The 55,936-nt window shown below is 39.4% G+C and carries 67 protein-coding genes, 3 pseudogenes and 1 riboswitch (1 of these 71 only partly in view); of the genes and pseudogenes, 66 read left to right on the top strand and 4 right to left on the bottom strand.

Annotation, left to right across the window (positions count from 1 at the left end; all coding sequences use genetic code 11):
• The 3 genes from SMIDD28_RS07755 to spx form a co-directional block, all read left to right on the top strand.
• Positions 1-99, top strand: the final stretch of a protein-coding gene (locus tag SMIDD28_RS07755) for a M24 family metallopeptidase (protein WP_049515513.1). 963 nt of this gene lie to the left of the window's left edge; 99 of the gene's 1,062 nt are visible here — the last part of the coding sequence; its start codon lies beyond the left edge, outside the window; its stop codon occupies positions 97-99.
• A gap of 57 nt (positions 100-156) precedes the next feature.
• A riboswitch (M-box (ykoK) riboswitch) is annotated at positions 157-308 on the top strand.
• Positions 309-502: 194 nt separating this feature from the next.
• Entirely contained in the window at positions 503-3,163 is a 2,661-nt protein-coding gene (gene mgtA / locus SMIDD28_RS07750) for a magnesium-translocating P-type ATPase (RefSeq protein ID WP_061425487.1), read from the top strand.
• Positions 3,164-3,298: 135 nt separating this feature from the next.
• Complete coding sequence (gene spx / locus SMIDD28_RS07745; protein WP_000591165.1) at positions 3,299-3,697, top strand: transcriptional regulator Spx; 399 nt, start codon at positions 3,299-3,301, stop codon at positions 3,695-3,697.
• A gap of 54 nt (positions 3,698-3,751) precedes the next feature.
• On the opposite strand, the gene SMIDD28_RS12245 is transcribed toward spx, so the two are convergent.
• Entirely contained in the window at positions 3,752-4,012 is a 261-nt protein-coding gene (locus tag SMIDD28_RS12245) for a hypothetical protein (RefSeq protein ID WP_061425486.1), read from the bottom strand.
• Between the two features lie 33 nt (positions 4,013-4,045).
• Between SMIDD28_RS12245 and SMIDD28_RS07735 the strand changes: the two genes are divergently transcribed.
• From SMIDD28_RS07735 to SMIDD28_RS07505, 46 genes and pseudogenes are all read left to right on the top strand, one after another.
• Positions 4,046-4,615, top strand: a complete 570-nt coding sequence (locus tag SMIDD28_RS07735) for an SP0191 family lipoprotein (protein ID WP_061425485.1) — start codon at positions 4,046-4,048, stop codon at positions 4,613-4,615.
• Between the two features lie 86 nt (positions 4,616-4,701).
• Positions 4,702-4,968 carry an IreB family regulatory phosphoprotein gene (locus tag SMIDD28_RS07730; protein WP_000507059.1) on the top strand — a complete coding sequence of 89 codons (267 nt, stop codon included), beginning with the start codon at positions 4,702-4,704 and terminating at the stop codon, positions 4,966-4,968.
• 3 nt (positions 4,969-4,971) lie between these two features.
• Positions 4,972-5,391: a Holliday junction resolvase RuvX gene (ruvX, locus tag SMIDD28_RS07725; protein WP_004239076.1), complete on the top strand. Its 420-nt coding sequence runs from the start codon at positions 4,972-4,974 to the stop codon at positions 5,389-5,391.
• Positions 5,392-5,406: 15 nt separating this feature from the next.
• Positions 5,407-5,712: a DUF1292 domain-containing protein gene (locus SMIDD28_RS07720; RefSeq protein ID WP_000017620.1), complete on the top strand. Its 306-nt coding sequence runs from the start codon at positions 5,407-5,409 to the stop codon at positions 5,710-5,712.
• Positions 5,713-6,066: 354 nt separating this feature from the next.
• A pseudogene (locus tag SMIDD28_RS07715) lies at positions 6,067-7,318 on the top strand (folylpolyglutamate synthase/dihydrofolate synthase family protein).
• A pseudogene (locus SMIDD28_RS07710) lies at positions 7,315-7,752 on the top strand (SP_0198 family lipoprotein). Before SMIDD28_RS07715 ends, SMIDD28_RS07710 begins: the two co-directional pseudogenes overlap by 4 nt.
• A gap of 139 nt (positions 7,753-7,891) precedes the next feature.
• Entirely contained in the window at positions 7,892-9,424 is a 1,533-nt protein-coding gene (gene cls / locus SMIDD28_RS07705) for a cardiolipin synthase (RefSeq protein ID WP_061425484.1), read from the top strand.
• Positions 9,425-9,678: 254 nt separating this feature from the next.
• Positions 9,679-11,217, top strand: coding sequence for a hypothetical protein (locus SMIDD28_RS07695; protein ID WP_061425482.1), 1,539 nt, complete (start codon positions 9,679-9,681; stop codon positions 11,215-11,217).
• Between the two features lie 119 nt (positions 11,218-11,336).
• On the top strand, positions 11,337-13,544 hold the full coding sequence (gene nrdD, locus SMIDD28_RS07690; protein WP_061425481.1) for an anaerobic ribonucleoside-triphosphate reductase: 2,208 nt from the start codon (positions 11,337-11,339) through the stop codon (positions 13,542-13,544).
• Between the two features lie 11 nt (positions 13,545-13,555).
• Positions 13,556-13,696: a hypothetical protein gene (locus tag SMIDD28_RS07685; RefSeq protein WP_061425480.1), complete on the top strand. Its 141-nt coding sequence runs from the start codon at positions 13,556-13,558 to the stop codon at positions 13,694-13,696.
• Positions 13,697-13,739: 43 nt separating this feature from the next.
• On the top strand, positions 13,740-14,246 hold the full coding sequence (locus SMIDD28_RS07680; protein WP_061425479.1) for a GNAT family N-acetyltransferase: 507 nt from the start codon (positions 13,740-13,742) through the stop codon (positions 14,244-14,246).
• On the top strand, positions 14,239-14,829 hold the full coding sequence (gene nrdG, locus SMIDD28_RS07675; protein WP_060627412.1) for an anaerobic ribonucleoside-triphosphate reductase activating protein: 591 nt from the start codon (positions 14,239-14,241) through the stop codon (positions 14,827-14,829). The genes SMIDD28_RS07680 and nrdG overlap by 8 nt, the downstream gene beginning before the upstream one ends.
• A pseudogene (locus tag SMIDD28_RS07670) lies at positions 14,826-15,466 on the top strand (uridine kinase family protein). The gene nrdG and the pseudogene SMIDD28_RS07670 overlap by 4 nt, the downstream one beginning before the upstream one ends.
• Positions 15,467-15,696: 230 nt before the next feature.
• The gene (gene rpsJ, locus SMIDD28_RS07665; RefSeq protein ID WP_001284513.1) at positions 15,697-16,005 is read left to right on the top strand and encodes a 30S ribosomal protein S10; all 309 of its coding nucleotides are present in this window, start codon (positions 15,697-15,699) and stop codon (positions 16,003-16,005) included.
• Positions 16,006-16,086: 81 nt separating this feature from the next.
• On the top strand, positions 16,087-16,713 hold the full coding sequence (rplC, locus tag SMIDD28_RS07660; RefSeq protein ID WP_000160197.1) for a 50S ribosomal protein L3: 627 nt from the start codon (positions 16,087-16,089) through the stop codon (positions 16,711-16,713).
• A gap of 24 nt (positions 16,714-16,737) precedes the next feature.
• Complete coding sequence (rplD, locus tag SMIDD28_RS07655; RefSeq protein WP_000024549.1) at positions 16,738-17,361, top strand: 50S ribosomal protein L4; 624 nt, start codon at positions 16,738-16,740, stop codon at positions 17,359-17,361.
• Complete coding sequence (locus SMIDD28_RS07650; RefSeq protein ID WP_001055347.1) at positions 17,361-17,657, top strand: 50S ribosomal protein L23; 297 nt, start codon at positions 17,361-17,363, stop codon at positions 17,655-17,657. The genes rplD and SMIDD28_RS07650 overlap by 1 nt, the downstream gene beginning before the upstream one ends.
• Positions 17,658-17,674: 17 nt before the next feature.
• Positions 17,675-18,508, top strand: coding sequence for a 50S ribosomal protein L2 (gene rplB / locus SMIDD28_RS07645; RefSeq protein WP_061425478.1), 834 nt, complete (start codon positions 17,675-17,677; stop codon positions 18,506-18,508).
• Between the two features lie 103 nt (positions 18,509-18,611).
• Positions 18,612-18,893: a 30S ribosomal protein S19 gene (gene rpsS / locus SMIDD28_RS07640; RefSeq protein WP_000533766.1), complete on the top strand. Its 282-nt coding sequence runs from the start codon at positions 18,612-18,614 to the stop codon at positions 18,891-18,893.
• Between the two features lie 11 nt (positions 18,894-18,904).
• Positions 18,905-19,249, top strand: a complete 345-nt coding sequence (rplV, locus tag SMIDD28_RS07635; RefSeq protein WP_000818137.1) for a 50S ribosomal protein L22 — start codon at positions 18,905-18,907, stop codon at positions 19,247-19,249.
• Positions 19,250-19,261: 12 nt separating this feature from the next.
• Positions 19,262-19,915 carry a 30S ribosomal protein S3 gene (rpsC, locus tag SMIDD28_RS07630; RefSeq protein WP_000529936.1) on the top strand — a complete coding sequence of 218 codons (654 nt, stop codon included), beginning with the start codon at positions 19,262-19,264 and terminating at the stop codon, positions 19,913-19,915.
• 3 nt (positions 19,916-19,918) lie between these two features.
• Positions 19,919-20,332 (top strand): 50S ribosomal protein L16, encoded by a 414-nt coding sequence (gene rplP / locus SMIDD28_RS07625; protein WP_000960946.1) that lies wholly within the window; start codon positions 19,919-19,921, stop codon positions 20,330-20,332.
• Between the two features lie 9 nt (positions 20,333-20,341).
• Entirely contained in the window at positions 20,342-20,548 is a 207-nt protein-coding gene (rpmC, locus tag SMIDD28_RS07620; RefSeq protein ID WP_000772918.1) for a 50S ribosomal protein L29, read from the top strand.
• Positions 20,549-20,572: 24 nt separating this feature from the next.
• Positions 20,573-20,833, top strand: a complete 261-nt coding sequence (gene rpsQ, locus SMIDD28_RS07615) for a 30S ribosomal protein S17 (protein WP_000440801.1) — start codon at positions 20,573-20,575, stop codon at positions 20,831-20,833.
• A 25-nt stretch (positions 20,834-20,858) separates the two neighbouring features.
• A complete protein-coding gene (rplN, locus tag SMIDD28_RS07610) occupies positions 20,859-21,227 on the top strand; it encodes a 50S ribosomal protein L14 (RefSeq protein ID WP_000616545.1) in 369 nt (122 codons plus the stop codon).
• A gap of 78 nt (positions 21,228-21,305) precedes the next feature.
• Positions 21,306-21,611, top strand: a complete 306-nt coding sequence (gene rplX, locus SMIDD28_RS07605; RefSeq protein WP_000497691.1) for a 50S ribosomal protein L24 — start codon at positions 21,306-21,308, stop codon at positions 21,609-21,611.
• 23 nt (positions 21,612-21,634) lie between these two features.
• Complete coding sequence (rplE, locus tag SMIDD28_RS07600) at positions 21,635-22,177, top strand: 50S ribosomal protein L5 (RefSeq protein ID WP_000013542.1); 543 nt, start codon at positions 21,635-21,637, stop codon at positions 22,175-22,177.
• A gap of 17 nt (positions 22,178-22,194) precedes the next feature.
• Positions 22,195-22,380, top strand: a complete 186-nt coding sequence (locus tag SMIDD28_RS07595; protein WP_001085697.1) for a type Z 30S ribosomal protein S14 — start codon at positions 22,195-22,197, stop codon at positions 22,378-22,380.
• A 180-nt stretch (positions 22,381-22,560) separates the two neighbouring features.
• Positions 22,561-22,959: a 30S ribosomal protein S8 gene (gene rpsH, locus SMIDD28_RS07590; RefSeq protein WP_000245504.1), complete on the top strand. Its 399-nt coding sequence runs from the start codon at positions 22,561-22,563 to the stop codon at positions 22,957-22,959.
• 187 nt (positions 22,960-23,146) lie between these two features.
• Entirely contained in the window at positions 23,147-23,683 is a 537-nt protein-coding gene (gene rplF / locus SMIDD28_RS07585) for a 50S ribosomal protein L6 (RefSeq protein WP_000086640.1), read from the top strand.
• Positions 23,684-23,766: 83 nt separating this feature from the next.
• On the top strand, positions 23,767-24,123 hold the full coding sequence (rplR, locus tag SMIDD28_RS07580; RefSeq protein WP_000624044.1) for a 50S ribosomal protein L18: 357 nt from the start codon (positions 23,767-23,769) through the stop codon (positions 24,121-24,123).
• A 17-nt stretch (positions 24,124-24,140) separates the two neighbouring features.
• A complete protein-coding gene (gene rpsE / locus SMIDD28_RS07575; RefSeq protein WP_000874202.1) occupies positions 24,141-24,635 on the top strand; it encodes a 30S ribosomal protein S5 in 495 nt (164 codons plus the stop codon).
• A 13-nt stretch (positions 24,636-24,648) separates the two neighbouring features.
• Positions 24,649-24,831: a 50S ribosomal protein L30 gene (gene rpmD, locus SMIDD28_RS07570; RefSeq protein ID WP_000057241.1), complete on the top strand. Its 183-nt coding sequence runs from the start codon at positions 24,649-24,651 to the stop codon at positions 24,829-24,831.
• 144 nt (positions 24,832-24,975) lie between these two features.
• Positions 24,976-25,416 carry a 50S ribosomal protein L15 gene (rplO, locus tag SMIDD28_RS07565; RefSeq protein WP_000766087.1) on the top strand — a complete coding sequence of 147 codons (441 nt, stop codon included), beginning with the start codon at positions 24,976-24,978 and terminating at the stop codon, positions 25,414-25,416.
• Between the two features lie 12 nt (positions 25,417-25,428).
• Positions 25,429-26,739, top strand: coding sequence for a preprotein translocase subunit SecY (gene secY, locus SMIDD28_RS07560; RefSeq protein WP_042901718.1), 1,311 nt, complete (start codon positions 25,429-25,431; stop codon positions 26,737-26,739).
• 264 nt (positions 26,740-27,003) lie between these two features.
• Positions 27,004-27,642, top strand: coding sequence for an adenylate kinase (locus tag SMIDD28_RS07555; RefSeq protein WP_001050436.1), 639 nt, complete (start codon positions 27,004-27,006; stop codon positions 27,640-27,642).
• 116 nt (positions 27,643-27,758) lie between these two features.
• Positions 27,759-27,977, top strand: a complete 219-nt coding sequence (gene infA / locus SMIDD28_RS07550) for a translation initiation factor IF-1 (RefSeq protein ID WP_001029883.1) — start codon at positions 27,759-27,761, stop codon at positions 27,975-27,977.
• 24 nt (positions 27,978-28,001) lie between these two features.
• Positions 28,002-28,118: a 50S ribosomal protein L36 gene (gene rpmJ, locus SMIDD28_RS07545; protein WP_001808836.1), complete on the top strand. Its 117-nt coding sequence runs from the start codon at positions 28,002-28,004 to the stop codon at positions 28,116-28,118.
• A 17-nt stretch (positions 28,119-28,135) separates the two neighbouring features.
• A complete protein-coding gene (gene rpsM / locus SMIDD28_RS07540; RefSeq protein WP_000090781.1) occupies positions 28,136-28,501 on the top strand; it encodes a 30S ribosomal protein S13 in 366 nt (121 codons plus the stop codon).
• Between the two features lie 17 nt (positions 28,502-28,518).
• On the top strand, positions 28,519-28,902 hold the full coding sequence (gene rpsK, locus SMIDD28_RS07535; RefSeq protein ID WP_001118385.1) for a 30S ribosomal protein S11: 384 nt from the start codon (positions 28,519-28,521) through the stop codon (positions 28,900-28,902).
• Between the two features lie 42 nt (positions 28,903-28,944).
• Entirely contained in the window at positions 28,945-29,880 is a 936-nt protein-coding gene (locus SMIDD28_RS07530) for a DNA-directed RNA polymerase subunit alpha (protein ID WP_000568988.1), read from the top strand.
• A gap of 11 nt (positions 29,881-29,891) precedes the next feature.
• Positions 29,892-30,278, top strand: a complete 387-nt coding sequence (rplQ, locus tag SMIDD28_RS07525) for a 50S ribosomal protein L17 (RefSeq protein ID WP_000331493.1) — start codon at positions 29,892-29,894, stop codon at positions 30,276-30,278.
• Positions 30,279-30,542: 264 nt separating this feature from the next.
• Complete coding sequence (locus SMIDD28_RS07520; protein WP_061425477.1) at positions 30,543-30,809, top strand: ACT domain-containing protein; 267 nt, start codon at positions 30,543-30,545, stop codon at positions 30,807-30,809.
• A gap of 9 nt (positions 30,810-30,818) precedes the next feature.
• Complete coding sequence (locus tag SMIDD28_RS07515) at positions 30,819-32,156, top strand: PFL family protein (protein ID WP_061425476.1); 1,338 nt, start codon at positions 30,819-30,821, stop codon at positions 32,154-32,156.
• Positions 32,157-32,173: 17 nt separating this feature from the next.
• Positions 32,174-33,658 (top strand): N-acetylmuramoyl-L-alanine amidase family protein, encoded by a 1,485-nt coding sequence (locus tag SMIDD28_RS07510; protein ID WP_061425475.1) that lies wholly within the window; start codon positions 32,174-32,176, stop codon positions 33,656-33,658.
• A 234-nt stretch (positions 33,659-33,892) separates the two neighbouring features.
• Entirely contained in the window at positions 33,893-34,585 is a 693-nt protein-coding gene (locus SMIDD28_RS07505) for a histidine phosphatase family protein (protein WP_061425474.1), read from the top strand.
• 102 nt (positions 34,586-34,687) lie between these two features.
• On the opposite strand, the gene SMIDD28_RS07500 is transcribed toward SMIDD28_RS07505, so the two are convergent.
• The 3 genes from SMIDD28_RS07500 to SMIDD28_RS07490 are packed head-to-tail and all read right to left on the bottom strand — an operon-like array spanning position 34,688 to position 38,480.
• Entirely contained in the window at positions 34,688-36,346 is a 1,659-nt protein-coding gene (locus SMIDD28_RS07500) for an ABC transporter permease (RefSeq protein ID WP_049531816.1), read from the bottom strand.
• A complete protein-coding gene (locus tag SMIDD28_RS07495) occupies positions 36,336-37,427 on the bottom strand; it encodes an ABC transporter ATP-binding protein (protein WP_061425473.1) in 1,092 nt (363 codons plus the stop codon). The genes SMIDD28_RS07500 and SMIDD28_RS07495 overlap by 11 nt, the downstream gene beginning before the upstream one ends.
• Positions 37,428-37,439: 12 nt before the next feature.
• Entirely contained in the window at positions 37,440-38,480 is a 1,041-nt protein-coding gene (locus tag SMIDD28_RS07490) for an ABC transporter substrate-binding protein (protein WP_061425472.1), read from the bottom strand.
• A gap of 319 nt (positions 38,481-38,799) precedes the next feature.
• Here SMIDD28_RS07490 and leuS point away from each other — a divergent pair, with 319 nt between their 5' ends.
• From leuS to SMIDD28_RS07410, 17 genes are all read left to right on the top strand, one after another.
• Positions 38,800-41,301 (top strand): leucine--tRNA ligase, encoded by a 2,502-nt coding sequence (gene leuS, locus SMIDD28_RS07485; protein WP_061425471.1) that lies wholly within the window; start codon positions 38,800-38,802, stop codon positions 41,299-41,301.
• Between the two features lie 92 nt (positions 41,302-41,393).
• Positions 41,394-41,849, top strand: a complete 456-nt coding sequence (locus tag SMIDD28_RS07480) for a MarR family winged helix-turn-helix transcriptional regulator (protein WP_061425470.1) — start codon at positions 41,394-41,396, stop codon at positions 41,847-41,849.
• Positions 41,850-41,905: 56 nt separating this feature from the next.
• Positions 41,906-43,138, top strand: coding sequence for an acyl-CoA thioesterase/BAAT N-terminal domain-containing protein (locus tag SMIDD28_RS07475; RefSeq protein ID WP_061425469.1), 1,233 nt, complete (start codon positions 41,906-41,908; stop codon positions 43,136-43,138).
• Between the two features lie 670 nt (positions 43,139-43,808).
• On the top strand, positions 43,809-44,675 hold the full coding sequence (locus SMIDD28_RS07470; RefSeq protein ID WP_061425468.1) for an ABC transporter ATP-binding protein: 867 nt from the start codon (positions 43,809-43,811) through the stop codon (positions 44,673-44,675).
• The gene (locus SMIDD28_RS07465) at positions 44,675-45,517 is read left to right on the top strand and encodes an ABC transporter permease (protein WP_061425467.1); all 843 of its coding nucleotides are present in this window, start codon (positions 44,675-44,677) and stop codon (positions 45,515-45,517) included. The genes SMIDD28_RS07470 and SMIDD28_RS07465 overlap by 1 nt, the downstream gene beginning before the upstream one ends.
• 18 nt (positions 45,518-45,535) lie before the next feature.
• Positions 45,536-45,991, top strand: coding sequence for a LytTR family DNA-binding domain-containing protein (locus SMIDD28_RS07460; protein WP_061425466.1), 456 nt, complete (start codon positions 45,536-45,538; stop codon positions 45,989-45,991).
• A gap of 9 nt (positions 45,992-46,000) precedes the next feature.
• Complete coding sequence (locus SMIDD28_RS07455; protein WP_061425465.1) at positions 46,001-46,420, top strand: DUF3021 domain-containing protein; 420 nt, start codon at positions 46,001-46,003, stop codon at positions 46,418-46,420.
• Positions 46,421-46,514: 94 nt separating this feature from the next.
• Positions 46,515-47,210 (top strand): GNAT family N-acetyltransferase, encoded by a 696-nt coding sequence (locus SMIDD28_RS07450; RefSeq protein ID WP_061425464.1) that lies wholly within the window; start codon positions 46,515-46,517, stop codon positions 47,208-47,210.
• 11 nt (positions 47,211-47,221) lie between these two features.
• Positions 47,222-47,638 (top strand): GNAT family N-acetyltransferase, encoded by a 417-nt coding sequence (locus tag SMIDD28_RS07445; protein ID WP_061425463.1) that lies wholly within the window; start codon positions 47,222-47,224, stop codon positions 47,636-47,638.
• A gap of 805 nt (positions 47,639-48,443) precedes the next feature.
• Entirely contained in the window at positions 48,444-48,761 is a 318-nt protein-coding gene (locus SMIDD28_RS07440) for a hypothetical protein (protein WP_416069024.1), read from the top strand.
• A 76-nt stretch (positions 48,762-48,837) separates the two neighbouring features.
• Positions 48,838-49,038 carry a hypothetical protein gene (locus SMIDD28_RS07435; protein WP_050112807.1) on the top strand — a complete coding sequence of 67 codons (201 nt, stop codon included), beginning with the start codon at positions 48,838-48,840 and terminating at the stop codon, positions 49,036-49,038.
• A 3-nt stretch (positions 49,039-49,041) separates the two neighbouring features.
• Positions 49,042-49,320, top strand: coding sequence for a hypothetical protein (locus tag SMIDD28_RS07430; RefSeq protein ID WP_050112809.1), 279 nt, complete (start codon positions 49,042-49,044; stop codon positions 49,318-49,320).
• Entirely contained in the window at positions 49,317-49,481 is a 165-nt protein-coding gene (locus SMIDD28_RS11895; protein ID WP_173276399.1) for a hypothetical protein, read from the top strand. Before SMIDD28_RS07430 ends, SMIDD28_RS11895 begins: the two co-directional genes overlap by 4 nt.
• 4 nt (positions 49,482-49,485) lie before the next feature.
• Positions 49,486-50,580, top strand: a complete 1,095-nt coding sequence (locus SMIDD28_RS07425; RefSeq protein ID WP_061425461.1) for a replication initiator protein A — start codon at positions 49,486-49,488, stop codon at positions 50,578-50,580.
• 311 nt (positions 50,581-50,891) lie between these two features.
• Complete coding sequence (locus tag SMIDD28_RS07420) at positions 50,892-51,206, top strand: hypothetical protein (protein WP_016397551.1); 315 nt, start codon at positions 50,892-50,894, stop codon at positions 51,204-51,206.
• A gap of 190 nt (positions 51,207-51,396) precedes the next feature.
• Positions 51,397-53,061, top strand: coding sequence for an SEC10/PgrA surface exclusion domain-containing protein (locus SMIDD28_RS12570; RefSeq protein WP_061425460.1), 1,665 nt, complete (start codon positions 51,397-51,399; stop codon positions 53,059-53,061).
• Positions 53,062-53,206: 145 nt separating this feature from the next.
• Positions 53,207-55,936, top strand: a 2,730-nt coding sequence (locus SMIDD28_RS07410) for an SspB-related isopeptide-forming adhesin (RefSeq protein WP_322108924.1), incomplete at its 3' end; no start/stop codon positions are given.

The following is a 55,936-nucleotide window of genomic DNA, read 5'->3' as shown; positions in this document are numbered from 1 at the left end:
GAAGGTAAATATGGTGTTCGTATCGAGGATGATATCCTGATTACAGAGACAGGTTGTGAATTGTTGACCCTAGCTCCAAAAGAGTTGATAGTCATTTAAGAGTCAAACAACTCAAATGATTGACTTTTAAATTTTAAAGGTTTATACTGAAAGACGAAAACGGTAGGTGAGGCTACCATAGGGATACGGATGACTACCGCAAAGCAGTGGAGACACTACTCGTTGGTCAACAGTCCTGGTCGCGAAGGCCAAGACTAAGCTCATTTCATTGCCCTGTGGAGTTAAAGCTTGAACGAAAAAACAGATAATTAGTTTTTTAATCCTGCCATTTTATGGTGGGATTTTCTACTGTTTAAATCAAAGAAAGGAGACAGACGATGCAAATTGACGACCATCCGGAACCGCACATACACAGCCAATCGCTGATTTGTGTCGTTCTGCCCTTATAAAGTGATTGGTCTCTGTGTATGAAACACATCATTTATACAGATAGGAGAAACCAATGAAAACTACAAAAGAAAGATTAGCAACAGCTATTCAAATCCCTTTAGACGAGAGTCTAACTTTTTATCATACCAGTTTAAACGGTTTGACAGAGGAGCAGGTCGAAAAAAATCGTGACCTCTATGGCGAAAATACCATCACAAAGGGTCAAGAAGACAGTATCCTCAAAAAGATTTACGAATCCATTATCAATCCTTTTACAATCATCTTGCTGGTTATCGCCGTGATTTCCTTGGTGACCAATGTCTGGTTGGCAAAACCAGGTCAAGAAGATCCGACGACTTCTATTATCATCGTTGTCCTAGTCCTCATTTCTGGTGGCATACGCTTTGTCCAAGAACTCCGTAGTGATAAGGCTGCGACCAATCTATCAAAAATGATTGTCAACACAGCGACTGTCATTCGTCAAGGAGAAATTCAAGAAGTACCTATCGATGATTTGGTAGTGGGTGACGTGGTTAAATTAAGCGCTGGAGACATGATTCCAGCAGATCTTCTTTTATTTGAGTCGCGCGATTTCTTTGTACAACAGTCGGGCTTGACAGGTGAAAGTGAATCGGTTGAAAAATTGGCCTTGACCAAGGCAACAGTTCAACAATCTGATAGTCTGCTAGAAGCAGAAGCGCTCGCCTTTATGGGAACCAATGTCTTGTCTGGTAGTGCCAAGGCCGTGGTTTTAGCAGTTGGTGATGATACCATGATGGGGGCCATTGAGCAGACTTTGAACACCTATGATGAGCCTACTTCGTTTGAACGGGAGATGAATAGTATTTCGTGGCTCTTGATTCGTTTGATGCTGGTCATGGTGCCCATCGTTTTCTTGTCCAATGGTTTAACAGATGGCGACTGGTTAGAAGCTGGCGTATTTGCTTTGAGTGTTGGTGTTGGATTGACACCTGAGATGCTTCCTATGATTATCACGGCCAGTCTAGCAAAAGGCTCCATCATTATGGCCAAGGAAAAAGTGGTTATCAAGAAACTCAATGCCATACAGGACTTAGGGGCGATTGATATTTTGTGTACAGATAAGACAGGAACTCTAACCCAAGACGAAATTGTCCTTGAATATCCCTTGGACATCCACGGACGCTTGGATTTGACCGTCTTGAGACGAGCTTATCTCAATTCTTATTTTCAAACGGGCTTGAAAAATTTGATGGACAGAGCTATCATCAAACGGACTGAAAAGGAAGCAAAAGAACACGCCCTCTTGCAAAATCTGGCTCAAACTTTTCAAAAAATAGATGAGCTTCCTTTTGATTTTGAACGTAGACGGATGAGTGTTATTGTTAAGGATGAACACGAAGTGGTTAGTTTGGTAACTAAGGGAGCCCTTGAGGAAATGTTGACGATTTCCAGTCATGCGGAATACCAAGGAGTGATTACTCCCTTGACAGATGCTATTAGAGAAGAAATTTTAGCAGAAGTCCGACAACTAAATCAACAAGGTTTGCGTGTCTTGGGAGTGGCTTATAAGTCAGGTTTGAGGGAAGGTCATGCCTATACAGTTGATGACGAAGGGGATATGATTCTAACGGGTTATTTAGCCTTCCTAGATCCTCCTAAACCATCTGCAGCACCAGCAATTAAGGCTCTGTTAGAGCATGGGGTTCAAACAAAGATTTTGACGGGAGACAACGAAAAAGTTACCCAAGCAGTCTGTGAAAAGGTTGGTTTGGATATCAATCAGATGTTGTTAGGATCTGAAATTGATCAGATGAGTGATCAAGAATTGGCTCAAGCCGTGGAGGAGGTAACCGTCTTCGCCAAACTTTCTCCTGACCAAAAAGCAAGGATTATTTTGCAATTTAAGGCTAATGGTCATGCTGTCGGCTATATGGGAGATGGGATCAATGATGCTCCTTCTATGAAAGTCGCAGATGTGGGAATTTCTGTTGATACAGCAGTAGATATTGCCAAAGAAACAGCTGATGTTATCCTACTTGATAAGGATCTCATGGTGCTGGAAAAAGGACTTGTTGAAGGGCGTAAGGTCTATGCCAATATGACTAAATATATCAAAATGACAGTGAGTTCTAATTTTGGAAATATCTTATCCCTATTGGTCTCTGGAATCTTTTTGCCATTTTTACCAATGGCACCAGTCCATTTGATTATCTTAAATCTAGTCTATGATTTGTCTTGTATTGCCTTGCCTTTTGACAAGGTGGATAAAGATTTTTTGAGAAATCCGCATACCTGGGAAGCTAAGTCCATCACACGTTTCATGGTTTGGATGGGGCCTATCTCTTCTGCCTTTGATATTTTGACCTTTATTTTGCTCTATTTTATCATTGTACCCATGACGACAGGTCAAGCCTATGTCCATGGAGCGGAGTCTGCCGTAGGATTTATTGTCTTGTTTCAGACAGGTTGGTTTATCGAGTCCATGTGGTCACAGACCATGGTTATCCATATGCTGCGCTCAGCCAAAATTCCCTTTTTACAAAGTCGTCCGGCTTGGCTAGTCCTTGTGACAACCTTATTGGCTGCAGCCTTTGTGACCTTCCTTCCCTACAGTCCACTCGCAATCCTACTTCATCTAACTCCTTTAAAACCGATTTATTTCATCTTTTTACTTTTCATCATTATTTTGTATATGATTAGTGTGACAATTGTGAAAAAAATTTATATCAAGAAATATCAAGAATGGCTGTAAATTTCATTTTGTCAAGAAAAAAGTACGAAAATGACGAAAAAAGTCAAAAAAATTTAAAAATAGGTCGCAAGTCGGATGTTTTTTATGGTATAATAGACTAAACTGATAGTAACATGTAGCGAAAGGGGTAGGTACATGATTAAAATTTATACAGTCTCAAGTTGTACTAGTTGTAAAAAAGCAAAAACCTGGCTCAATGCCCACCAGTTAAGTTATAAAGAACAAAACCTTGGTAAAGAAGGAATTACGAGAGAAGAATTACTGGATATTCTAACCAAAACAGATAACGGAATAGCCAGCATCGTTTCATCTAAAAATCGCTATGCCAAAGCCCTTGGAGTGGATATTGAAGATTTGAGTGTAAATGAAGTCCTCAATCTGATTATGGAAACACCGAGAATTTTAAAGAGCCCAATCCTTGTAGATGAAAAACGCCTGCAAGTTGGCTACAAGGAAGACGATATTCGTGCTTTCCTACCACGCTCTGTCCGTAATGTAGAAAATGCAGAAGCACGTTTGCGTGCAGCTCTATAAACATCAAGGCTGGGAGCAATTCCCAGTCTTATTTTATACTCTTCAAAAATCTCTTTAAACCGCGTCAACGTCGCTTTGCCGTATGTATATGTTACTGACTTCGTCAGTTCTATCTGCAACCTCAAAACAGTGTTTTGAGCTGACTTCGTCAGTTCTATCCACAACCTCAAAACAGTGTTTTGAGCTGACTTCGTCAGTTCTATCCACAACATCAAAACAGTGTTTTGAGCTGACTTCGTCAGTTTTATCTGCAACCTCAAAGCTGTGCTTTGAGCAGCCTGCGGCTAGTTTCCTAGTTTGCTCTTTGATTTTCATTGAGTATTAATTTCAAAAAGAAAGAAGAAAGAAATGAAAAAAATTGGTCTGATTAGTCTAGCTTTCCTTTTTGTCCTGGTTGGTTGCGGACAGAAAAAAGAAACTGGACCAGCTACAAAAACAGAAAAGGATACGCTTCAGTCGGCATTGCCAGTTATTGAAAATGCTGAGAAGAATACAGTTGTAACCAAGACTTTGGTCTTGCCCAAGTCAGATGATGGTAGCCAGCAAACCCAAACCATTACTTATAAAGACAAGACTTTTTTGAACCTAACCATTCAACAAAAGCGTCCAGTCTCAGATGAGTTGAAGACTTATATTGACCAACATGGAGTGGAAGAAACCCAAAAAGCTCTTCTCGAGGCGGAAGAGAAAGACGAATCCATCGTAGAAGCTCGTAAATTAGCAGGATTTAAGCTTGAAACTAAACTATTGAGTGCAACAGAACTTCAAACAACAACTAGTTTTGATTTTCAAGTTTTGGATGTCAAAAAGGCTTCTCAGTTGGAATATTTGAAGAATATTGGCTTGGAAAATCTCTTGAAGAATGAACCAAGCAAATATATTTCAGACAGATTGGCAAATGGCGCGACAGAACAATAGAAAATCCAAATAAATAGACTGCCTGAATTGTAGAAGGTAAGGAATTATGCTATAATGGTACTATTCTAAGGAAAGAGGGTGTTAGAATGGGATTTACTGAAGAAACAGTACGTTTTAAATTGGACGATTCCAATAAAAAAGAAATTAGCGAAACTTTGACTGATGTCTATGCTTCGTTGAACGATAAGGGCTACAACCCAATTAACCAAATCGTAGGCTACGTATTGAGTGGAGACCCTGCCTACGTTCCTCGTTATAATAATGCACGAAATCAAATCCGTAAGTATGAGCGTGATGAAATCGTTGAGGAATTGGTCCGCTACTACCTTAAAGGACAAGGAGTCGATCTGTAATCTATGAGAATTATGGGATTGGACGTCGGTTCAAAAACGGTAGGGGTGGCCATTAGCGATCCGCTCGGTTTTACAGCTCAAGGGCTTGAAATCATCCAAATCAATGAGGAACAAGGCCAATTTGGTTTTGATCGCGTTAAAGAGTTGGTTGATACTTACAAGGTGGAACGATTTGTAGTGGGCTTGCCTAAAAACATGAACAATACAAGCGGACCGCGCGTGGAAGCTAGTCAAGCATACGGAGCGAAGCTAGAAGAACTTTTTGGTTTACCAGTAGACTATCAAGATGAACGCTTGACAACAGTGGCTGCTGAGCGCATGTTGATTGAACAAGCAGATATCAGTCGCAATAAGCGCAAGAAAGTCATTGATAAGTTAGCAGCTCAGCTGATTTTACAAAATTATTTAGATAGAAAATTTTAATATAAAGGAGAGGCTATGTCACACGATCATAACCACGACCACGAAGAACGTGAACTAATCACACTAGTAGATGAGCAAGGAAATGAAACCTTGTTTGAAATCCTTTTGACCATTGACGGAAAAGAAGAATTTGGTAAAAACTATGTTCTTCTAGTACCAGTTAACGCAGAAGAAGACGAAGACGGACAAGTTGAAATCCAAGCTTACTCATTCATCGAAAACGAAGATGGAACAGAAGGCGAATTGCAACCAATCCCAGAAGACTCAGAAGACGAATGGAACATGATTGAAGAAGTCTTCAATAGTTTTATGGAGGAGTAAACACGTCCAGTGGACGTGTTTAGCCCTGCGCTAGAAAATAGAAACGCAGGCACATCCAGTGAACATTTTTACTCCAGTTCCTTTAAATAAGAGAGAACTGGTAAGTCCGGGGATATTTTTACCCCAACTCCTAGAAATTGGAAGAGTTGGAACGTCCTGTGGACGTGTTTAGCCCTGCGCTAGAAAATAGAAACGCAGGCACATCCAGTGGATGTTTTTAGCCCACGTTAACTTCATAGTAGCTAGTTATTAGCTAACCAGGTAAGAGGTCGGGACGAAAATCCTGGCCTCGTTTTTGTTAGTTATGAGACTTTATTGAGGCAGTTGATTGAACCTGTAATTAAGGAGATGTGTATGTTTGAAGTAGAAGAATGGCTCCATAGTCGGATTGGTTTGAATTTTAGGTCAGGTTTGGACAGAATGCAAGAAGCGGTGGATTTGTTAGGAAATCCTGAGAAGTCTTACCCTATTATCCACGTAACAGGGACTAATGGGAAAGGTTCTACCATTGCTTTTATGAGGGAATTATTTATGGGACATGGCAAAAAAGTTGCGACCTTTACCTCCCCTCATATCATCTCTATCAATGATCGAATCTGCATTAATGGACAATCTATAGCAGACGCAGACTTTATCCGTTTAGCTGATCGGGTCAAGGAGATGGAAAAAAATGCTTCTGCAAACCTATGACCAGTTGTCCTTTTTTGAATTGCTGACCTTGATTGCTTTTCTCTACTTTAGGGAGCAAGAGGTGGATTTGGTTTTATTAGAAGTGGGAATTGGCGGCTTACTTGACACGACCAATGTGGTAACTGGAGAGCTTGTTGTCATCACCTCCATCGGGCTTGATCATCAGGAGACCTTGGGTGATAGTCTAGAGGCAATTGCAGAGCAGAAAGCTGGTATTTTCAAGGCTGGTAAAAAGGCAGTGATTGCGAAATTGCCTCCAGAAGCTAGACTTGTCTGTCAGAAAAAAGCAGACTCTTTAGCTGTTGACCTTTATCAGGCAGGTAAGGATTTTTCAATGCAGGGTGGTGATTTTTCAAGTTCTTTACTAAATATTTCGCAGCTGAAAATAGGCTTGGAAGGAGCTTATCAGCAGGAAAATGCGGCCTTGGCGTTGCAAACTTTTCTTCTCTTTATGAGGGAAGGAAAGGAAGCTGTTGATGAGCAAGCTGTAAAACAGGCATTGGAGAAGACCCATTGGGCTGGCCGTTTGGAGCGTATTCGTCCTCAGATTTACTTGGACGGTGCTCATAACCTCCCTGCCTTGACTCGCCTGGTGGAGTTTATCAAAGAAAAAGAGCAGGAAGGTTATCGTCCTCAAATCCTATTTGGAGCCTTAAAACGGAAGGATTATCAAGGGATGTTGGGTTACCTGACTGAGAATTTGCCTCAGGTGGAACTCAAGGTGACAGGCTTTGACTATCAAGGTTCTTTGGCTGAAACAGATGTAACAGGTTACGATGTAATTCCCTCTTACCGAGAATTTATCAGCAGTTTTGAAGAAAGAGCCGATACCAAGGACTTGTTATTCATTACAGGGTCTCTCTATTTTATCTCAGAAGTACGGAGCCACATACTGGGGTATGAGCAGATAAATTGACCTCTTTAGCAAGTCTTAGTCTCTTAGTAGCTTGTTCACAAAGAGCTCAACAGATTCAACAACCAGCAGCTCAAGCGCAAACACAACAAACTCAGCAATCACAACCTGCTGCTTCATCGTCTACAGAAAATACAAACTAGGTAGCAACAAGTTCTTCACAAAATGCGCCCGAGGCTCAACCGACCGATATTGATGGAACTTATACTGGTCAGGATGAAGGAGACCGTATCACTTTGGTAGTGACTGGTACAACTGGTACATGGACACAGGTAGAAACTGATGGGGATCAGAAAGTCAAACAGGTTACATTTGATGCAGCAAATCAACGCATGATTATTGGTGATGATGTCAAAAATTATGCAATCAATGGCAATCGGATGATTATCGACGATATGGATAGAGAAGCGTCTGATCGCATCGTTTTATCAAAATAGACTAGAAGGAGACTGGTTTTGTCAGTCTCTTTTGCTTTTGCTCAGAAAAATGATTATAAATACTTGCCTTCTACCGAATACCTGAGTTATACTAGTTTTAATTACCTGTTTTTAGCATTCAAAATATCAAGGAGGGGATATGAAATATAGAAAATTTCAATTATTGATGTCCAAGTATGGCTTTAGTCTTTCGATTATGCTGCTTGAACTTTGTCTGGTTTTTGGTCTCTTTCTTTATTTAGGACGCATGGCTCCCATTTTATGGATTACTGTCCTCATTCTACTGAGTATCATCACAATCATTTCGATAGTCAACCGTAATACGACTCCTGAGAATAAGGTAACCTGGTTATTAGTAGCCTTTGTACCAGTATTTGGCCCCCTGCTCTATCTGATGTTCGGGGAAAGGCGATTGTCCAAAAAAGAAATCAAACAACTGAAAAAGCTAGGCTCCATGCATTTCCAAGAAGCAAATAGCCAGCTACTAAAAGAGGAATTAAAAGAAAGTGACAAGGCAGCTTATGGCGTCATCAAGTCCTTGTTGAGTATGGATACCAATGCCGATGTCTATGATCAAACTGCCTCTACATTTTTTCCTAACGGAGAGGCTATGTGGAAAAAGATGGTAGAAGATCTTAAAAAGGCTGAGAAATTTATCTTCTTGGAATATTATATTATAGAAGAAGGTTTGATGTGGAATCGTATTTTAGAAATCTTGGAGGAAAAAGTTGCTCAAGGCATTGAAGTTAAACTGCTCTATGACGATATTGGCTGTATGGCTACTTTAACAGGAGATTATGCACATCGACTTCGTCAGCTAGGCATCGAGGCCCACAAATTCAATAAAGTTATTCCTCGTTTGACAGTGGCCTATAATAACAGAGATCATAGAAAAATATTGATTGTTGATGGTCAGATAGCTTATACAGGAGGCATTAACTTAGCTGATGAGTACATTAACCGTGTCGAGAGATTTGGTTATTGGAAGGATAGTGGAATTCGCTTAGACGGACTAGCAGTAAAAGCCCTGACACGCTTGTTTTTAACCACTTGGTACATCAATCGAGGAGAGATTAGTGATTTTGATCAATATCATTTAGAAAATCATTCTATCCCAAGTGACGGTTTAACCATTCCATACGGAAGTGGACCCAAGCCAATTTTTCGAACGCAGGTAGGGAAAAAGGTTTATCAGAGTTTGATCAATCAAGCAACGGAATCGGTCTATATTACGACACCTTATTTGATCATAGACTATGATTTAACGGAGACAATCAAAAATGCAGCTATGAGAGGGGTCGATGTTCGGATTGTCACCCCTTACATACCAGATAAGAAGTTCATTCAGTTAGTCACAAGAGGAGCTTATCCAGACCTTCTTTCTGCTGGGGTTCGGATTTATGAGTATAGTCCAGGTTTTATTCATAGTAAGCAGATGTTGGTAGACGAAGATTTTGCGGTGGTGGGGACAATCAATCTCGACTACCGAAGCTTGGTACACCATTATGAAAATGCAGTCTTACTCTATAAAACTCCTTCTATAATGGAAATAGCCCGAGATTTTCAAAATATATTTGCAGATTCTCAGGAAGTCTATCCTCATTCTATCAAAACGAGCTGGTATCAAAAGCTTGTAAAAGAAATTGCCCAGTTATTCGCCCCTATCTTATAAGAAATCTAGGACTGAGGACACAAACCAGTCCTATTTTTCTTGTCTTTTACGAATAAGAAGATGTAGGAGGAAAGATGCTGACCAAGAAAGAATTGAACTATATCATGATATTTAAACAGACGCATTTACACCGATTTCGGGAAATTGAAACCTTTGTGAAACTATGCAAAAAATCACTCAAACAGCCATCGCAAGCTGACAATCCTAGGACTTTTTGATATACTAAGACAGATAAATTAAATAGGAGAAACGATATGAGTGTGTATGGTAGAGTAGAAGAAGTTCATCAGGAGAATCGTGAACCTCTAGAATACCAAATCAAACAAGAATCGCATCATCGTGAATCAAGTCGTCTTCCTTTGGTAAAAATTTTACTATGGAGTACGCTTGTAACGGGGATAACTCTAGGAGTACCGCTATTACTCGATTTAATGAGTGCACAAGAAGTGCAGGATTTTTATACAGGTTGGGCGCTTCATCAGACAGGGAAAATTTACAGCGACTATTATGGAAGTCAAGGTTTGCTTTATTATTTGCTGACTTATGTGACCCAGGGCGGATTCTTCTTTGCCATTTTTGAGTGGTTAGCCTTGGTAGCAGGAGGATTTTTCCTCTTTCAATCGGCAGACACCTTGACAGAGCAAGGAGACCAGGCTGGACAACTGGTGACTATTTTTTACATGCTAGTTACAGGTCTTGCTTTTGGTGGAGGTTATGCGACTCTTTTAGCGCTTCCCTTCTTATTCGCGGCCTTTAGTTTAGTTGCGGCTTACCTAAGCAATCCAAGCCATGACAAGGGATTTGTACGGATTGGGCTGGCTTTGGCAGGCGGATTTTTCTTTGCTCCCTTGTCATCGTTCCTGTTTATTGCTGTAGTGAGTTTAGGCTTGTTGGTCTTTAACCTTGGGCATAGACGCTTTGCGCATGGGTTTTATCAGTTTCTTGCAGTGGCTTTAGGTTTTTCACTTGTCTTTTATCCAACTGCCTACTATAGTGTTGCAACAGGAAGTTTTGGGGATGCCATTAGTGGTATTCGTTATCCTATTGACAGTATTCGCTTTGATTTCACTTCTAAAATTTTAGAGAATATGGCTTTTTATGGCTTGTTGTCCCTTGGTTTGGGATTTGTGGTTTTTATCTTTTTAGGTCTCTTTCAATCTAAATCCTCTAAACTATATGTCATCTCAGTGCCTGCGAGTCTATTCCTGATTTTAGGTTTGGTAGTGATTTTCTTTACACAGGATCCTCTACATGCATCCCGTTTGATGCTCATTTTCCCTGTCTTTCTTCTGCTTTTAGTATCCAATATCAAGGGGCAACAGAGTGGTCGTAGCGTTAGAAGAAGACGCAGAGAAGAGCCTGTTAGTCTCTGGCATCGCTATACTAAAGGAAATCTTTACCTACCGATTTTAACTTTGTTATATCTTTTGGCTGTTCCTTTTTTGATGAGGTTTGTCCTTTATCCAGTATCTTATCAAGAACGTGATCGTCTTGCTGATTTGGTGAAAGAGGAGACAAGTACGGAAGATGCTATCTATGCATGGGATGATACTGCAACTCTTTATCGTAAGAGTGATCGCTTATCGCCATCGGCGATTTTATCCCCGTTGCACTATACAGCAACTGAGGAAAATCGGAATAAGCTACTCAATGACTTAAAAGAAAATCAACCCAAGGTGATTGTGGTGAATGATAAGGTGCCAGTCTGGTCTGAAGTGGAAACAATTTTGAAAGAAAATTACCAACCAGTAAAGACGGATTACTCAGAGTTTAAAGTCTATAAAATTAAATAACTAAATCAATATCTTGTGTATTTTTAAAATTTTTAGGATTTTTACCACAAGATATTGATTTTTCTTTTTAGAGTGGTATAATACTTTTTAGAAAGAACATTTTAGAAAAGAGAATGCATATGATTGCACTAGAAGAAAAAATTACAATTTTGCCAACTCTCTTCGTCGAGAAACGAGATGGGAGACGTGTTGTATTTGATGTGGACAAGATTGACAAGGCTCTCCACAAGGCGGCAGACAAGGTTATGGATGTGACACCCTTGGTCGAAAAACGCCTCAATGCTCTGACCGAGCGAATTGTCACAGAAATTCATAGTCGTTTTCCGCAGGGAGTTAAGATTTATGAAATTCAAAATATCGTAGAACATGAACTCCTTGAAGCCAAAGAATATGCGCTGGCTGAGGAGTATATTACTTATCGGACACAGAGAGATTTTGAGCGCTCAAAAGCGACAGATATTAACTTTAGTATCCATAAGCTTCTAAATAAAGATCAGGCAGTTGTCAATGAAAATGCCAATAAAGACAGTGATGTCTTTAACACTCAGCGTGATTTGACAGCAGGGATTGTTGGAAAGTCAATTGGACTGCAAATGCTTCCTAAGCACGTAGCCAATGCCCACCAAAAGGGGGATATCCACTATCACGATTTGGACTACAGCCCCTATACACCTATGACCAACTGCTGTTTGATTGATTTTAAAGGTATGTTGGAAAATGGTTTTAAGATTGGGAATGCAGAGGTAGAAAGTCCCAAGTCTATCCAGACTGCAACGGCTCAGATTTCGCAAATCATCGCCAACGTTGCTTCTAGCCAGTATGGGGGCTGTTCAGCTGACCGTATCGATGAAGTTTTGGCGCCTTATGCAGAGAAGAACTACCAAAAACACCTCAAAGATGCAGAAGAATGGGTTTTGCCTGAAAAACGAGAAGATTATGCCTGGAAGAAAACGCAAAAGGACATCTATGATGCCATGCAATCTCTCGAGTATGAAATCAACACCCTCTTCACTTCAAATGGACAAACACCTTTTACCTCGCTAGGTTTTGGTCTAGGGACAAGTCGTTTTGAGCGAGAAATTCAAAAAGCTATCTTGACCATTCGGATCAATGGGCTCGGTTCAGAACACCGCACAGCTATCTTCCCTAAACTCATCTTTACGCTTAAAAGAGGCCTCAACTTAGAGGAAGGAACTCCCAACTACGACATTAAGCAGTTGGCTCTAGAGTGCGCAACCAAACGGATGTACCCAGATGTCTTGTCCTATGATAAGATTGTTGACTTGACTGGTTCTTTCAAGGTACCTATGGGCTGCCGTTCGTTCCTTCAAGGATGGAAGGATGAGAATGGTGTAGAAGTCAATTCAGGTCGGATGAATCTAGGTGTTGTGACGGTCAACCTTCCTCGCATTGCCCTCGAGTCTGAGGGCGACATGAATAAGTTCTGGGAAATCTTCAACGAGCGTATGAATATCGCAGAAGATGCTCTTGTTTACCGTGTCGAACGCACGAAAGAGGCGACGCCAGCCAATGCTCCTATCCTTTATCAATACGGTGCTTTTGGCCATCGTCTAGGTAAAGAAGAAAGTGTTGACCAGCTCTTTAAGAATCGTCGCGCAACCGTTTCGCTGGGTTACATCGGTTTGTACGAGGTAGCGACAGTCTTCTTTGGAAATAGCTGGGAACACAATCCAGAAGCCAAGGAATTCACGCTAGACATTATTCGAGATATGAAACGCCGGGTAGAAGAGTGGTCTGACCAATATGGCTATCATTTCTCTATCTACTCAACACCGTCTGAAAGTTTGACAGATCGTTTCTGTAGACTAGATACAGAGAAGTTTGGTTCTATTCCTGATATCACAGACAAGGAATACTACACCAATTCTTTCCACTACGATGTTCGTAAAAATCCAACACCGTTTGAAAAATTAGACTTTGAGAAAGTCTATCCAGAAGCAGGTGCGTCGGGAGGTTTCATCCATTACTGTGAGTATCCAGTCCTTCAGCAAAATCCAAAGGCCTTGGAAGCTGTCTGGGACTATGCCTATGACCGTGTGGGCTATCTTGGAACCAATACACCAATAGACCGTTGCTACAAGTGTGACTTTGAAGGGGATTTTGAACCAACTGAGAGAGGATTTGCTTGTCCAAACTGTGGCAATAGCGACCCTAAAACAGTAGACGTTGTTAAACGGACTTGTGGCTATTTAGGTAATCCTCAAGCAAGACCGATGGTCAACGGGCGTCACAAGGAAATCGCTGCGCGTGTCAAACACATGAATGGTTCAACGATTAAAATAGCTGGCCATCAAGTAACAAATTAGAAAGAAATGAGATGGGAAAATATCAATTAGACGATAAGGGGCGTGCACAAGTGACCCGTTATCACGAGAAACACTCTAAAGGTGGAGCTGGTAAGAAAGAACGTTTGCTCAACCTCAGAGAACAATTTTTAAATAGGAATAAGAAGAAATAAAAGTGAGAGTCAGCTCTCGCTTTTCTCATAGTGGGAGGTAAGGATGGAATTACGCAGACCAAGATTAGCAGATAAAGAAACAGTTTTAGAGATGATGGCAGAGTTTGAAAAGAGCCAATCAGCCCATGATGGAGGATTTTGGGATACAGAGAACTTTGTGTATGAAGAGTGGTTGGAAACAAATATGCAAAAAGAGATGGGAATGAACTTGCCTGAAAATCGTGTTCCTTCTATTCAATTTGTATCATTTGATGATATAGGTCGTGCTCTAGGATTTTTGAATCTGCGATTGAGACTGAACGAGGGTTTACTGAATTATGCTGGCCACATTGGCTACTCCATTCGTCCATCAGAAAGAGGCAAAGGTTATGCTAAGGAAACTCTCCGTCAGGGCTTGCAAGTTGCTAAGGAAAAGAACATCAAGAGAACTCTTGTGACCTGTAGCGTGAAGAATCCTGCTAGCAGAGCAGTCATTCTAGCAAATGGAGGTCTCATTGAGGATGTTCGTAATGGAGTCGAGCGTTATTGGATAGAGGTAGCGAATGAATAATCCAAAACCACAAGAATGGAAAAGTGAGGAGCTAAGTCAAGGGCGTATCATTGACTACAAGGCCTTTAACTTTGTAGATGGAGAAGGAGTGCGCAACTCTCTCTATGTATCAGGCTGCATGTTTCACTGCGAGGGATGTTATAATGTTGCGACTTGGTCTTTCAATGCTGGCATTCCCTATACAGCAGAATTAGAAGAGCAAATCATGGCAGATCTTGCCCAGCCTTATGTTCAGGGGTTAACCTTACTGGGAGGGGAGCCCTTTCTCAATACGGGCATTCTCTTGCCGCTAGTTAAGCGGATTCGGAAGGAATTGCCAGATAAAGATATCTGGTCCTGGACGGGCTATACTTGGGAAGAAATGATGCTGGAGACTCCAGACAAATTGGAACTCTTATCACTGATTGACATTCTCGTCGATGGAAGGTATGATCGAACTAAGAGAAATCTTATGCTCCAGTTTCGAGGTTCGTCTAACCAACGAATCATCGATGTGCAAAAATCGCTCGAAAGTGGGCAAGTAGTGATTTGGGATAAGCTTAATGATGGAAAAGAAAGCTATGAACAGGTGAAGAGAGAATGAAGAAAAAAGACCTGATAAAACAACTGGTTTCAGAGATAGAAGCTGGAAAAGTCAAAACACTGGGAATATACGGTCAGGGGGCTTCAGGTAAGTCAACCTTTGCACAGGAATTGTACCAAACCCTAGATTCTGCAAAGGTAAACTTATTGGAAACCGATCCTTACATTGCTTCAAATCGTCATTTAGTGGTGCCAAAGGAGACTCCAGACCAAAAAGTGACCGCTTGTTTACCTGTGGCTCATGAACTGGTAAGTTTAGAAAGAGACATTCTCGCTTTAAAGGCTGGCATGGATATCTTAACAATTGAAGAACCTTGGAAAGCTAGTGAGGTCTTGTCTGGAGCAAAACCAATTCTGATTGTCGAAGGGATGTCTGTGGGCTTTTTACCCAAAGAACTCTTTGACAAAACCATCTGTTTCTACACGGATGAGGAGACCGAATTAAAGCGACGCCTTGCTAGAGATACGACTGTGAGAAATCGCGATGCATCCTTTATATTGGCTAGCCATCGATGAGACGGGAGCAGTATCTGCGATACTATAAAGAAACTGAGTCAAGGGCGGACATTCTAGTGGACCAATCAGAAGGTAAATTTGAGGTCAAGAGGAGTCAGTTTTATATAGAAGAAAATCCCTAATTTTAGAAAGAAAAAATAGGAAAACAGTTTCATTGTAAAAAAACAAAAAAACAGCAACAAATCCCTTGCAATCGCAGGGGCTTTGTGTTATTCTATTATGGTGCTGTAAATTACAGCTTTAGCTTTGATGCAAGAGGTTGCGACACGCTCGGTTGCATTGCCACGCAACACCGCGTCGGTTTTCTTGTGGAGCTAGCCTATTATCTTAAATAGACGAAAAGGAGAAAAAGATGGCAAACAAAAAAATCCGTATCCGTTTGAAAGCTTACGAACACCGTACGCTTGACACAGCGGCTGCAAAAATCGTAGAATCAGCTACTCGTACAGGTGCACAAGTTGCGGGTCCAATCCCACTTCCAACTGAACGTAGCCTCTACACAATCATTCGTGCGACTCACAAATACAAAGACTCTCGCGAACAATTTGAAATGCGTACACACAAACGTTTGATCGATATCGTCAACCCAACTCAAAAAACAGTTGATGCTTTGATGAAATTGGATCTTCCAAGTGGTGTAAACGTAGAAATCAAACTTTAATCTAAAGCTTGATATTTGAGCATGAAAAACGCTCGTTAAAAACTTTTTGAATAAAAAATATAGAAAAGGAACTATTTTCTCATGACAAAAGGAATCTTAGGGAAAAAAGTGGGAATGACTCAAATCTTCACTGAAGCTGGCGAATTGATCCCTGTAACAGTTATTGAAGCAACTCCAAACGTTGTTCTTCAAGTTAAAACTGTTGAAACAGACGGATACAACGCTATCCAAGTTGGTTTCGATGACAAACGCGAAGTATTGAGCAACAAACCTGCTAAAGGACATGTAGCGAAAGCTAACACGGCTCCTAAGCGCTTCATTCGTGAATTCAAAAACGTTGAAGGCTTGGAAGTTGGTGCTGAAATCACAGTTGAAACATTCGCAGCTGGAGACGTTGTTGACGTAACTGGTACTTCTAAAGGTAAAGGTTTCCAAGGTGTTATCAAACGCCACGGACAATCACGTGGACCAATGGCTCACGGTTCTCGTTACCACCGTCGTCCAGGTTCTATGGGACCTGTTGCACCTAACCGCGTATTCAAAGGTAAAAACCTTGCAGGACGTATGGGTGGTGACCGCGTAACAATTCAAAACCTTGAAGTTGTACAAGTTGTTCCAGAAAAGAACGTTATCCTTATCAAAGGTAACGTACCAGGTGCTAAGAAATCTCTTATCACTATCAAGTCAGCAGTTAAAGCTGGTAAATAATAAGGAAAGGGGAATACAGTCAAAATGGCAAATGTAACATTATTCGACCAAACTGGTAAACAAGCGGGCGAAGTTGTTCTTAACGATGCAATCTTTGGTATCGAACCAAACCAATCTGTTGTGTTTGATGTGATTATCAGCCAACGTGCTAGCCTTCGTCAAGGAACTCACGCAGTTAAAAACCGCTCAGCTGTTTCAGGTGGCGGACGCAAACCATGGCGTCAAAAAGGAACTGGACGTGCTCGTCAAGGTTCTATCCGCTCTCCACAATGGCGTGGTGGTGGAATCGTCTTCGGACCAACTCCACGTAGCTATGCGTACAAACTTCCTCAAAAAGTTCGTCGCCTTGCGCTTAAATCTGTTTACTCAGAAAAAGTTGCTGAAAATAAATTTGTAGCCGTTGATTCTCTTGAATTTACAGCTCCAAAAACTGCTGAATTTGCAAAAGTTCTTGCAGCTTTGAGCATCGATTCTAAAGTCCTTGTTATTCTTGAAGAAGGAAACGAATTCGCAGCTCTTTCAGCTCGTAACCTTCCAAACGTGAAAGTTGCGACTGCTACAACTGCAAGTGTTCTTGACATCGCAAATAGTGACAAACTTCTTGTTACTCAAGCAGCTATCTCTAAAATCGAGGAGGTTCTTGCATAATGAATTTGTATGATGTTATCAAAAAACCTGTCATCACTGAAAGCTCAATGGCTCAACTTGAAGCAGGAAAATATGTATTTGAAGTTGACACTCGTGCACACAAACTTTTGATCAAGCAAGCTGTTGAAGCTGCTTTCGAAGGTGTTAAAGTTGCTAATGTTAACACAATCAACGTAAAACCAAAAGCTAAACGTGTTGGACGTTACACTGGTTTTACTAACAAAACTAAAAAAGCTATCATCACACTTACAGCTGATTCTAAAGCAATCGAGTTGTTTGCTGCTGAAGCTGAATAATCTAAGGAGGAAATATCGTGGGAATTCGTGTTTATAAACCAACATCAAACGGTCGCCGTAATATGACTTCTTTGGATTTCGCTGAAATCACAACAAGCACTCCTGAAAAATCATTGCTTGTTGCATTGAAGAGCAAGGCTGGTCGTAACAACAACGGTCGTATCACAGTTCGTCACCAAGGTGGTGGACACAAACGTTTCTACCGTTTGGTTGACTTCAAACGTAACAAAGACAACGTTGAAGCAGTTGTTAAAACAATCGAGTACGATCCAAACCGTTCTGCAAACATCGCTCTTGTACACTACACTGACGGTGTGAAAGCATACATCATCGCTCCAAAAGGTCTTGAAGTAGGTCAACGTATCGTTTCAGGTCCAGAAGCAGATATCAAAGTCGGAAACGCTCTTCCACTTGCTAACATCCCAGTTGGTACTTTGATCCACAACATCGAGTTGAAACCAGGTCGTGGTGGTGAATTGGTACGTGCTGCTGGAGCATCTGCTCAAGTATTGGGTCAAGAAGGTAAATACGTTCTTGTTCGTCTTCAATCAGGTGAAGTTCGTATGATTCTTGGAACTTGCCGTGCTACAGTTGGTGTTGTCGGAAACGAACAACATGGACTTGTAAACCTTGGTAAAGCAGGACGTAGCCGTTGGAAAGGTATCCGCCCAACAGTTCGTGGTTCTGTAATGAACCCTAACGATCACCCACACGGTGGTGGTGAAGGTAAAGCACCAGTTGGTCGTAAGGCACCATCTACTCCATGGGGCAAACCTGCTCTTGGTCTTAAAACTCGTAACAAGAAAGCGAAATCTGACAAACTTATCGTTCGTCGTCGCAACGAGAAATAATATTAAACTAGTCGCTTAAGCAACTAGTAAATCCGCCAGCTCGGTAGCGCTCCATGTGAGCGCAAGCCGCTGTGGTACAACATTTAAAGGAGAAAATATAAAAATGGGACGCAGTCTTAAAAAAGGACCTTTCGTCGATGAGCATTTGATGAAAAAAGTTGAAGCTCAAGCTAACGACGAAAAGAAAAAAGTTATTAAAACTTGGTCACGTCGTTCAACGATCTTCCCAAGTTTCATTGGTTACACTATCGCAGTTTATGACGGACGTAAACACGTACCTGTTTACATCCAAGAAGACATGGTAGGTCACAAACTTGGTGAATTTGCACCAACTCGTACTTACAAAGGTCACGCTGCAGACGACAAGAAAACACGTAGAAAATAAGGAGAACATAAATGGCAGAAATTACTTCAGCTAAAGCAATGGCTCGTACAGTACGTGTTTCACCTCGTAAATCACGTCTTGTTCTTGATAACATCCGTGGTAAAAGCGTAGCCGATGCAATCGCAATCTTGACATTCACTCCAAACAAAGCTGCTGAAATCATCTTGAAAGTTTTGAACTCAGCTGTAGCTAACGCTGAAAACAACTTTGGTTTGGATAAAGCTAACTTGGTAGTATCTGAAGCATTTGCAAACGAAGGACCAACTATGAAACGTTTCCGTCCACGTGCGAAAGGTTCAGCTTCACCAATCAACAAACGTACAGCTCACATCACTGTAGCTGTTGCAGAAAAATAAGGAGGTAAAATCGTGGGTCAAAAAGTACATCCAATTGGTATGCGTGTCGGCATCATCCGTGATTGGGATGCCAAATGGTATGCTGAAAAAGAATACGCGGATTACCTTCATGAAGATCTTGCAATCCGTAAATTCGTTCAAAAAGAACTTGCTGACGCAGCAGTTTCAACTATCGAAATTGAACGCGCAGTAAACAAAGTTAACGTTTCACTTCACACTGCTAAACCAGGTATGGTTATCGGTAAAGGTGGTGCTAACGTTGATGCACTCCGTGCAAAACTTAACAAATTGACTGGAAAACAAGTACACATCAACATCATCGAAATCAAACAACCTGATTTGGATGCTCACCTTGTAGGTGAAGGAATTGCTCGTCAATTGGAGCAACGTGTTGCTTTCCGTCGTGCACAAAAACAAGCAATCCAACGTGCAATGCGTGCTGGAGCTAAAGGAATTAAAACTCAAGTATCAGGTCGTTTGAACGGTGCAGATATCGCCCGTGCTGAAGGATACTCTGAAGGAACTGTTCCACTTCACACACTTCGTGCAGATATCGATTACGCTTGGGAAGAAGCAGATACTACATACGGTAAACTTGGTGTTAAAGTATGGATCTATCGTGGTGAAGTTCTTCCAGCTCGCAAAAACACTAAAGGAGGTAAATAACCAATGTTAGTACCTAAACGTGTTAAACACCGTCGTGAATTCCGTGGAAAAATGCGCGGTGAAGCAAAAGGTGGAAAAGAAGTAGCATTCGGTGAATACGGTCTTCAAGCTACAACTAGCCACTGGATCACTAACCGCCAAATCGAAGCTGCTCGTATCGCCATGACTCGTTACATGAAACGTGGTGGTAAAGTTTGGATTAAAATCTTCCCACACAAATCATACACTGCTAAAGCTATCGGTGTGCGTATGGGATCTGGTAAAGGGGCACCTGAAGGTTGGGTAGCACCAGTTAAACGTGGTAAAGTGATGTTCGAAATAGCTGGTGTATCTGAAGAGATCGCTCGCGAAGCGCTTCGTCTTGCTAGCCACAAATTGCCAGTTAAATGTAAATTCGTAAAACGTGAAGCAGAATAAGGAGAAGGCATGAAACTTAATGAAGTAAAAGAATTTGTTAAAGAACTTCGTGGTCTTTCTCAAGAAGAACTCGCGAAGCGCGAAAACGAATTGAAAAAAGAATTGTTTGAACTTCGTTTCCAAGCTGCTACTGGTCAATTGGAACAAACAGCTCGCTTGAAAGAAGTTAAAAAACAAATCGCTCGTATCAAAACAGTTCAATCTGAAGCGAAATAATAGACTAGGGAAGGAGAAATTTCAATGGAACGCAATAATCGTAAAGTTCTTGTTGGACGTGTTGTATCTGACAAAATGGACAAGACAATCACAGTTGTAGTTGAAACAAAACGTAACCACCCAGTCTATGGTAAACGTATTAACTACTCTAAAAAATACAAAGCTCATGATGAAAACAATGTTGCCAAAGAAGGCGATATCGTACGTATCATGGAAACTCGCCCGCTTTCAGCTACAAAACGTTTCCGTCTTGTAGAAGTTGTTGAAGAAGCGGTCATCATCTAATCAAACCTGAAAGGAGAAAACTGAAATGATTCAAACAGAAACTCGTTTGAAAGTCGCAGACAACAGCGGTGCTCGCGAAATCTTGACTATCAAAGTTCTTGGTGGTTCAGGACGTAAATTTGCAAACATCGGTGATGTTATCGTGGCATCTGTAAAACAAGCTACTCCTGGTGGTGCGGTTAAAAAAGGTGACGTTGTTAAAGCAGTTATCGTTCGTACTAAATCAGGTGCTCGTCGTGCTGATGGTTCATACATCAAATTTGACGAAAATGCAGCAGTTATCATCCGTGAAGACAAAACTCCTCGCGGAACACGTATCTTTGGCCCAGTTGCACGTGAATTGCGTGAAGGTGGCTTCATGAAGATTGTGTCACTTGCTCCAGAAGTACTTTAATTTTTAGAAACAAACTAGTCCCCTGGATTTACCTCCAGGGTGCCCTTATGGGCGTAAGAAAAATCAAGGAGAAACCTAATGTTTGTAAAAAAAGGCGACAAAGTTCGCGTAATCGCTGGTAAAGATAAGGGAACAGAAGCTGTTGTCCTTACTGCCCTTCCAAAAGTAAACAAAGTTATCGTTGAAGGTGTTAACATCGTTAAGAAACACCAACGTCCAACTAACGAGCTTCCTCAAGGTGGTATCATCGAGAAAGAAGCAGCTATCCACGTATCAAACGTTCAAGTTTTGGACAAAAATGGTGTGGCTGGTCGTGTTGGTTACAAATTTGTAGACGGTAAAAAAGTTCGCTACAACAAAAAATCAGGCGAAGTGCTTGATTAATCACGAAGGAAAGGAGAAGTATAATGGCAAATCGTTTAAAAGAAAAATATCTTAATGAAGTAGTTCCTGCTTTGACAGAACAATTCAACTACTCATCAGTGATGGCTGTGCCTAAAGTAGATAAGATCGTTTTGAACATGGGTGTTGGTGAAGCTGTATCAAACGCTAAAAGCCTTGAAAAAGCTGCTGAAGAATTGGCACTTATCTCAGGTCAAAAACCACTTATCACTAAAGCTAAAAAATCAATCGCCGGCTTCCGTCTTCGTGAAGGTGTTGCGATCGGTGCAAAAGTTACCCTTCGTGGTGAACGTATGTACGAATTCTTGGATAAATTGGTTTCAGTTTCACTTCCACGTGTACGTGACTTCCACGGTGTTCCAACAAAATCATTTGACGGACGCGGAAACTACACACTTGGTGTGAAAGAACAATTGATCTTCCCAGAAATCAACTTCGATGACGTTGACAAAACTCGTGGTCTTGACATCGTTATCGTAACAACTGCTAACACTGACGAAGAGTCACGTGCATTGCTTACAGGCCTTGGAATGCCTTTTGCAAAATAATATAGGAGGTAAATCTAATGGCTAAAAAATCAATGATTGCTAAGAACAAACGTCCAGCGAAGTTCTCTACTCAAGCTTATACTCGTTGTGAAAAATGTGGTCGTCCACATTCAGTTTACCGCAAATTTAAACTTTGCCGTGTTTGCTTCCGTGAATTAGCTTACAAAGGACAAATTCCTGGTGTAACAAAAGCATCTTGGTAATTCTAGCTTTCAATCCCGTCGTGATTCGTCGTTATCTGCTTTTGCCTAACTCAAGTTATGCCTGCAAGCAGATGCCTAGACTCACTTAGGAATTGAAACCTAGAAACATATTCTGAGCCTAGCTCAATCATTAACTAGCAAGTGCAACTTGCAAACTACTAGTAAGAGGAGAAAAACAAAATGGTTATGACTGACCCAATCGCAGACTTCCTAACTCGTATTCGTAACGCTAACCAAGCGAAACACGAAGTACTTGAAGTACCTGCATCAAACATCAAAAAAGGGATTGCTGAAATCCTTAAACGCGAAGGTTTTGTAAAAAACGTTGAAATCATCGAAGATGACAAACAAGGCATCATCCGTGTATTCCTTAAATACGGACCAAACGGTGAAAAAGTTATCACTAACTTGAAACGTGTTTCTAAACCAGGACTTCGTGTCTACAAAAAACGTGAAGACCTTCCAAAAGTTCTTAACGGACTTGGAATTGCTATCCTTTCAACTTCTGAAGGTTTGCTTACTGATAAAGAAGCACGCCAAAAGAATGTTGGTGGGGAAGTTATCGCTTACGTTTGGTAATATTTAGCTCCCAATTTCTTTGTGACTCTTCGTTATCGTCTCTTGCCTAACCCAAAGTTATGCCTGCGAGACGATGCCTAGATTCACTTTGAAATTGAAACCTAAATGTCCCTTCAAATCGAGAAATCGATTTAACCCCGTGAAAACTGGCCGTTCTGGCCTGACAATTTAACAGGAGAAAATAAACATGTCACGTATTGGTAATAAAGTTATCGTGTTGCCTGCTGGTGTTGAACTCACTAACAATGACAACGTTGTAACTGTAAAAGGACCTAAAGGAGAACTTACTCGTGAGTTCTCAAAAGATATTGAAATCCGTGTGGAAGGTACTGAAGTAACTCTTCACCGTCCAAACGATTCAAAAGAAATGAAAACTATCCACGGAACTACTCGTGCCCTTTTGAACAACATGGTTGTTGGTGTATCAGAAGGATTCAAGAAAGAACTTGAAATGCGCGGGGTTGGTTACCGTGCACAACTTCAAGGATCTAAACTTGTTTTGGCTGTTGGTAAATCTCATCCAGACGAAGTTGAAGCTCCAGAAGGAATTACTTTTGAACTTCCAAACCCAACAACAATCGTTGTTAGCGGAATTTCAAAAGAAGTAGTTGGTCAAACAGCTGCTTACGTACGTAGCCTTCGTTCACCAGAACCATATAAAGGTAAAGGTATCCGTTACGTTGGTGAATTCGTTCGCCGTAAAGAAGGTAAAACAGGTAAATAATGTTGAGTGGTTGATTCTCAACCACCAACCTATTTCCCAACTTTGTGCATAGCACACGATTTAAAACTAAAGAGGTGAAAACTGTGATTTCAAAACCAGATAAAAACAAACTCCGCCAAAAACGCCACCGTCGCGTTCGCGGAAAACTCTCTGGAACTGCTGATCGCCCACGTTTGAACGTATTCCGTTCTAATACAGGCATCTACGCTCAAGTGATTGATGACGTAGCGGGTGTAACGCTCGCAAGTGCTTCAACTCTTGACAAAGAAGTTTCAAAAGGAACTAAAACTGAACAAGCCGTTGCTGTCGGTAAACTCGTTGCAGAACGTGCAAACGCTAAAGGTATTTCAGAAGTGGTGTTCGACCGCGGTGGATATCTATATCACGGACGTGTGAAAGCTTTGGCTGATGCAGCTCGTGAAAACGGATTGAAATTCTAATAGGAGGACACTAGAAAATGGCATTTAAAGACAATGCAGTTGAATTAGAAGAACGCGTAGTTGCTGTCAACCGTGTTACAAAAGTTGTTAAAGGTGGACGTCGTCTTCGTTTCGCAGCTCTTGTTGTTGTTGGTGACCACAACGGTCGCGTAGGATTTGGTACTGGTAAAGCTCAAGAAGTTCCAGAAGCAATCCGTAAAGCAGTAGATGATGCTAAGAAAAACTTGATCGAAGTTCCTATGGTTGGAACAACAATTCCACACGAAGTTCTTTCAGAATTCGGTGGAGCTAAAGTATTGTTGAAACCTGCTGTAGAAGGTTCTGGAGTTGCCGCTGGTGGTGCAGTTCGTGCCGTTGTGGAATTGGCAGGTGTGGCAGATATTACATCTAAATCACTTGGTTCTAACACTCCAATCAACATTGTTCGTGCAACTGTTGAAGGTTTGAAACAATTGAAACGCGCTGAAGAAGTTGCTGCCCTTCGTGGTATTTCAGTTTCTGATTTGGCATAAGAAAGGGGATAAAATGGCTCAAATTAAAATTACTTTGACTAAGTCTCCAATCGGACGCATTCCATCACAACGTAAAACTGTTGTAGCACTTGGACTTGGCAAATTGAACAGCTCTGTTATTAAAGAAGATAACGCTGCTATCCGTGGTATGATCACAGCAGTATCTCACTTGGTAACAGTTGAAGAAGTAAACTAATGAATTTTTAGGGGATGTGCAGTATACCATCCCCTAAAACTAGATATAGTCATCTATGGTGACGTCGTATAGGCGAGTTGATTGGGGAGACAACCTTTCCTCCCTTATCGGCGCTAGCATTTTACAAAAGAGGAGAAAATAAAAATGAAACTTCATGAATTGAAACCTGCAGAAGGTTCTCGTAAAGTACGTAACCGCGTTGGTCGTGGTACTTCATCAGGTAACGGTAAAACATCTGGTCGTGGTCAAAAAGGTCAAAAAGCTCGTAGCGGTGGTGGAGTTCGCCTTGGTTTTGAAGGTGGACAAACTCCATTGTTCCGTCGTCTTCCAAAACGTGGATTCACTAACATCAACGCTAAAGAATACGCAATTGTGAACCTTGACCAATTGAACGTCTTTGAAGATGGTGCTGAAGTTACTCCAGTTGTTCTTATCGAAGCAGGAATTGTTAAAGCTGAAAAATCAGGTATTAAAATTCTTGGTAACGGTGAGTTGACTAAGAAATTGACTGTGAAAGCAGCTAAATTCTCTAAATCAGCTGAAGAAGCTATCACTGCTAAAGGTGGTTCAGTAGAAGTCATCTAAGAGAGGTGACCTATGTTTTTTAAATTATTAAGAGAAGCTCTTAAAGTCAAGCAGGTTCGATCAAAAATTTTATTTACAATTTTTATCGTTTTGGTCTTTCGTATCGGGACTAGCATTACAGTTCCTGGTGTGAATGCTAATAGCTTGAATGCTTTAAGTGGATTATCCTTCTTAAACATGTTGAGCTTGGTGTCAGGAAATGCCATGAAAAACTTCTCAGTTTTTGCTCTTGGTGTTAGCCCCTACATTACGGCCTCTATCGTTGTCCAACTCTTGCAAATGGATATTTTACCCAAGTTTGTAGAGTGGGGTAAACAAGGGGAAGTAGGTAGAAGAAAATTGAATCAAGCTACTCGTTATATTGCTCTAGTTCTCGCTTTTGTGCAATCTATCGGGATTACAGCAGGTTTTAATACTTTGGCTGGAGCTCAATTGTTGAAAACAGCTCTTACTCCACAAGTCTTTATCATGATTGGTATCATCTTAACAGCTGGTAGCATGATTGTGACTTGGTTGGGAGAGCAAATTACAGATAAGGGATACGGAAATGGTGTTTCTATGATTATCTTTGCTGGGATTGTCGCTTCAATTCCAGAGATGATTCAGGGAATCTATGTAGACTACTTTGTTAACGTTCCAAGTAGCCGTATCAGCTCATCTATCATTTTCGTAATCATTTTGATTATTACTGTATTGTTGATTATTTACTTTACAACTTATGTTCAACAAGCAGAATACAAAATTCCAATCCAATATACTAAGGTTGCACAAGGTGCTCCATCTAGCTCTTACCTTCCTTTGAAAGTAAACCCTGCTGGAGTTATCCCTGTTATCTTTGCAAGTTCGATTACTGCGGCGCCAGCAGCTATTCTACAGTTTTTAAGCGCTACAGGTCATGATTGGGCTTGGGTAAGAACAGCACAAGAAATGCTGGCAACAACTTCACCAACAGGTATTGCTATGTATGCTTTATTGATTATTCTCTTTACATTCTTCTATACGTTTGTACAGATTAATCCTGAAAAAGCGGCAGAAAACCTACAAAAGAGCGGTGCCTATATCCACGGAGTTCGTCCTGGTAAAGGTACAGAAGAATATATGTCTAAACTTCTTCGTCGTCTTGCAACAGTTGGTTCTCTCTTCCTTGGTGTGATTTCTATTTTACCAATCGTAGCAAAAGATGTTTTCGGACTTTCAGAGGCAGTTGCTTTTGGAGGAACCAGTCTTTTGATCATTATCTCTACAGGTATTGAAGGAATCAAACAATTGGAAGGTTACCTATTGAAACGTAAGTATGTTGGTTTCATGGATAGAACAGAATAAAAGTATTTACTGATACTCTTCGAAAATCAAATTCAAACCACGTCAGCTTTATCTGCAACCTCAAAGCAGTGCTTTGAGCAACCTGCGGCTAGCTTCCTAGTTTGCTCTTTGATTTTCATTGAGTATGAAGCAGTAAATGCTGAGGGAGTGGAGGTTTAACTCTAACATTAGTGAGAGTTTGGTCTCCCCTCTTCTATTTTGTTTTTAAATAGGGGTGAAAAGACTTTTTGCTTCTATTTAAAAATAAAATAAGGAGATCAAATCATGAATCTTTTGATTATGGGCTTACCTGGTGCAGGTAAGGGAACTCAAGCAGCAAAAATCGTAGAACAATTCCATGTTGCACATATCTCAACAGGTGATATGTTCCGTGCTGCAATGGCAAATCAAACTGAAATGGGTGTTCTTGCTAAGTCATACATTGACAAGGGTGAATTGGTTCCTGACGAAGTTACAAATGGAATCGTAAAAGAACGTCTTTCACAAGATGATATTAAAGAAACAGGATTCTTGTTGGATGGTTACCCACGTACAATCGAACAAGCTCATGCCTTGGACAAAACATTGGCTGAACTTGGCATCGAACTAGAAGGTGTTATCAACATTGAAGTGAATCCAGATAGCCTCTTGGAACGTTTGAGTGGCCGTATCATCCACCGCGTAACTGGAGAAACTTTCCACAAGGTCTTTAACCCACCAGTTGACTATAAAGAAGAAGATTACTACCAACGTGAAGATGATAAGCCCGAGACAGTCAAACGTCGTTTGGATGTGAATATTGCTCAAGGGGAACCAATCATTGCTCACTACCGTGCCAAAGGTTTGGTTCATGACATCGAAGGTAATCAAGATATCAATGATGTCTTCTCAGATATCGAAAAAGTATTGACAAATTTGAAATAAAGCGCTTTTCACACTTGCAAAAATCCGCTACAAATGTTATACTAAGATAGTCTGACTTATAATTGTTGTCTCTGTGTCTAGAGGCATCGAATCGAAATTTATGGAGGTGCTTTTGCGTGGCAAAAGACGATGTGATTGAAGTTGAAGGCAAAGTAGTTGATACAATGCCGAATGCAATGTTTACGGTTGAACTTGAAAATGGACATCAGATTTTAGCAACAGTTTCTGGTAAAATTCGTAAAAACTATATTCGTATTTTAGCGGGAGATCGTGTTACTGTCGAAATGAGTCCATATGACTTGACACGTGGACGTATCACTTACCGCTTTAAATAATCGAAAAACTTGGAGGGATAAGGAATGAAAGTAAGACCATCGGTCAAACCAATTTGCGAATACTGTAAAGTTATTCGTCGTAATGGTCGTGTTATGGTAATTTGCCCAGCAAATCCAAAACACAAACAACGTCAAGGATAAGATAGAAAGGAGAAAACATGGCTCGTATTGCTGGAGTTGACATCCCAAATGACAAACGCGTAGTGATCTCATTGACTTATGTTTATGGTATCGGACTTGCAACATCTAAGAAAATTTTGGCTGCTGCTGGAATCTCAGAAGATGTTCGTGTACGTGATCTTACATCAGATCAAGAAGATGCTATCCGTCGTGAAGTGGATGCAATCAAAGTTGAAGGTGACCTTCGTCGTGAAGTGAACTTGAACATCAAACGTTTGATGGAAATCGGTTCATACCGTGGTATCCGTCACCGTCGTGGACTTCCTGTCCGTGGACAAAACACTAAAAACAACGCTCGCACTCGTAAAGGTAAAGCTGTTGCGATTGCTGGTAAGAAAAAATAATATAGGAGGTAAAAGTCTTGGCTAAACCAACACGTAAACGTCGTGTGAAAAAGAATATCGAATCTGGTATTGCTCATATTCACGCTACATTTAATAACACTATTGTTATGATTACTGATGTGCATGGTAATGCAATTGCTTGGTCATCAGCTGGTGCTCTTGGTTTCAAAGGTTCTCGTAAATCTACACCATTCGCTGCTCAAATGGCTTCTGAAGCTGCTGCTAAATCTGCACAAGAACACGGTCTTAAATCAGTTGAAGTTACTGTAAAAGGTCCAGGTTCTGGTCGTGAGTCAGCTATTCGTGCGCTTGCTGCCGCTGGTCTTGAAGTAACAGCAATTCGTGATGTGACTCCAGTGCCACACAATGGTGCTCGTCCTCCAAAACGTCGCCGTGTATAATCATCGCATTACACTGCTTTTCGTTTAAGAGGGAGTAACTAAATGATCGAGTTTGAAAAACCAAATATAACAAAAATTGATGAAAATAAAGATTATGGCAAGTTTGTAATCGAACCACTTGAACGTGGCTACGGTACAACTCTTGGTAACTCTCTTCGTCGTGTACTTCTAGCTTCTCTACCAGGAGCAGCTGTGACATCTATCAATATTGATGGTGTGTTGCATGAGTTTGACACAGTTCCAGGTGTTCGTGAAGACGTGATGCAAATCATTCTGAACATTAAAGGAATTGCAGTGAAATCGTACGTTGAAGACGAAAAAATCATCGAACTGGATGTTGAAGGTCCTGCTGAAGTAACAGCTGGTGACATTTTGACAGATAGCGATATTGAAATTGTAAATCCAGATCATTATCTCTTTACAATCGGTGAAGGTTCTTCTCTAAAAGCGACTATGACTGTTAACAGTGGTCGTGGATATGTACCTGCTGATGAAAATAAAAAAGATAATGCACCAGTTGGAACACTTGCTGTAGATTCTATTTATACACCAGTTACAAAAGTCAACTATCAAGTGGAACCTGCTCGTGTAGGTAGCAATGATGGTTTCGACAAATTAACCCTTGAAATCTTGACAAATGGAACTATTATTCCAGAAGATGCTTTAGGGCTTTCAGCACGTATTTTGACAGAACATCTTGATTTGTTTACAAATCTTACTGAGATTGCTAAGTCAACTGAAGTGATGAAAGAAGCTGATACTGAATCTGACGACCGTATTTTGGATCGTACGATTGAGGAACTGGACTTGTCTGTGCGTTCATACAACTGTTTGAAACGTGCCGGTATCAATACTGTGCATGATTTGACAGAAAAATCTGAAGCAGAGATGATGAAAGTACGAAATCTTGGACGCAAGAGTTTGGAAGAAGTGAAACTCAAACTCATTGATTTGGGTCTTGGATTAAAAGATAAATAAAGGAGGAATACATGGCTTACCGTAAACTAGGACGCACTAGCTCACAACGTAAAGCAATGCTTCGCGATTTGACAACTGACCTTTTGATCAACGAATCAATCGTGACAACTGAAGCTCGTGCTAAAGAAATCCGTAAAACTGTTGAAAAAATGATTACTCTAGGTAAACGTGGTGATTTGCATGCACGTCGTCAAGCAGCTGCTTTCGTACGTAATGAAATCGCATCTGAGAACTATGATGAAGCAACTGATAAGTACACTTCTACTACAGCACTTCAAAAGTTGTTCTCAGAAATCGCACCTCGTTATGCTGAACGTAACGGTGGATACACTCGTATCCTTAAAACTGAACCACGTCGTGGTGATGCAGCGCCAATGGCGATCATCGAATTAGTATAAAATCATCAATTTTGTTGAGTGTTATGATGATGGAGTCTTGTGCTCTTAGTCTAGCTCTGGTCTACCGCTAGGATTTCGGTCCTAGCGGGAACACTCATCATAAGTTGGGATAGTAGACGCTTGTTTACGAAATTGTTTTTTGCTTAAGAACAACTTCGTAAGCAGGCGTTTTTGAGTATTTTGATTAGAATTATGTTATACTATTTGAAAAGAAACCTGTTTAATGTTCAGGTTCCCTATTAAAAGAAGAATTGGAGTTTGCTTATGAAAGCGATTATAACTGTTGTTGGTAAAGATAAATCTGGAATTGTTGCAGGTGTTTCTGGTAAAATTGCAGAATTGGGTTTGAATATTGATGATATCTCTCAAACTGTTTTGGATGAATATTTTACGATGATGGCTGTCGTCTCTAGTGATGAAAAACAGGATTTTACTTATCTTCGTAATGAGTTTGAAGCTTTTGGGCAAAATTTGAATGTGAAAATCAATATTCAGAGTGCAGCGATTTTCGAAGCTATGTATAATATCTAGGAGGTTATCATGGATATTAGACAAGTTACTGAAACCATCGCCATGATTGAGGAGCAAAATTTCGATATCAGAACTATTACCATGGGGATTTCCCTTTTGGACTGTATCGATCCAGATATCAATCGTGCTGCGGAGAAAATTTATCAAAAGATAACGACCAAGGCGGCTAATTTAGTGGCTGTTGGCGACGAAATTGCAGTTGAGTTGGGAATTCCTATCGTAAATAAGCGTGTATCGGTGACTCCTATTTCTTTGATTGGGGCAGCGACAGATGCGACGGACTACGTGGTTCTGGCAAAAGCGCTTGATAAGGCTGCGAAAGAAATCGGTGTGGATTTTATTGGTGGTTTCTCTGCCTTGGTACAAAAAGGTTATCAAAAGGGAGATGAGATTCTCATCAATTCTATTCCTCGTGCTTTGGCTGAAACGGACAAGGTCTGCTCGTCAGTCAATATCGGCTCAACCAAGTCTGGTATCAATATGACGGCTGTCGCAGATATGGGACGAGTTATCAAGGAAACGGCAACTCTATCAGATATGGGAGCGGCCAAGTTGGTTGTATTTGCTAATGCTGTTGAGGACAATCCATTCATGGCGGGTGCCTTTCATGGTGTTGGGGAGGCAGATGTTATCATCAATGTCGGAGTTTCTGGTCCTGGTGTGGTGAAACGTGCCTTGGAAAAAGTTCGTGGACAGAGCTTTGATGTAGTAGCCGAAACCGTTAAGAAGACTGCCTTTAAAATCACTCGTATCGGTCAATTGGTTGGTCAAATGGCCAGTGAGAGACTGGGTGTGGAGTTTGGTATTGTGGACTTGAGTCTGGCGCCAACTCCTGCGGTTGGAGATTCTGTTGCACGTGTCCTTGAAGAAATGGGGCTAGAAACAGTTGGTACGCATGGAACGACGGCTGCCTTGGCTCTCTTGAATGACCAAGTTAAGAAGGGTGGAGTTATGGCCTGCAACCAAGTTGGTGGTTTGTCTGGTGCCTTTATCCCTGTGTCAGAGGATGAAGGAATGATTGCTGCAGTGCAAAATGGTTCTCTTAATTTAGAAAAACTGGAGGCCATGACGGCTATCTGTTCTGTTGGATTGGATATGATTGCCATTCCAGAAGATACTCCTGCTGAAACCATTGCGGCTATGATTGCGGATGAGGCTGCAATTGGTGTCATTAACATGAAAACAACAGCTGTACGTATCATTCCAAAAGGAAAAGAAGGCGATATGATTGAGTTTGGTGGTCTATTGGGTACTGCACCTGTTATGAAGGTCAATGGGGCTTCGTCTGTTGATTTCATCTCTCGTGGAGGACAAATCCCAGCACCAATTCATAGTTTTAAAAATTAAAAAAATAGGAGAAAATGATGAAAAAAGAAATGAAACATGCTTTAGTAGCTTTAGGACTGTCGACTTTACTAGTCCCAACTTTTACCAGTCAAGTAGTTTTTGCGCAGGAAAATGATACGAATTCCAGAAATGAAAGTTTTTATAAGACAAATTTGGATGTTGAAAAAGCTGCTAGAGACCATTCAGAAGAAATTAAGAGTAAGTTATTAAAAGAAATTGATAATATAGATTGGACTATACTTCGTTTTCAAGATAGTGATATTTTAAAACTAAAAAATGCTATAGTTGAAAAAATGAATGAGATAACAGAGAAAAATGTGAGTAATATTTCAAAAAAAGATTATTATTTGAACTATCTATATTTGCAAGATTTAGAAAAAGTCATTATGATTATGGATAGTGAGAAGCCTAACTTTTTAGGATATGTTTTTGATATAGCTAGAATAAAAAAATATGACTTACTACTTCAGCAAGTAGAAAAAGATAGTAACTTATACTCATCTGAAGAAAAGGAAAAAATAATTAGCGATTTAAAAATGTTTTACGGACCATTAACAGTCTGGTCGATACCTCGGGACCGTAATTATTTTGGTGATTACGATCCAGAAAATAATACTAATTTAACATTAAAAGATTATGTTCAAAATTTATCAACTTTTTATAAAAATGTTGATAAATCGAGTCCTAGTTTAATTCCTACGCAAAAAAACATTGAAAAGTTGAATGATGTAGCTTTTATTCAAAGAGAAGATATAAGAAGTGATGCTGGTCTTTCAGGTGCAGACAAGCTTAAATTATTCAAAGAAATAGCTCAGATAGTTAAAGAAGCGGAATACAAAATTAATAAAGAAGCAGGTCTAATATATAAGGAAGAACCTGAAATAAAACATATGCTATCCCCTGAAGAGTTATCTGTCTTTACTAAGCGTATCGAAGATGTTTACCAAGGCAAAGTTAAGCCTAAGGTTACGAAAGAGGAAGCTATTCAAGCAGTTTCTACGGGGACTTCAACCTCAGCTTCAGTTTCAACTTCATCTCAAGCTACCCTTACTGCTAATGGAGAGACTAAGAAGGATTATCAAGCAAGTAAGTGGTTTAAAGAGTCTGGTAAATGGTACTATAATGACCTTTCTGGTAATCTTGTAAGAAACCGTTGGGTAGGACGTTATTATCTAAAAGCAGATGCTTCAATGGCTGCGAGTGAATGGATTTATGATGAAGACTATAAGAGCTGGTTTTATGTAGATTCAACTGGTAGTTATGTAGAGAAAGCTTGGCAGGGCGAATATTACCTAAAACGTGGCGGTTATATGGCTAAGAGTGAGTGGGTATTTGATTCTCAGTATGATAGTTGGTATTATCTGAACCAAGATGGTAAGTATGCTCGTAACCAATGGATTAAGGATGGAGATAAGTGGTATTACTTGCTAGCTGATGGGAAATTAGCAAAAAATATGACCATTAACGGTTATAAAGTAAATGAAAAAGGTGAATGGGTATAATTTTTTAAGTTCTATTTAAGGTTAGGTGTGTATACTATAATCATTAAATAAAGACCTCCTAATATTATTTGAAACAGATAACACTGGTTTAGGTTTTGAATTTGATTTTCATCTAATATCTTTATTTAATAGAACTCCTAAACTTTTTCATAATAATCTCCTGCAAAAGTCGCCTGTATGGGTGGCTTTTGTTTTATCATCCATGATATAATAGAAGCAAACGGAGGACGGAAAATGGTAAAAGTACGATTGTATTTGGTACGTCATGGTAGGACTATGTTTAATGCGATTGGTCGCGCGCAAGGTTGGAGCGATACTCCCTTAACAGCTGAAGGTGAACGAGGGATTCAAGAATTAGGAATCGGTTTGAGAGAATCTGGTCTGCAGTTTGAGCGCGCTTATTCCAGTGATTCTGGGCGCACCATTCAGACAATGGGAATCATCCTTGATGAACTTGGCTTGCAGGGAAAAATCCCTTATCGCATGGACAAGCGTATCAGAGAATGGTGTTTTGGTAGCTTTGACGGGGCCTACGATGGCGATCTTTTCATGGGCATTATTCCTCGTATCTTTAATGTGGACCATGTTCACCAATTGTCTTATGCTGAACTGGCTGAGGGTTTGGTAGAGGTCGATACAGCTGGTTGGGCTGAGGGCTGGGAAAAACTCAGTGGTCGAATCAAGGAAGGCTTTGAAGCGATTGCCAAAGAAATGGAAGAGCAAGGCGGGGGCAATGCCCTCGTTGTCAGCCACGGAATGACTATTGGAACCATTGTTTATCTGATTAATGGCATGCATCCGCATGGTCTTGATAATGGTAGCGTAACGATCCTTGAATATGAGGATGGGCAGTTTAGCGTTGAGGCTGTTGGTGACCGTAGTTACCGAGAACTAGGACGTGAGAAGATGGAGGAAGTCTCTATTTAATCAGTCTAGACTTGCTTGCTATGAAATAGGGATTTGATAGGAATATCAAGATAAGAAAAAACAGCCGAGGGTAATCCTTTCGGCTGTTTTTGATGGGGAAAACTAAAGTGTAATGCTATTGCTTTTAGAGATTTTCATAAACAAGAGCAAGGAACCTACTGTCAGAACAGTGAGGATAGTTGACAAGGCTGCGGCAACACCGTAATTTCCTCTGAGAACTTCTGTATAAATAGCTACAGTCATTGTTCTTGTTTTGACATTGTAGAGGAGGATAGAAGTAGAGAGTTCTGAAATCATTGTGACCCAAGATAGGATAGCTCCAGAAATAATACCAGATAGCATCATTGGAGTTGTAATCTTGGCAAAGGTATTGAGACGGCTACTTCCTAAGCTCTCAGCGGCTTCTTCAATACTTGGTGCTATTTGTTGCAAGCTAGCAACAGATGAGCGAATAGTATAAGGTAATCTTCTGACAGATAGAGACATAATCAAGATGAAAGCAGTTCCTGTAATCATAAGAAATCCACTTCCAAATAGACCAGTATTGAAGGAAGAAATGAAGGCAATCCCTAGAACGGTTCCTGGTACAATATAAGGGACCATACTGAGGCTGTCAATTAAGTTTGTAAACAAATTCCGTTTTCTAACGGCTAGGTAGGAGATAAATGTTGCGAATAGGACAACTAGAACTAAGGCAATCAAAGGGATACGAATGGTATTGAAAATAGCAGATCCCATACGATTGAAAGCTACCTTGTAACTGTTTAGAGAATAGCCTTTGACAAATACCATACCTGATGTTTTTAGGAAAGAGGTATAAATCAAGTAGACTTGAGGTAGAACAGAGAACAAGATAATTCCGTAGACTGTTGCATAAATGGCAGCCATTTTTCCTTTTGTAGTTTTTTTAGGTTCAATTGGATGGAGCGAATTCATGCTGAAACTGTAGCGGTTTGAGATGTATTTTTGGATAAGGAAAATCGCCAAGGCAATGATAATCGCCATAATTGCTAAGGCAGATGCAAAAGCAGAATTTCCTCCAACCTCGCTAATGAATTGGGTATAAATCAAGACGGGGAAAGTCCGATATCCTTCACCAATCAACATAGGCGTTCCAAAGTCTGAGAATGCTCTCATAAATACAAGCAGGGCAGCAGCTAGTAAGGTTGGAACTAGGAGAGGTAAAACAACCGTTACGATACGCTTAAATCCGAAGGATCCCATGCTTTCAGCGGCTTCAAGTAGAGAATTGTCAATACTTTTCATTGTCCCAGCAACGTATAGAAATACCAGTGGGAATAGTTGCAGTGTAAAGACAAGTACAATTCCTTTGAATCCATAAATATCGATAGCCGGAAGATGAAGGGCATTTGTCAGAAATTTAGTGATGACCCCATTTCGTCCCAGCAAGAGAATCCAGGAGTAGGCTCCCACGAAAGGAGCTGACATGGAAGCAATGATAATCAATATTTGTAGAAATTTCTTTCCCTTGAAATCATACATAGAGAAGAGATAAGCTAATAGGGTTCCTACAACTAAGGAAGTGACAGTAGCGGTAATGGAAACCTTGAAACTGTTGACAAGTGTCTCAGAGTAGTAGGCTTTACTAAAGAAAGTGACAAAATTAGCTAGTGAAAATTGTCCTTCATGTATGAGTGCTTGCTTGAGCACGGTAACGATAGGATAAACGAGAAAGACAAGATAGGTAAGAAAGATGAAGAAAGAGGAGGCTGTCCAAATATTTAGTTTTTTACGTTCCATGGTTGACTCCTTTTATCAGATTTTGAGAACCATCTGCAGAAAAGACATTTAATTTTTGGGTATTGATTCGTAGACGAATACGATCGCCTTTTTGTAGATCTTCTTCAAAAGTTGATTCTTCACTAACTTGAATTTTTGAGGCAAAACCTGTCTCAATGAAATACTCCGTATTTAGTCCAAGATAGACGCTATCGCTAATAGTTCCTTCAATATCTCCAGATTCATCTTTGATAAACTCTTCAGGACGAATACTTACATGAATAGCTTGTGCTTCAGCCTGATCAAGAGTTGGCATTCGAAGAGCATAGCCATCTGAAAAGACGATATAAGCGCCGTCGCTCCGTTTTTCGAGATTGGCAGGGATAATATTTGTGCGTCCGATAAAGGTTGCTACAAACTCATTAGCTGGTTTATGATAGAGTTCTTTTGGTCGGCCGATTTGTTGGATGACTCCGTCTTTCATAACAGCAATTTGGTCTGAAATAGCCATAGCTTCTTCTTGGTCGTGGGTCACATAAACAGTTGTAATTCCCACTTCGTGTTGGATTTCTCGAATGGCTTGACGCATATCCAAGCGAAGTTTGGCATCTAGGTTACTGAGCGGCTCGTCCATGAGGAGAACACTTGGATTAACAGCTAAGGCACGTGCCAAGGCGACACGTTGTTGTTGTCCACCACTAAGTTTATCGGGCTTCCGATCCGCATATTGAGCAATTTGCATGAGTTCAAGATACTTGTTGGTCTGTTGAATCAATTCTTCTTTTGGAACCTTCTTTTGCTTGAGACCAAAAGCAACATTATCTCGGACAGTCAAATGTGGGAAAATAGCGTAGTTTTGGAAAACCATGCCGATATTGCGTTTGCTGGGTTCCATATTATTGATTTTTGTATCATCGAAGTAAAATTCTCCGCCTTCGATACTGTTGAAACCTGCAATCATACGAAGAAGAGTCGTTTTCCCACACCCTGAAGGCCCAAGAAGGGTAAAGAGACTTCCTTTTGGAATTGTAATGTTCAAATTCTCAATAACAGGGACATCGTGGTAGATTTTTTTTGCGTTAATAATTTTGATCTCACTCATAGTGAACCTCTTTTACTGTTTAGATTGGATATCTGTAAAAATGTCATTGTACTTTTTAAGAATAGTGGATTTATTTTTAATGACATAATCTGAATCTTCGGTGGCAATCTTGATTTCTGTCATAGCCTTCATATTTTTATTGGTTTTAGCATTTTTACGAATGGGTCTGATTGTAGTTTCAGTTCCTAGCTTATCTTGGATTTCTTGAGAAAGGATGAAATCGATAAATTTCTTAGCGTTTTCCATGTGTTTGGCATTTTTGACGATAGCCGCGTTACCAGGTAAAAAGACGGTACCTTCTTTTGGATAAATAACTTTTACATCAACTCCGTCGTTTAAGAGTTTTAAGGCAGGATCTTCATAGGTGAGTCCTACAGCCATTTCTCCATCGGCGACAGCTTTGTAAACATTTGAAGAGCTAGATGCAATTTTTCCATCTACTAGGGTAAATAGATTTTTCACATAGGTCCAAGCTTGTTCATTTTCGTATCCACCTTGGTCTACAAGCATGTTTGTTAGTTGTGCAAAGGCACTAGAAGCATTACTTGGATCAGCAGTAGCAATTTTTCCTTTTAATTTAGGATTGAGTAGATCATTGTAGCCTTCAATTTTAATATCTTTTGTAAGAGCTGAATTGGCAATGATAACACTGACATCCAGTGTATAAGGTGTGTAGAATCCTGTTTTATTTTGATATTCAGGGATTATCTGGTCATTCTCTTGAGAAATATAAGGTTCAAAAAGTTTTTCGTTAGAAGAGAAGAGGGCGTAGGAGCCTCCGAAAATGACATCGGCTACTGGGGATTCTTTTTCGGCCTCAGCTTTTTTGAACAATTCACCAGTGCTGGCTTGTACTAAATCAACCTTAATACCATATTTTTCTTCGAAGGCAGGGATTGTCTCTTCGATAAGGTCTTCAGGGTTAGGCGAGTAGATAACCAAAGCATTATCCGAATCTGTTTCAGTGTTAGTTTCCGTTTCTGTTGTTGAAGAACATCCTGATAACGTAAGAAATATCCATCCACAAGAGAGAAAGAATAGTAGTTTTTTCATAAGAATCTCCTTTTTTTACGAACGTTTTTACTCTACAATTTGGTCAACATTTATAATTTGCAGAGTCCTATAGGATATAATAAAAACCTTAAAGAAATCTAAAACGGGGAATATGAGTCAAAGAGGCTAGGGAAAAAGATGGAAGAGATAAATAATCGATATAAGTTAATTTCAAGTGTTAGCTAATTTTTTATACTGCTAAATAAGTTGGATTTGCTATTCGAACTTTCTTACCATCCAAGACCAAAAGAACATTTCTCGTCTTTCAAATTCCCTCAAAAATGGTATAATAGTAACATCACAAAATTGGAGAGAGACCATGAGTTTTTACAATCATAAAGAAATTGAGCCTAAGTGGCAGGGCTACTGGGCAGAACATCATACATTTAAGACTGGAACAGATGCATCAAAACCGAAGTTTTATGCTCTCGATATGTTCCCTTATCCGTCTGGAGCGGGTCTGCACGTAGGACACCCAGAAGGTTATACTGCAACCGATATCCTCAGCCGTTACAAACGTGCGCAAGGCTACAATGTTCTTCACCCAATGGGCTGGGATGCTTTTGGTTTGCCTGCAGAGCAATACGCTATGGATACGGGGAATGACCCAGCAGAATTTACAGCGGAAAATATTGCCAACTTTAAACGCCAAATCAATGCGCTTGGATTTTCTTACGACTGGGATCGTGAAGTCAATACAACAGATCCAAACTATTACAAGTGGACGCAATGGATTTTCACTAAGCTTTATGAAAAAGGCTTGGCCTATGAAGCTGAAGTGCCAGTAAACTGGGTTGAGGAATTGGGAACAGCTATCGCCAACGAAGAGGTTCTTCCTGACGGAACTTCTGAGCGTGGAGGCTATCCAGTTGTCCGCAAGCCAATGCGCCAATGGATGCTCAAAATCACGGCCTATGCAGAGCGTCTGCTTAATGATTTGGATGAATTAGATTGGCCAGAGTCTATCAAGGACATGCAGCGCAACTGGATTGGGAAATCAACTGGTGCTAATGTAACTTTTAAAGTTAAGGGAACAGATAAGGAATTCACAGTCTTTACAACTCGTCCTGATACCCTTTTCGGTGCGACTTTCACCGTTCTGGCTCCTGAGCATGAACTAGTAGATGCCATCACAAGTACAGAGCAAGCAGAAGCAGTAGCAGACTACAAACACCAAGCTAGCCTCAAGTCTGACTTGGCTCGTACAGACCTTGCCAAAGAAAAAACAGGAGTTTGGACTGGTGCTTATGCCATCAACCCTGTAAACGGCAAGGAAATTCCAATCTGGATTGCGGACTATGTTCTTGCTAGCTATGGTACAGGTGCGGTAATGGCTGTTCCTGCCCATGACCAACGTGACTGGGAATTTGCCAAACAATTTGACCTTCCAATCGTCGAAGTACTTGAAGGTGGAAAGGTTGAAGAAGCTGCCTACACAGAAGATGGTCTTCACGTTAATTCAGACTTCCTAGATGGACTCAACAAAGAAGACGCTATTGCTAAGATTGTGGCTTGGTTGGAAGAGAAAGGTTGTGGTCAGGAGAAAGTTACCTACCGTCTCCGTGACTGGCTCTTTAGCCGTCAACGTTACTGGGGTGAACCAATTCCAATCATTCATTGGGAAGATGGAACTTCAACAGCTGTCCCTGAAAATGAATTGCCACTTGTCTTGCCTGTAACCAAGGATATTCGCCCTTCAGGTACTGGTGAAAGTCCACTAGCTAACTTGACAGACTGGCTTGAAGTGACTCGTGAAGATGGCGTCAAGGGTCGTCGTGAAACAAACACCATGCCACAGTGGGCTGGTTCAAGCTGGTACTACCTCCGCTATATTGACCCGCACAATACTGAGAAATTGGCTGATGAGGACCTCCTCAAACAATGGTTGCCAGTAGATATCTACGTGGGTGGTGCGGAACATGCTGTACTTCACTTGCTTTACGCTCGTTTCTGGCACAAATTCCTCTATGACCTCGGTGTCGTTCCAACTAAGGAACCATTCCAAAAACTCTTTAACCAAGGAATGATCTTGGGAACAAGCTACCGTGACCACCGTGGGGCTCTTGTGGCGACTGACAAGGTTGAAAAACGTGACGGTTCCTTCTTCCATGTGGAAACAGGAGAAGAGTTGGAGCAAGCACCAGCCAAGATGTCTAAATCGCTCAAGAACGTTGTCAACCCAGACGATGTGGTGGAACAATACGGTGCCGACACCCTTCGTGTCTATGAAATGTTCATGGGCCCACTTGATGCTTCCATCGCTTGGTCTGAAGAAGGTTTGGAAGGAAGCCGTAAATTCCTTGACCGTGTTTACCGTTTGATTACAAGTAAGAAAATTGTTGCGGAAAACAATGGCGCTCTCGATAAGGTCTACAATGAAACAGTCAAATCTGTCACTGAGCAAATCGAGTCTATGAAATTCAACACAGCCATTGCCCAACTTATGGTCTTTGTCAACGCGGCCAACAAGGAAGACAAGCTCTATGTTGACTATGCTAAAGGATTTATCCAATTGATTGCCCCATTTGCACCTCATTTGGCAGAAGAACTCTGGCAAACTGTTGCAGCAACAGGCGAATCTATCTCTTATGTAGCTTGGCCAACATGGGACGAAAGTAAATTAGTTGAAGACGAAATCGAAATCGTCGTCCAAATCAAAGGTAAAGTCCGTGCCAAACTCATGGTCGCTAAAGACCTATCACGCGAAGAATTGCAAGAAATTGCTCTCGCTGATGAAAAAGTCAAAGCAGAAATTGACGGTAAGGACATCGTGAAAGTGATTGCGGTACCGAATAAATTGGTTAACATTGTTGTGAAATAAGATAGGAATCCTTCAGAGTAGAATCTGGGGGATTTTTTATTTGACAGGAAGTTTCTATTTTGTTAATATAATTAACAAAGAAAAGAGAGATTATGGATAAAAAAGAATTTATTACATTTAATAATCGTTTCAATAGATTTATTTTAGCGTTTGATCAGTTAAAAAAAAATCAACATAAAAGTGGTGTTGACAAATCCATTACTTTGAATGAGGTACATTTGATTGTTGTGATTGGGAAAAATCAACCCTTAAATCTAGTAAAATTATCTGAATTATTAGAACTTTCAAGAAGTGCAATAACTCAAAGTGTTAGGAGATTGATTCAAAAAAATTTAGTTGTTTTTGATTTTGATCCGAATAATGGGAAAAATAAATATTTGAGATTATCTGAAAAAGGCATCGAAATTTTTAAAATCCATAAGGAGCAACAAGAATATATTGAAAAATCAATCTTTTCAGTTTTAAACAACTATAGCGAGGTGGAACTTAAAACAGTTGTGAAATTGATGGATGATATTGAAAAGGTGTGGGGAGAATTACCGTGGTAAAAGTCACGGTAAATTTCAAATATAATTGTTAAGTAAATTAACAAAAAGGAGAAGACATGACTGTAAACATAGAACTGATTTCACAAACAGATTTAGCGGATGAATCTTTTTATATTGCTATTAATGGTTTAGAACCAAGGGCAATGTATTGTGTAGAAATGTACCTGTCTGATTATTACTGTATAAATGCTCCCTTGCTTTTAGATCATGATGTTATATGGAAATCAACTGCCATTTTTTTATCTGATCAGGACGGTATGATTGATACCTCTCAGACAGCATCTATTTCAGGATCTTATAAAGGCGTTTCAGAAATGGGCTTATTCTTTAATGCGAAGCCGTTAAAGAATAGGAAAAGGAGATTACCTAGTTCTCTTGATAGAATTCCATTGCGAGATTGTTTTGGTGTTGAAATTAAAATCAGGCTGGGGAAAGATGTGGTTGCGGAGCAAAGTTTTGTAAGGCGTTATATGAATCTGGGAATAAGGTATCAAGATATCTATGATAAGCATTTTCAAGGTCGATTATTTTATGATGAAAAGTTAAGAAAGGCGCCGGCCGTGATTATTGTTAGTGGTAGTGAGGGAAGAATTGAAAAAGCTCAGAACATTGCCCAACTTTTATCTTCTAGAGGCTATATTTGTCTTGCGATAGCTTATTTTGGTTTAGAGGGATTACCCCTAAATTTAGAACGAATTCCGATAGAATGTCTGGAGGAGGCGAAAGATTTTCTATATCATCATCCTCAAGTTGATAATACAAAAATAGGAATATATGGTCGCTCTAAAGGAGCAGAGCTAGTTCTGGCTGGACAAAGTATTTTGGAAGATGTGCAATGTTTGGTACTCAATTCCCCCTCAAATGTAATATTTGAGGGAATAAAGGGAAAACTCAACTCTCATTCATCTTCTTGGACATATTTGCAAAAAGAACTTCCGTATCAAAAATTTCAGTTAGGAAATTATTTGTTAAACAAGTTTTTTGGAAAACATATTCCTGAAGATAGTAGGGCTCAGATTGATGTGAGTAAAATTGACTCTCCTTTATTATTACTAGGAAGCGATGTTGATGAAATATGGAATGCGTCATCTGCGATAGATGGTATTATTTCACATTATAAAGGGGAATCTATTTTGTTTAAAAAATACCATGAAACAGGGCATATGTTGACGATTGCTTATCAACCAAATCATCGTTATCGAAAAGATTGGTGCTTGTTAATGAAAGAAAGTGTAGACTCATGGTTTGCTACGATAAATTTTTTTGATACACATCTGAAAAATTTGTAGATAGTGCTGAACCGTACTATAATAGTCTCAACTAAGATAAAAACACAGTTCTAGTTGGTAGTCCAGTCTACAAAAGCAATTGTTCAAACAAGAGAAATTTGAACTCAAACAGTAAAAACGTAGAGAGAAGTACAAGAGTTACTAGTGACTTTCTCTTTCATAAAATAGAACAGCTCTTCTCGGATAAAAAGAGCTGTTTTTTGCTTGTATTGAAAATTCTTTTCATACATTATTTCCTAATGGATTTACTTGTCGTTAAAAATTTGGCTAATGGAAGTTTCAAATTTAGGGCAATACTTACTTGCCTCCAATTCAATCATATCATATTCAGCAATTTCATTTTGATAGAAGGGATTGTGTGTCATGATTTCTAGTTAATTTTTTATTGTTTGATTTGGCGAGAATAATACTACCGATTCTTGAATTTTTCGGCTAGATGCGGTAAAACATCTCTTTTATAGCGCATATTTAAAAATATAATGTGTTCTTGTAAGTGTTTTTAAGCTTCATTTAGCAATTCGGTAGGAGAAAAATGGCTGTAGTCTTCTCTACTTTAACTTAACCCTAATCATCTCACCACTTAACCTCTCATTTTAACCACTTATCTCAAAAGTCGATTTTTCTTTCATACTTTTTGTTAAACTGGTTAGATAAAGAGGAGGAAATAAATATGATTTTACAAGCTAAACATTTGACTAAACGGTACGGCGATTATATGGCTGTTGACGATATTCAGTTAGAGTTTGAAAAAGGGAGTTTTAATGCTATTTTGGGTCCTAATGGTGCAGGGAAATCAACCACCATTTCCATGTTAATCGGTTTGAAAAAGCCGACACAAGATCAGATTCGATATGCGCCAAATACGAAAATCGGAGTTGTTTTTCAAGCTAGTGTACTGGATGAGATGTTGACGGTTAGGGAAAATCTTACGATTCGTGCTCAACAGTATAAGGAGATTGTAGCAAGTCGTGTGGATGATTTGATCCATCAACTGGGTTTGACTGCTTTCCAGAAGCAACTATATGGGACTTTGTCAGGTGGGCAAAAACGTAGGGTTGATATTGCGCGTGCTCTTCTTTCACAGCCAGATATTCTTTTCTTAGATGAACCAACGACAGGTCTAGATATTCAGACTCGAAAAGTTATTTGGGATTTACTGTCTCGACTACAAAAGGATGAAGGGATGACTATTATCTTAACGACTCATTATCTGGATGAAGCGGATGAAGCGGATCAGATTTATATCGTTGATCATGGGAAAGTGATTGCGCAAGGTTCTGCGACGGCTATTAAAAGTCAGTATGCATCTAATATCCTAAAAATTCGTTTTAAAGAAATGAAGGATTTAGAAAAGTTGCTACAGACTGGAATGACAGTAAAGGAAGAAAATGAGTTGGAATATCTTTTTTATCCAAGGACGTCACAGGAAGCTATTGAATATTTGGCAAAAGTTCGAGAAGAAATTGATTCTTTTGAGTTTCGTCCAGGTACCATGGATGATGCCTTTATTGCACTTACAGGAAGAGAGGTTCGCTAATGTTAGCTTTATTGAAACGGAATTTTATCTTATATTTTCGTAATCGTTCAGGAGTATTTTTCTCATTATTGGGGGCATTGATTTCCTTCCTCCTTTATATCATTTTTTTGCAGAAGAACTTGACGGATGCTTGGTCTCAACTCCCTGATAATACGAATCTTTTAAATAACTGGCTGATGGGTGGGACCTTAGCTGTGACTGGGATTACAACCAGTTTTACGGCTCTTACACAAATGGTACAGGATCGTGAAAATCAAGTGGATCAAGATCTCTTCTTGACAGATTTAGGTAGCTGGGGTTTACAGGTGTCCTATCTAATCAGTAGTATTGCGATCTCTTTTCTCATGCAGGTGTTTATGTTTGCTGTTATGGGGCTTTATTTTAAAGAAAGTCCAGTTATCAGTCATTTACCGGAAATTGCTTTGATTATGTTGTTAAGTAGTCTGCTTTCAAGTTTGATAAATATTCTCTTGATTTATCGTTTTCAATCTGTAGATAGTCTTGGCAAACTGGCAACTATAGTGGGAACTGCTTCTGGATTTTTAGTAGGAACTTATGTCCCCATTGGAGTTTTACCTGATTTTGCACAGATTATCATGAAGTGTACCCCTGCAACTTATATTGCTTCTCTTTATCGACAAATTTTAATGAAAGAGCACTTAGAAACCGCTTTTACAGGAAATAGCAGATTGTTAAAGGAATTTCAAGAAAAAATGGGAATCCAAATCAACTGGCAAGAACTATTGACAAAGGAAGAGACATACTTTATAGTGGTTATTGTCAGTCTCGTCGCTATTCTTCTTTGGCTTTTATTTGTTAAAGTATTTAGCAAGAGAAAATAAAAGTATATTGGAGAGAAAATGAAGATTCGTTTTGAAATGAAGCCAGAGTTTTCAGAAAAGGACCCACATATTGTAATTCAGGCAGCTCAGTTAACTGACCAAGCAAGGGAAGTCATGGAGTATTTAGAACAATTTTCAACGAGCAATCAGGTGGTCATTCCTATTCGAACGGATGATCATCTGGTTATGGTGAAAATTGAGGATCTTATTCTAGCAGATATCGATAAGAACTTGTTGACCATTTATACGGTAGATGGGATTTATAAAACTAAGGAAACATTGACAAACTTTCAGAATAGGATTAACCGACGTAATTTTATACAGATATCACGCCATTCAATTATAAATATTGACCATTTAGAGTCATTATCGGATAGCTTTTCAGGGAACATGATGGCTAAAATGACTCGGGGCATCAAATCTAGTGTGAGTCGGAAATACGTTAAGTCCTTAATGAATTATCTAGGTTTATAGGAGAAAATCATGAAACGATTAATTGATTATTTTGTATCGGGAATGCGTACGGCTTCCTTCTTTTATTTGAGTATGATGTTATTAGCTCAGTGTTATCCAAGCATTACCTATCCTGCACCAATGGCAAAAAATATTCTAGCTCTGTTTTTAATGGGTGGAATTATGGGGGTATTGACTTTAATACTTGAAAAGCTAGAGTTTCTTGCTTTTAGTATGCGTGTTGGAGTTCATTTATTAGTGACAGCTACTATTTTAGTATTGACCTCTCTAATTTTTGGCTGGGGTGCAGCCTTGTGGAGCCCTTTGCTTTGGTTCTTTTTCTTGTTAATTTATGGATTGATATGGCTGTATCAAATTTGGCGGACTCACAAACTCACCCAACGAATTAATCAAGCCTTGGAGGATAAAAGAAAGAAAGCGGGTCACTAATATAGTGTTGAGAATGAAGTTTTAAGCCAGTGCTAGTTTCCAAAGAGAACAATTTGTGATATACTATTTTCAGCGTAAAACAAGGAGAAGAAAGATGCCAGTAAATGAATATGGTCAGATGATTGGTGAGTCAATGGAAGGTTATACACCTGGTGCACTGCCTTCTATTGATTTCTTAGAAGGGCGATATACGATTATAGAAGCTCTATCGGTGGAAAAGCATGCAGAGGATTTATTAGCTGTTTATGGCCCAGATAGTCCTCGTGAGATGTGGACTTACCTTTTTCAACCACCTGTGGCTAATCTAGAAGAGTTAATGGTAGCTTTGAAGCAGATGATTGAGCGAAAGGATCGCTTTTACTACGCGATTATCGATAAATCAACTGGTAAAGCTCTGGGTACTTTTTCGCTTATGCGCATTGACCAAGCCAATCGCGTCATTGAAGTTGGAGCAGTGACCTTTTCTCCGACTCTCAAGCACACAAGAATGGGGACAGAAGCCCAGTTTTTATTAGCCCGTTATGTCTTTGAAGAGCTCAACTATCGCCGTTATGAGTGGAAATGTGATGCACTAAATCTACCTTCTAGAAAAGCAGCAGAACGTTTGGGCTTTATCTACGAGGGAACCTTCCGTCAGGCAGTCGTTTATAAGGGGCGCACCAGAGATACGGATTGGATGTCTATGATCGATAAGGACTGGCCCAAAGTCAAAGCTCGTTTGGAAACATGGTTGCGTCCTGAAAATTTTGACAAAAATGGACGGCAGTACAAGAGCTTGAGAGAGCTTTAATAGGTGTTGAGATGATTACTATTAAAAAGCCAGAAATTGTCAAGCTAGAGGATGTTTTGCATCTCTATCAGGCTGTCGGTTGGACAAATTATACCCATCAACCTCAGATGCTGGAGCAGGCCTTGTCTCATTCATTAGTAATTTATCTGGCACTTGATGGTGATTCTGTAGTGGGCTTGATTCGTTTGGTTGGAGATGGTTTTTCATCAGTTTTTGTACAGGATTTGATTGTTTTGCCTAGCTATCAGCGCCAAGGGATTGGTAGCTCCTTGATGAAAGAGGCTTTAAAAGATTACAAAGATGCCTATCAAGTCCAGCTGGTGACAGAACAGACAGAAAGAACCTTGGGCTTCTATCGTTCTATGGGCTTTGAAATCTTATCCACCTATAATTGTATAGGGATGACTTGGACGAATCGAGAAAAATAACAAAACTTGTTTTTTCTTAAGCAAAGTTTAAGGATGGTCTAGTATCATATAGTCATTAAATAAAGACCTCCTAACTTTATTTAATGAAATCCTAAAACTTTTTTCATCATAATCTCCTAATAAAGTCACCCAATCAGGTGGCTTTTTTTCTTGGATAGGTGATAGTGATAGAATTTTTTTGCAAAATAGTAAAATTTGAGAAAAGTTAAGCTAGTTTTAAGCTTCGTCTTGTATCATATAGTTATTAAATAAAGACCTCCTAACTTTATTTAATAAAATCCTAAACTTTTCTTTTTCATAATAATCTCCCTTAACTCCACCCAATCAGGTGGAGTTTTTTGGCTCTATTTCAGGTTTTTGGGGACTATTCTAAAAATCATTTTCCGATAATTTTCGGTATTTTCGGATTTTGGTCGGGGAATTGGCGGGGATCTTTTTAGCGAATATGACTAAGAAATAGGTTTGCTGTTACTTCGGCTACTTCAACCTCACTTTGAATGTAAGTGACTGTTAATTGAAGGATTAGAACTACTGTAATAATGATTTTGCTTGTCTAGTAGTGGCGTATTAAATGAGAAGTGACATATAAGATTGTCTCTTCGTTTACTAAATCAAAATTTCTATGAAATTGATAGAATCCCTAATTTTCTCTTAAACTTGAAAGTCTTGTTATAAAGCGGTTAAAGCTTGCGAAGCTGAGAATGGTAAGTGTCTAGAGTTTTGAGAAATTCAAGAAATATATAAATATATGTAGAGAACGAGGAAATTCGTTCTCTTTTTCGTTGCCAAAAATTAAGGAGAAAAAATGTCAGATAATATTGAAATTGTTATGGATATTGATTCGCTAGAAATTTTCGATGTAATAGATCTTGATAAGAATGAAAATATGGTTGATTGTATTTCTGAAGGAAATTCTGATGAAAAAGTATCTCCAGACAATGACCTTGCTAGAGTTTGGCTTGGAAACGATTATTATAAGCTCGCTAGTATTTTCTGGAAAGTCATAAAAGATGATGTTATTCATGAATTATATCTTAGAATTAAGCTTGGCACTTATCCGTATTTCATAAGAGCTAGAGATGGAACATGGGGAATGGGGACAAACCAGCCAACTGACTTATGATGAAGCCCTGTAGACGACGATGGAATTTACTCCTGAGTTACTTGCTTCTGTTTGAAACGAGAGAGGCCGAGATAGCATGACAAGACTAGAAAGAGAAATGTTGAATTATTATAAGCGTTCACTGGAGCTATATGAGGCAAGACTAGAAGTCTTAAGAAAACCTTACAAAAAAAGTGAGGTACAACTAATGAGTGCAGAACGTGATCTTGTGAGAAAGAAAATCAAGGAATTTAAGTTCAAGATAGGCGAATTAGAAGGAACATTGGAAGGGAGTTAATCCATGTGGTTGGAAACAATCGTTTGTTTTGATTGTGATTATGAGGAAAAATGGGAAGAAGATGATATTTTCAAGCCTATTCATTGTCCTGAATGTGGAGATGTATTAGATGTTGTAGAAAGAGATTGGTTAGGTGAAACAATACTTAGAAGCACAGTGCAGTGTGAGCGATGTAACTTTTTATTTGACCATTTGGATTTTCAGCTTGGTCTATCTGAATGTCCAAGTTGCTTTTCAAAGGAACTTAAATTAGTGAGACAGATAAAGGAGATAGTAGAATGACTAAAGAAATGTTTGTGCAATTTTCAAAAAAAGCAGCTGTTAACGAAGTGATGAGAAAAACAGGAATGAGTAAAAAACGTGCTGTTAAGGCTGTTGAAGAATTAGAGAAAGAGGGAGTTCTGTTCTCTATGGGAAATGGTACTGTGATGATGGGGGTGTGATAACATGGCTGATATTACAGTAAATCAAGTAGCAACACAGACCTTCTATCAAATCCCACAAATTTTCATGGTAAATGTTAAGAAGAAATTTTCTGCTGAAGGGAAACCTACTGGGAAAATCAAGATGACGAGTCTCTATGCCAAGAAATTATCAAATGATGGCAAGATTGCTTATGGAGTACTCTATGATCGATGTATGTTGAGTATTCATTCTTACAGAAACGGTGAACTGACTTATGTTGATGAGAATGGTTCAGTATTTCTTGTCTATACGGTTGAGGACTTAATGGAAATTTTAGATCGCAGTAAGCCAACTGTATTGAAAATCAAGAAAGAATTGAAAGAGCTTGGATTGCTTCGTGAAGTGAAACAAGGGAAGAATCGTCCGAATCGTTTGTATCTTCAAAATGTGAATGCTGAATTACAAGAATATGAACACTATGATGCTGAAGTCGTAGAAAAAGGACGTGACAAAGGAACTGTAGTCTACCACCATGTAAAAACTTTAGATTACAAAGGTTGTGTCTTATTTGAAATTGAACGTCCAGGCAGTGAAGAAGAATCTTCTATTTTGAAAGATGAAAACTCTGTTTTAGAAAAGCCTATCAAATCAATAAATTCTGGAAGTCAAAAATCTTTACCTCCGGAGGTAAAAAATTTTAACCCTATTAAAACTGAGAAGAGTCATACTGAGAATAATAGTACTAGACATAGTTCTAGAAAGCCTGCTTCCAATTCTAAGGAATTGGATCAGACTGCTGGAACTTGTGACACTCCTTCTCAAAAAACAAGTGGGAAGAAATTTATCAAACCTCAAGTCTATTCTCTCTTGCAGGAAATTGCAGATAGCTACCGAGATCATTTACCGTGGTACCAGCATTATAATATGACTCACCGCCAAAAGATGATTGTTGGCCAATACATTCAGACAGGATGGATAACAAGTAGTGAGGTTCTTCACTGTATCGAACGGATTCCTGAATGTGATAGTCCTTTTGCTTACTTGATTCAATCTATTGAAAATTTGATTGGCGAACGTAAGAGCGAGGCCAAGATGCAAGCTCATAGAGAAGCAGAGTATAGGTATCTGAGTAACTAAGCTATAGATGACATGAGACTAAATCTAGCTTTTTTGACCTGAGCAAGTCATAAAACTACTTTTGACCTTTGAAAATTGAATACCCCCACTGTCCTGATTAGCGGAACTAAGCATAAAAAGAAGAACAAGGGCGGTGTGTAGGCTAGAAAAGGATATCTAGTGCTGTTCCACCACGTAAAAGCAGGCAAAGCCTAAGCTGAAGGAGTTTGCGGTTTCTAGACTTAAAACCGTGTGTAAAAAATACAGCAGGTATGTACGTCATACCTCGGCATGGCTGTAAATCAGCCTTGATTCAGTAAGGAGGAGACAAGATGAATCAATCAAAATTAGTTACAGAGGTCACTTTAGCTGACCTTAGACGCTTAGGAAATCAAGGGAATGCAACCGCAAGACTTGATAATGGCGATGAAATCAAATTAACCAGCAGATATGGTTTGGTACCTAAAAAAGGATATCTAGCAGGTAAACTAGAAACAGTTTGGATGATTGTAGAATATTCAAAAATTTATAAAGAGATTCGCACCATCAAACGAGGTGATGTTTTAGTGGCTAGACGCATTAAACAAGGAAATACCAATCGTTTACTGCTGACTGGTAAAGGATATCATCGTCCAACGAAGCATTAAACAGATAGAGCCTCATCTATCTGTTTCATCAAGGAGAGGAGATTTGATATGTTTTAAACATCCTATCTTTGATTAAGCGGATAGATGAATGAAAATCAAGAAAAAATTGAGAAAAACCTCTAAAAATGGTAAAATAAAAGTATAAAATAAATATTTTAAGAACGTTTTTAAACAAAAAGGAGATAAGATTATGAAATTGAGAACAACTATCTTGGCAACAACTGCCAGCGTAACGTTGCTTGGGCTAGGAAATAGTCAACCTGTGTATGCGAATAGTACAACGAGTAGTCAAGTAGAGAGTTTAAAAAGTGAATTGATTAAAGCTAAGAGAGAATATGAACAAGCTAAAAGTATCTATGAAAATGCTTTATCATCTTCACCTAGCAATACGATTACACTGAGCGATAAGTATATAAAGGCTTTGAAGACGGCTTTTTCTGATTTTAATATTAGCCAGACTGAACGTGATAGAGCGAAATCTATCTTGCAGTCAGAAAGTTTGAGATTAAAGAATCAAAATAGTTTCCATAAAGATGTTGCTGATGAGGGAGAACGTCTGGATGTCAACAATCTACCACTAGCTGTTCGTCAGGAGTTGTCATTTTTTGCCCAAGATTTAATTAACCAAATTCATTCTCAGATTGGGACACCTAGAGTCAGTGTTTCTAGTTCGGCAATTGATTTTGCGGATAAGGTGGCAAAGGAGTATGTAAAAGATGATTGGGGATTATCTAAATTAAGCACATTAGGTGTATCAGGTCACAATGCCGAAGGTATCAACCGAGTTGCAAAAACCTATGGCTTACCTACCTCAGATGCTGAATCTGAAAAAAGAGGAGGTCAACTGTATGAGAATTTGTTCTTTAGACCTGTAGCATTAAGAGAAGCTACCAAATCTCAGCTAAAGGAAGCTATCTATACTGGTATGGTTGAATTTATGTTAAACGATACTGAATGGGGGCATGCTCAAGCAATTGCAGGATTGAACTGGGGGAATCCATCAAGTAAAGATTATTTTGGATTATCGTTTTCTAGTCTTTCATCAGTAAACTCTGCTCATTTCATCACTATTTCTCAGGAAAATATTAATCGAGCAACGAAATCTAATTTTAGTACAGCTTCAGTAACGGATCCAAGATCTTCAAATCGTTATCAGGCTGTAAAAAAATTAGAAATTGATTACAAAAATAAAGAGAAAATTTATCAAGATTTAAAAAGTAAGCTGGAGAACCAGACGGGTAAAAGTACTGTAGAAGACAATAATTCTAAGAAAGCAGAACCTATTAAATCGATTGAGAACACATCTGATTGGCATGACCAATGGAAACAAGAGGGAAGTTATTGGTATTATTTTGATCATGCAGGGAAAGCTCTTGTTAATAGTTGGAAGGGAAACTATTATCTCAAATCAAATGGTGTGATGGCACGTAATGAATGGGTTTATGATACAAACTATAAAGCTTGGTACTATCTCAAATCAGATGGAAGCTATGCACAAAATAGTTGGCAAGGAAGCTACTACCTTAAGTCAGATGGAAAAATGGCACAAAGTGAGTGGCAATACGATTCCAGCTATAAAGCTTGGTACTATCTCAAGTCAGATGGAAGCTATGCACAAGATAGCTGGCAAGGAAGCTATTACCTTAAGTCAGATGGAAAAATGGCGCAAAGTGAGTGGCAATACGATTCCAGCTATAAAGCTTGGTACTATCTCAAATCAGATGGAAGCTATCTGAGAGGTCAATGGTTCAAAGACGGAAGTGCTTGGTATTATTTGAAAGCAGATGGTAAGATGGCACAAAATGAGACGATTGGTGGTTATCGTTTAGATTATTCTGGTAAGTGGATTTCTTAAAATTCATTACAATATTGTATAGAAAAGTCAGTGAAAACTGGCTTTTTTCTTTTGGAAAGGAAAGAGATGATTTTATATTATAAGAGACCTCGAGAGCCAACATTTGAGATTTTATATTGATTAATATTTTAGATAAGGAGATAGAATGCACAAAGCAAGAGAAACAAAAGCATATGGATCTATTCGGAAATCAAAAATTTATGGAACTTGTGGAGTGATATTAGGTTTAGCAGCTTTAAGCATGATAAGCCCATTTATGGCAGATGAACGAACTGAAAATAAGGCTACAAATGCGCCTTATGCCCAGACGAGTCCAAGCAGTATTTCTACTGAAAATCAAGGAAAGAGTGAAGAAAAAACAGGAACGTTAGAAGTTTCTATTTCTCATTCCAGTTTAGATGAAACTATTCATAAGGCACAAGAAGCTGGATTGAAGGTAGAATTTGATTCTGTAGTAGATAAAGGAACCGAAAGTACAGCCTCTGAGTTGGAAAAAAAGCAAAAGGAAGTCGAAAGTGATTATCGCACACAAGCAGATAGAATTGAGAAAGCTACTGAAAAATATCGTGAAGATCAAAGACAAAATCAAACGAACCGAAAGAAAATCCAAGATGAAAATACTGCGAAGAAGGAACAATATCAAAAGGATTTAGCTTCTTATCAGGATGAAGTGAATCGAATTAATCAGAAGAATGCTGCTATTCGTGCAGAAAATGAAAAAAATCAACGAGAGAATCAGGCAGAAACAGATCGTATTAATCAAGAGAATGCAGAAATCCGAAAACGAAATGAAGCTAAGAGAGTAGCTTATGAGAGCTCTTTGACAGACTATACAAAGAAACTAGCAACTATTAAAGCTGAGCGAGATGCAATTCAAACAAGCAAGCCTTTATTTGGATCTGAAACAGGTTTCAAAGTTTATGGAGGATATAATTCAGCTGGTAGGGGAAGTTTAGACTATTATAATGATTTTACAGTAGTACCAGATGATAATCTACCAGTAGAGAGTATGCGTGGTTTTTTAGGTTATCATGCAGATACCTATGTAACAGGAGGCACAGGAACTCGAGTTAGTAAGGATAGTACGGGAACTTATGATGTAATTAAATCTCCAACATTTGGAGATACATTTTATATTCATAACATTGGAACGTTGACAGATGGTAGAAAGATCATGGCAAAAGTCATGGTTTCGGATTTAGGAGACTATCAGGGAGAAGTTCGAAATGGTGTTCCTGTGACAGATCCAGATATCTACCTCAAGAGTGGAGATGGTGGTAGTCTTTATTTTGTATATAATAATCATACACGTTTAGAGTTGATTTTTGATTTTTATATTGAAGGTACGACAACTCCTGTTTCCCTCTTAATTGGAACAGTTATTACCGATGTAGATTGGGGTCAAGGTTCAAATTTGAGTTATGGCTCGTCTGGTCGTGGAATGGTTATTAATCCAAGTGGTTCAGGTTTGGATTTTGATGGTCGCGTTATGAAGGGAGTAGAAAATGGAGTTAATGATACTTCGGATATTCCTAAGGGTTCCTTTGCTTCAGTGGGGTATGGTTCTAGTTTAACGTACCTTCACACATCATCTCCTGGTTCGACAGAGGGAAGAACTCCCGCTGAATGGGATACAGAGAATGCGAGTGGAAATGCTCAAAACGTTGTCTTCACAATTCTGGGAGACGGTGCAGAGTTGAAAAAGATACCTTTCTTAACAAAACCATTTGAGCCAACATATGAGAAGGAAACTACCCCACCAAGTTCTCCAACTAGAAAAACTGAAGAGGTACTCCCACCTAAGCCTGAGGAGCCAAAGGAAAAAGAGCTGCCCTCTTTAGTATCTCCTCCAACAGTAAGGGCTAGATATGCACGCTTACAGGCAATGCCTGACCTAGAAAAGTTTGTAAAAAATTCTTCTGGCGAGTCTATTGATAAAAGCTATGTACCTAAACTTTCAACGGTACAGTGGGAATTAACAACTAAGCCTCTTCCAGCTAATCGTGAAGTTATTACAGACTTTGAAATTGTGGATGCCTTGCCTTCAGGTTTTGTGTTAGATGTTGAAGCTTCCAAAAAAATTAGCTCAGATTTTGAATTAACTTATGACGAATCGAGCCATGTTGTTCGGGTGAAAGGCTTAGAAAGTTTGAAATCTAGGTTAAATCAGGATTTGAGTAAAGAAGTGCTGGTTCCAGCTCCAATTCTAGTAGGAAAAGTTACAAATGATGGAGCAACCTACAAGAATAACTTCCAATTAAAGATTAACAATAAGTACGAAAGTTATTCAAATATTGTTCAGGTTTCAACACCTGGTAAACCGAATGACCCTGATAATCCAAATAACAACTTAATTCAGCCAATCAAACACAATCATAATAAGGATAAAGTTATCATTGATGGTAAACCAGTTCTAGCTGGTTCGACAAACTACTACCATATTACCTTGGATTATGATCAATATAAGGGGATGAAGGCAGATTCATCTACTATTTTAAAAGGATTCGGAGCAATTGATGATTACCCAGAAGAAGCTGTTACGATTAATAAATCGGATATTCGTTATATTGACAGCGAAGGACAAGAAGTTGCGGGTATCTCAGTGTATCAGTATGATTCTATAGATGCCGTTGATAATGATAAGGTAAAAGCTTTTCTTGCTAGTTCTGAAATTAAGCCTAAGGGAGCTTTCCAAGTATTTTTAGTGGATGATCCAGAAGCCTATTTTAACCAGTATATTAAATTAGGAAAATCGGTTACAATTATTGATCCAATGGTGACAAAGGAAGACCTACGAAATACAGGTAAATCATTTGAAAATACGGCTTACCAAGTTGATTTTGGTAACGGTTATCAAACTGATACAGTTGTAAAC

Origin of the sequence: Streptococcus mitis (assembly GCF_001579045.1) — a bacterium.
Classification (GTDB): Bacteria; Bacillota; Bacilli; order Lactobacillales; family Streptococcaceae; genus Streptococcus; species Streptococcus mitis_D.
Note: the sequence above shows the minus strand (reverse complement) of the source record. Positions and strands in the feature narration are given on the sequence as shown.

Coding starts and splice junctions, on each gene's coding strand:
- SMIDD28_RS07440 (WP_416069024.1), top strand. CDS start 48,444: ATGTCAGATAATATTGAAATTGTTATGGATATTGATTCGCTAGAAATT.
- SMIDD28_RS07460 (WP_061425466.1), top strand. CDS start 45,536: ATGAAGATTCGTTTTGAAATGAAGCCAGAGTTTTCAGAAAAGGACCCA.
- SMIDD28_RS07465 (WP_061425467.1), top strand. CDS start 44,675: ATGTTAGCTTTATTGAAACGGAATTTTATCTTATATTTTCGTAATCGT.
- SMIDD28_RS07650 (WP_001055347.1), top strand. CDS start 17,361: ATGAATTTGTATGATGTTATCAAAAAACCTGTCATCACTGAAAGCTCA.
- SMIDD28_RS07475 (WP_061425469.1), top strand. CDS start 41,906: ATGACTGTAAACATAGAACTGATTTCACAAACAGATTTAGCGGATGAA.
- rpmJ (WP_001808836.1), top strand. CDS start 28,002: ATGAAAGTAAGACCATCGGTCAAACCAATTTGCGAATACTGTAAAGTT.
- spx (WP_000591165.1), top strand. CDS start 3,299: ATGATTAAAATTTATACAGTCTCAAGTTGTACTAGTTGTAAAAAAGCA.
- SMIDD28_RS07735 (WP_061425485.1), top strand. CDS start 4,046: ATGAAAAAAATTGGTCTGATTAGTCTAGCTTTCCTTTTTGTCCTGGTT.
- SMIDD28_RS07695 (WP_061425482.1), top strand. CDS start 9,679: ATGAGTGTGTATGGTAGAGTAGAAGAAGTTCATCAGGAGAATCGTGAA.
- SMIDD28_RS07520 (WP_061425477.1), top strand. CDS start 30,543: ATGAAAGCGATTATAACTGTTGTTGGTAAAGATAAATCTGGAATTGTT.
- rpsS (WP_000533766.1), top strand. CDS start 18,612: ATGGGACGCAGTCTTAAAAAAGGACCTTTCGTCGATGAGCATTTGATG.
- SMIDD28_RS07730 (WP_000507059.1), top strand. CDS start 4,702: ATGGGATTTACTGAAGAAACAGTACGTTTTAAATTGGACGATTCCAAT.
- SMIDD28_RS07470 (WP_061425468.1), top strand. CDS start 43,809: ATGATTTTACAAGCTAAACATTTGACTAAACGGTACGGCGATTATATG.
- SMIDD28_RS07505 (WP_061425474.1), top strand. CDS start 33,893: ATGGTAAAAGTACGATTGTATTTGGTACGTCATGGTAGGACTATGTTT.
- rplP (WP_000960946.1), top strand. CDS start 19,919: ATGTTAGTACCTAAACGTGTTAAACACCGTCGTGAATTCCGTGGAAAA.
- rplQ (WP_000331493.1), top strand. CDS start 29,892: ATGGCTTACCGTAAACTAGGACGCACTAGCTCACAACGTAAAGCAATG.
- rplE (WP_000013542.1), top strand. CDS start 21,635: ATGGCAAATCGTTTAAAAGAAAAATATCTTAATGAAGTAGTTCCTGCT.
- SMIDD28_RS07450 (WP_061425464.1), top strand. CDS start 46,515: ATGCCAGTAAATGAATATGGTCAGATGATTGGTGAGTCAATGGAAGGT.
- rpsH (WP_000245504.1), top strand. CDS start 22,561: ATGGTTATGACTGACCCAATCGCAGACTTCCTAACTCGTATTCGTAAC.
- SMIDD28_RS07555 (WP_001050436.1), top strand. CDS start 27,004: ATGAATCTTTTGATTATGGGCTTACCTGGTGCAGGTAAGGGAACTCAA.
- SMIDD28_RS12245 (WP_061425486.1), bottom strand. CDS start 4,012: ATGAAAATCAAAGAGCAAACTAGGAAACTAGCCGCAGGCTGCTCAAAG.
- rplF (WP_000086640.1), top strand. CDS start 23,147: ATGTCACGTATTGGTAATAAAGTTATCGTGTTGCCTGCTGGTGTTGAA.
- rpmC (WP_000772918.1), top strand. CDS start 20,342: ATGAAACTTAATGAAGTAAAAGAATTTGTTAAAGAACTTCGTGGTCTT.
- rplO (WP_000766087.1), top strand. CDS start 24,976: ATGAAACTTCATGAATTGAAACCTGCAGAAGGTTCTCGTAAAGTACGT.
- SMIDD28_RS07685 (WP_061425480.1), top strand. CDS start 13,556: ATGGGAAAATATCAATTAGACGATAAGGGGCGTGCACAAGTGACCCGT.
- SMIDD28_RS07455 (WP_061425465.1), top strand. CDS start 46,001: ATGAAACGATTAATTGATTATTTTGTATCGGGAATGCGTACGGCTTCC.
- SMIDD28_RS07480 (WP_061425470.1), top strand. CDS start 41,394: ATGGATAAAAAAGAATTTATTACATTTAATAATCGTTTCAATAGATTT.
- SMIDD28_RS07530 (WP_000568988.1), top strand. CDS start 28,945: ATGATCGAGTTTGAAAAACCAAATATAACAAAAATTGATGAAAATAAA.
- secY (WP_042901718.1), top strand. CDS start 25,429: ATGTTTTTTAAATTATTAAGAGAAGCTCTTAAAGTCAAGCAGGTTCGA.
- SMIDD28_RS07510 (WP_061425475.1), top strand. CDS start 32,174: ATGAAAAAAGAAATGAAACATGCTTTAGTAGCTTTAGGACTGTCGACT.
- SMIDD28_RS07500 (WP_049531816.1), bottom strand. CDS start 36,346: ATGGAACGTAAAAAACTAAATATTTGGACAGCCTCCTCTTTCTTCATC.
- mgtA (WP_061425487.1), top strand. CDS start 503: ATGAAAACTACAAAAGAAAGATTAGCAACAGCTATTCAAATCCCTTTA.
- rpsM (WP_000090781.1), top strand. CDS start 28,136: ATGGCTCGTATTGCTGGAGTTGACATCCCAAATGACAAACGCGTAGTG.
- SMIDD28_RS07435 (WP_050112807.1), top strand. CDS start 48,838: ATGACAAGACTAGAAAGAGAAATGTTGAATTATTATAAGCGTTCACTG.
- leuS (WP_061425471.1), top strand. CDS start 38,800: ATGAGTTTTTACAATCATAAAGAAATTGAGCCTAAGTGGCAGGGCTAC.
- nrdG (WP_060627412.1), top strand. CDS start 14,239: ATGAATAATCCAAAACCACAAGAATGGAAAAGTGAGGAGCTAAGTCAA.
- SMIDD28_RS07425 (WP_061425461.1), top strand. CDS start 49,486: ATGGCTGATATTACAGTAAATCAAGTAGCAACACAGACCTTCTATCAA.
- rpsE (WP_000874202.1), top strand. CDS start 24,141: ATGGCATTTAAAGACAATGCAGTTGAATTAGAAGAACGCGTAGTTGCT.
- rplX (WP_000497691.1), top strand. CDS start 21,306: ATGTTTGTAAAAAAAGGCGACAAAGTTCGCGTAATCGCTGGTAAAGAT.
- ruvX (WP_004239076.1), top strand. CDS start 4,972: ATGAGAATTATGGGATTGGACGTCGGTTCAAAAACGGTAGGGGTGGCC.
- SMIDD28_RS11895 (WP_173276399.1), top strand. CDS start 49,317: ATGACTAAAGAAATGTTTGTGCAATTTTCAAAAAAAGCAGCTGTTAAC.
- rplD (WP_000024549.1), top strand. CDS start 16,738: ATGGCAAATGTAACATTATTCGACCAAACTGGTAAACAAGCGGGCGAA.
- cls (WP_061425484.1), top strand. CDS start 7,892: ATGAAATATAGAAAATTTCAATTATTGATGTCCAAGTATGGCTTTAGT.
- SMIDD28_RS12570 (WP_061425460.1), top strand. CDS start 51,397: ATGAAATTGAGAACAACTATCTTGGCAACAACTGCCAGCGTAACGTTG.
- nrdD (WP_061425481.1), top strand. CDS start 11,337: ATGATTGCACTAGAAGAAAAAATTACAATTTTGCCAACTCTCTTCGTC.
- SMIDD28_RS07720 (WP_000017620.1), top strand. CDS start 5,407: ATGTCACACGATCATAACCACGACCACGAAGAACGTGAACTAATCACA.
- SMIDD28_RS07595 (WP_001085697.1), top strand. CDS start 22,195: ATGGCTAAAAAATCAATGATTGCTAAGAACAAACGTCCAGCGAAGTTC.
- SMIDD28_RS07495 (WP_061425473.1), bottom strand. CDS start 37,427: ATGAGTGAGATCAAAATTATTAACGCAAAAAAAATCTACCACGATGTC.
- SMIDD28_RS07430 (WP_050112809.1), top strand. CDS start 49,042: ATGTGGTTGGAAACAATCGTTTGTTTTGATTGTGATTATGAGGAAAAA.
- rplN (WP_000616545.1), top strand. CDS start 20,859: ATGATTCAAACAGAAACTCGTTTGAAAGTCGCAGACAACAGCGGTGCT.
- rpmD (WP_000057241.1), top strand. CDS start 24,649: ATGGCTCAAATTAAAATTACTTTGACTAAGTCTCCAATCGGACGCATT.
- SMIDD28_RS07680 (WP_061425479.1), top strand. CDS start 13,740: ATGGAATTACGCAGACCAAGATTAGCAGATAAAGAAACAGTTTTAGAG.
- SMIDD28_RS07515 (WP_061425476.1), top strand. CDS start 30,819: ATGGATATTAGACAAGTTACTGAAACCATCGCCATGATTGAGGAGCAA.
- SMIDD28_RS07420 (WP_016397551.1), top strand. CDS start 50,892: ATGAATCAATCAAAATTAGTTACAGAGGTCACTTTAGCTGACCTTAGA.
- SMIDD28_RS07490 (WP_061425472.1), bottom strand. CDS start 38,480: ATGAAAAAACTACTATTCTTTCTCTCTTGTGGATGGATATTTCTTACG.
- rpsQ (WP_000440801.1), top strand. CDS start 20,573: ATGGAACGCAATAATCGTAAAGTTCTTGTTGGACGTGTTGTATCTGAC.
- SMIDD28_RS07445 (WP_061425463.1), top strand. CDS start 47,222: ATGATTACTATTAAAAAGCCAGAAATTGTCAAGCTAGAGGATGTTTTG.
- rplC (WP_000160197.1), top strand. CDS start 16,087: ATGACAAAAGGAATCTTAGGGAAAAAAGTGGGAATGACTCAAATCTTC.
- rplV (WP_000818137.1), top strand. CDS start 18,905: ATGGCAGAAATTACTTCAGCTAAAGCAATGGCTCGTACAGTACGTGTT.
- rpsJ (WP_001284513.1), top strand. CDS start 15,697: ATGGCAAACAAAAAAATCCGTATCCGTTTGAAAGCTTACGAACACCGT.